We start from the raw sequence: 57024 nt of genomic DNA, 5'->3' as shown, positions 1-57024 counted from the left end.
TGCAGTCCGTTCAGGCGAATTATTCTCTGTTTACCGCTAGCGAGATATGTCACCAGCTTCACCAGGCCGCTTCTCACTTCATAGACCTTGTCCGCCGGATCCCCTGCGTGATAGATGACATCCTTAGGCATGAAACGGAGCGTTCTGACACTGGTCAGATTTTCTAAGCGGACGCCGCACTGCGCTTCATCCCGCCCGGCACGAGAGGCGCCTCGTTCATGGCCGTTTCCCTCTTCACTGACTTTATTCTGAATTGAGTTCATGGGCCCTCTCCAGTTAGTCCTGATGTGATATCTGTATTGCCGGCATGACGCACCATTACTCCTGTCATGCCTTGCAGCAGTAATGCCAAACAAGCATTCCCTGGGCAATCAATCAGTTGGAGTTTCCATGGCGTAAAACGGACTGAACCATTCGGGTGATATGACCCGATGACGGTGAACTGCCCCGCCGCGGCGCCGGCTGTTTTCAAGTGATCAGACAGATCAGGCCAGACCCAGTATCCCGATGATGATCAGATAAATGGCGACAATATAGTTCAACAATCTCGGGATCGCCAGAATCAGGATTCCCGCGATGATCGCCACCACTGGCTGCACAAATACCATACTCATAACCCTGCCCTCCTTCGATCAGGACCCGGCGCATCCCGTCACACGGCTACGGAAATCGATTAATCAATGATCCGTGCGTCAATGCCCTGCCGTCCATTAAATTCATTAATGACGTTTACGCCCGAATCCAGGAGCTCATGAGTTCAGTGCCGTTTGTCTGCTCGATCATGAGCGTTTTTATTTCCTCAATGCCGGCGGCGCAAGAGTATTTCATGATCTGCATCGAATACAGGTTTTTCATTGGAATACCTCAATCCATGAAGGAGTATCGACATGAAACTGAAGAAACCAGTGCTGTACGGAGGAGTATTCGCCATCGTTCTCGCGTCTCCCCTCGCAACATACGCAGACATGCCAGGCATATACCTGGGCGGATCATGGGGCGCCTACAGCATCGATGAGAGCGATCTCGACGATCATGACGATATGCTGAAGGCCTATATCGGAGGTCAATTCAATCCATGGTTCGGAATCGAGGGATCCTGGGTTGACTTTAACCGGTTGAACAATTCTGGCGGGGATAATTTCGAGTCTGATGGAAAAGGTTTGGCGGCGGTATTTTCCTTCCCGTTCTCGGATACATCCTCATTCCATGTGAAGGCTGGCGAGCTCTGGTGGACCTCCGATTCCACTCTGGGTGGCGTGGTTGCCGATGACGATGGCAACGATGTGTTTTTCGGCGCCGGAGTCGATCTCGGATTCACCGACAGGCTAGCCATGCGCCTGGAATGGGAGCGCTATGACGTGGCGGACGTAGAACTGGATACGGCATCCGTCGGCCTGCAGTTTACGTTCTGAGCGAATTACCCGGGAGGTTTTCCGGCATATCACCCCGTTAGGCAGGAGGCAGACCCATGAATCGCGATCGCATCGAAGGAAACTGGAAGCAGATCAAGGGCAGGATACAACAGAAGTGGGGAAAGCTCACCGACGACGACCTTGACGTTATAAACGGCAACCGGGAGATGCTGCTCGGAAAGATACAGGAGGTGTACGGCATGAAGAAGGAGGCCGCGGAAGAGGAATTGAAGCGGCTGAAACTCTGAGATCCGGTCGGCGTACTCGAAACCCTTCGTGGATCTGATCCGGCGTGATTGCGCCCGCCGCGCAGGCCGGCAGCGGTACCGCCGCAATATGGAACCTCAGGAATGATTCGACGATACGTCGTATTTCAGTCCGTATTTCTGGATGCGGTAGCGCAGAGTATCTCGCGACGTTCCCAACGCGCGAGCCGCGGCCGCCACGTTGTAATTATGGCGGCTGAGAGCCGTCTCGATGATGACCCGGTCCATCTCGTCCAGACTCAGCGAACCATCCAGGGGAATGTGAAGCATATCATCGCGGCCGGCATCAACCACCGCCCGGATTTTTTCATCCTGGCCCTGAACGTCCGGCGACGAATCTGGGCCGGACTCGGACATATCCTCGAGCTGAAGCCATTTCACCGGAAATACCTCCGACTGCGAGAACATCACGCAGCGCTCAACCACATTGCGCAGCTCCCGTATATTGCCGTTCCAGCGATGGCCGCGCATCTTCTCCCACACCTTATCCGGGATCACCTTCACGTTCTTGCCCAGTTTGGCGTTGAACTCTGCCAGCAGCAGGGGCAGGAACTCGTCCAGATCCTCAATGCGGTCACGCAGGGCGGGAAGATGAAGATGGAAGGCGCTCAATCGGTGATATAGATCCTCCCGGAACGTTTTCGCCACCACCCCGCCCGCCAGATCGCGGTTACTTGCCGTGATAATCTGCACGTCCACGAAGACCTCGCGCTCGCCGCCGACCCGGCGGAAACTCTGCTCTTCAACGACCTTGAGCAGCTTGGATTGGAGCAGCAGCGGCATTTCGGCGATCTCATCCAGAAACAGCGTCCCGCCGTCGGCCTGCTCCATCAACCCGCGCCGCTTACCTGTCGACCCTGTGAACGATCCCGCCTCGTGACCGAACAGCTCGGATTCCATGAGTTCGGCCGGTAATGCCGCGCAATTCACGTCGATTAATGGTCCCTTGCTGCGCAGGCTGTTGTGATGCAGTATCTTTGCCGCCACACCCTTTCCCGTCCCCGTCTCGCCGCTGATGACGAGCGCCCTGAACGGAGCCGCGCTCAGCCGCAGGAGGAATTCCTTCACCTCCTTGACCAGAGCGCTCTTCCCGAAGAATGAATCGAACGTGTAGATCTGGCTGGCCTGACTTGTCGCGTCGTTCAGACGGCGGTTGGCCCGCACGCTCCGCGCTGCGGCCGCGACCACCATATCAAGGCGGGAAAATTCAACGGGCTTCTCCAGATAATCGAACGCCCCCAGGCGTAGCGCGCACGGAATCCGCGATGGTGCCGTAACCGGTCAGGAAGATCCACTCGCACTCGCCTGCGCCGAGCTTCTCCAGAAGATCAAGCGCGTTACCGTCCGGCAGCGTCATATCGGAAATGACGATCATCGGATTTACGCCCTGCACGCTCACCATCTGATCGGCATCCGCCAGGGTCGGTGCTATAAAGATACGCCACCTGTCACGCCTGAAATGTCGGGCCATCTCCTGCGCCAGCAGGTCTTCATCCTCAATGATCAATATCGAGTTTGCCATCAGTCGCAGCCTCCAGATAAAGAACTCATCAAGGAACGATGCAGTCCTGGCGGGACCTGCTCCACCCTCCGGAACGGGGAACCCTCATTCACGAATTATCAACCAGGCACGGCAGTGTCATTACAATCCTCGCCCCATGCGGCTCTTGGTTCTCCAGCCGCAATGTACCGCCGAGATCGCCCACGAACCGGCGCACCATCACCAGGCCGAGCCCCGTGCCCCCCTTGCGCCAGGAATCAAAGGGACGCACGCCGGGTCCCAGCACCTGCTGCGGAAATCCGGGTCCATCGTCCTCGATCACGAGTCGCAGCTGATTCCCGGCCAACCCGGCCTCGATCTGGATGAGGCCCGGCCCCTCCCCCAGCAGTTGGCAGGCGTTGATGAACAGATTGAATATGCACTGGTGGAACTGCATCTCCGGCAATGAACACACCAGGTCGTCGGGCGCGTCGATGGTAATCGTGATTTCCTCGCTGACCTGATACAGGATCAGCGTGCAGATCTCTTTCAGCAGCGCCGCGACGTTGACCAGGACCAGGGGCTCGGGTACCTGTTTTGCACTGTCGAGCAGGAGGTTCAGCTGGCGGTTCATGCGCTTTATCTCATTGATCACCAGATCGATCCGGTCAACGTGTTCCGGTACCTCGATCTCCTGGCGGAGATTCTGCAACGTCATATGAATAGCTGTGAGCGGATTGCGCAACTCATGGGCTACGCTTGCGGCGATCTCGCCGACAGCCCCCAGACGCTCGGCCTGTGCGACACGACGCTGCTGTTGAATGAGTATGCGTGTCGCGCGGCGGACGGACCCGGACAGCAATTCCTCCCGGCTTTGGTGCGCCTGCTCCAGGAACACCAGCTGGTTCACCATCTGATTATAGTTCCTGAACAGAGGCTGGAGCATGGGATCGAACACATCGACACAGGCGGACACATAAGACTGCTGGGTCATCAGGGACATCAGGAATTCCATGGTCTCTATCGGCATCGAGATGCGTCGACGCACCAGTATCGCGAGCGGTAGCGATATGATGAGCAGGCCGACGAGAAGGCCAAGCGCGATGAATTTGTCGGTCTGGGCGAGTCCCCTCTTCTGCTCGATCAGGAATTGATGCGCGGCGAGCTCTTCCAGCATGACCTTGCGCATGGTCTGCAAGGCCTCCATGAGCAATCCCAGCATGTTGTCGTGCCCTGCCTGGTCTTTGCCTTCAGCGAACAGCTTCAGTCTCTGCATGACCATCGTGATCTTACCGTTGGTCTCTGGATACAGGCTCTTGTCGAAGGTCAGAAGATCGATCAGCCGGTCATTAATCGCGCCCACCTTGGCGGCGTCTATCGGAGCAGGATAGGCCACCACGTATTCCACGATCAGGCTGCGCAATGCGTCATCGATACCCTGAATATCAGCGAGATGAGTCAGGTGCCGCTGGATTGGCTCGAGCTCCCTGTCATGCCGCCACGAGCTGTAGAAAAGCAGGCCGAACGCCACCAGCAGCATCAGCGCCACGCTCCCAGTCAGAAACCACACCGGCTTGCGTAAGAAGCCCATTGGGATATCTGTTGAATTTCAGGCGGTCCGGAGAAACAGTTATTACGTTACCGCAAAATGACCGGCAAGGCGATTCGTTGTTCGCCCCGGTAAATCCGCCGACTGCCCTGGCACGAATGACGCTGGAAAAATATGGAAATCCATCCATACCTGCCATCATGACGATCGAACCACAGACAGGATCACATATGGCGCCAGCCAGGCGCGCGGGCATGGCCGGGCTCTGCCCATTCAGGACAAAAATGCAGCACTAGTGCGGCCGCGGAGCCCGTTACTGCTCTACGGCATCCTCCATCTTTTCGCCGGCTTCATCCATCTTGTCGCTGGTCTTATCTACGGTCTGATCCACCTGCTCGCCGGCCTTCTCAACCGGGCCATCGTTATAATCGCATCCCGCAGCTCCGAGACCGAAAGCCGCCATCAATACCGCAATGATTGCGAAGTTAAGGTTAAGCATGATGTCCTCCTCCAGACATTTCGTTTGTAAGCAAACATTCACCACCGGTAATTATCTGCCTCAATGCAGTAATGAGGCCATTGTGCATAATCGCCGCTGTTACAGCATTTTACGCCTCACGTCCCGAGGCCCGACCGGAACAACCGGGGGTAATGCCCCACCTGCAGGGTGAATGCACCAATCGGGTATCACCGCTCCGGCCCGGAGTTCGAACACCAGACCGCTACACCATGGGCCGGCGCCGGCCGACGATCAGCGATATGACGAACATGACAAGGAATACCAGAAACAGCACCTTCGCGATGCTGGCAGCGACGCCGGAGATTCCGACGAAACCCAGCAGTCCCGCAATCAGCGCTATGATCAGGAAAGTGACAGACCTGCTCAGCATGACTCCTCCTTTTCACGTCCATACCGGGCCGCGGCCCATACGTCGTGATCTCTTGGTTGAGATGCATAGCCTGGACGGGATATGAAAATCTGTAATTAATATTTCTCAATCCCGCTGTCATCACCGGAGACTTATCCACCCTCGGTTATTTCGCGCCGCGCCGTCCAACCGGGATTCATCTATTTCAATTACACCACCGGTTGTCGCGGCTAGGGTAGAGGCGTCGCTGGGCAATTTCGCCTGCGAATTTAAAACCTCCATCTCAATACAAGGAGTATCAAAAATGAAGACGTTCAATGCAGCCGCAATCCTGTTTTCGGTCGCCGTCGCATTTTCTGCCACGGTTTCGGCGGACGCGATCTCGAAAGAGACGTATAAATCGGAAAAGGATCGAATCTCCGACGATTACAGAACCGGCAAGGATATGTGCGACAAACTCGCCGGAAACCCCAAAGACGTGTGCACCGCCGAAGTGAAGGGAAGAAAGGACGTCGCCGAGACCGAACTGGACGCGAAAATGAATCCTGGCCCCAAAGCGGAATACGAAGTCCTCATTGCCCGGGCGGAGGCGGACTACTCCGTGGCCAAGGAACAGTGCGATGCCCGGGAAGGTGATGCCAAGGATCAATGCCAGAGGGCGGCCAAGCAGGCGCTCGAATCCGCAAAGGCCGACGCGAAGATCCAGCTCAGCCACGAGAACGATTGAGCATCACGCCTGAGCAATCTGCCCGGCGCCCCGGATATCAGCACACCCCACACCGCTATCCGGGGCGCCGGGGAAATGGCGGATGGATCCCGTTCGCGCCCGGCCTCAATCCCCTTTGACTGCTTGTCCAGTCTGGCCTTGAGGTCAGCGAAGGGATTGAATGTCGCGCCGGCACCCTTCGTGCCACCGGTGGACGTATTTCCCCGCTGTGCTTCCAGCTGGCGCTGGTGCTCGTTGTCGTGGCAATACAGGCACAGCAGCTCCCAGTTGCTGCCGTTCGGGGGATTGTTGTCGTGATTGTGGTCGCGGTGGTGGACCGTCAGCTCGCTCAGGCCCTTGCCTTCGAATGCCCGCCCGCAGCGGCCGCAGACATGCGGATACATCTTCAGCGCCTGCTCGCGGTAACCCAGCTCGCGCTGATCCCGCGACTTGCGAGCCTCGCCTACCAGCTTGTCCAGCTTTTCATTGTCATTAGCCATGGTATATCGCATTGCTCTGCATCAGGATGGATATTAAATCCGGCCCCGTTCTGTCCACGATACTTTAATGGGACAGACTTGAGTTTGTCCCCTGGAACGTTCAAGCCCGCCCCCACAATGGTCGAATCCGACCCGGATCCTTAATAACTCTCCCGCTGCCCGATCGTAACGGAGTTACTTGTCCCTGGCGACGTGACCTTGACAGATCGCAGGGAACACGAACATTTCGTCGTGTCATGGACAGATTATTATAATCGTGTTCTCCAACTAATGGCATGTAGACAGACTTCGTAATCTGTCCCCGCTGCATGATGAAAGATTTACAATGCAGTGTGAGAATTATACCGTTGATTACATCCTGAACTATGCTTACACGATTTATTGAGGCCCTGCCGGCCCCGCTGCAGAGATGGACGCGCATCCTGATCGCCGCCGGGCGGAATTGAACGCCAGCCGGGCCGCCACCCAGGCAGCGGGGCTGAGCTTCTATACGCTGTTTTCGCTCGCGCCGATCATGATCGTAGTCGTGACAATGGTCGGGCTCGTGCTCGGGGAACGCGCCGCCCACGGCGAACTGACGGAGCAGTTGCAGGCAGCGCTGGGAACCGAGGCCGCCGGGATGATCAACACGGCAGTGGTCAACTCGCGGATCGACCACAGCGGCATCTGGCCCACACTGCTCGGTGTATGCGCGATCATCATCGGGGCCACAACCGTCTTTGCCCAGATGCAGCAATCACTGAACAGGATCTGGCAGGTCGTGCCGCGGCCGTCGCGCAGCAGCCTGTGGCTGCTGATCAAGGCGCGCGTGCTGTCGTTGACTATCGTGCTCGCGATCGGCTTCGTGCTGCTGGTCTCGCTGCTGCTGAGCGTCGCGCTGCAAGTCATCGTGGCGTATTCCTCACAATGGCTGCCGGTGCCCGCCGGGCTCGTGACACTGCTGGAGATCTGCGTATCGCTGACGGTGATCACGCTGCTGTTCGCCGCGATCTTCCGGATCCTGCCCGATGTCATCCTGTCCTGGCGCGATGTGCTGCCCGGCGCCTTCATCACCGCCCTGCTGTTCTCGGCCGGCCGCTACCTGATCGCGCTCTATCTGGCGAACAGCGCCACTGCATCCACCTATGGCGCGGCGGGCTCGCTGGTGTTGTTGTTGCTGTGGGTCTACTACTCGTCGCTGATCATGTTCTACGGCGCCGCCATAACACGCGCCCATGTCGAGGCGCGCGGCCTGCCCATCCGCACCCGCAACACCGCCGTGATCGTCCAGCACCACCTGCTCGAAGAATAAGCCCAGGGGCAGATCGGGGACGGATATCGCCCTTTCGGGGGCAGATTTATTTAAATCTATGCGTAGGGGACAGATTTATTTAAATCTGTCCCCATACATACCATGAAAAATAAATCTGTCCCCAACGTCAGTGGATTGACGTTGGGCGGTTGTATTACTCGCCCGTGCTGACGATGCCTCCGTTTGGCAGGAAGACGGCGCTGGTCGTGCCGTCGGAGAAGCCGCTCGCGCCGAGGATGCGCGACTGCCAGGTATTGCTGCTGTTGCCCTGCGACTGGGCGGCGAGCTGCGCCAGGTTCCACAGCGGCGCGCCGCCTTCGAATCCGGCGAGGCCCTGCGCCGTGATGAAGTAGCGGCCGGGCATGATCGGGCCGGTGATGCGCTGCAAGGCCAGCGCGTCGTAGAGGTGCAGCTCGCGGCCGTTGACGAAGACCTGGGTCTCGCCGTCCGACGCGTCCGCCTGCAGCGGCCCGCCCAGGTCGAGGCCGGGCGCGATGAAGCCGAGCGTCGGCCCGCCCTTCACGCCCCACGCGCCGAGCACCCTGTCGTACCAGTAGTCGGCATCGTCGATGTGGATGCGATAGGCCGCCTCGATCCGGGCAAGGTCGCCGCCGCCCAGCCGCTGGCCGTTGATCAGGACAGTCCGTTCACCGTCCGTGGACGGCGCCGGCGTATCCGATGCCTCCGCGTCCACGCGCCGGAAGGTCAGCCGGTCGCCGACACCGTCGGCGCCGATCTCGAGGATCAGTGAATCACCCTCGATGGCCGCCGCCAGCGGCAGGCTGTGGGCGCCCTGGCCCGCCGTCCCGGTGAAGCCGTCTCCGCTGCGCCTCGCCGACAGCGGCATCACCGATCCGCCCTCGCCGAACGTGCCGCGGATCTCGCCCGGCGGCGACTCGCTCAGCGTCAGCGTGACGGAGGGTTCCTCCAGCGCGACATAGCGGCCGTCGAGACCCGCCGCCCCGCACCAACCCGCCAGCATCATCGACCCGAGAGCGGCCGGCCAGACATATACGCGTTTCATTTGATGCATCCTCCAACCCATAACAGGGGACGGACGTTGAAGCAATGGGGACAGATTTAATTAAATCTGTCCCCGGCCCGGGATTTCATTTATTTCCCGGCTCACTTCCTGAACAACTGCTCGAGCCGATCGCGTGCCTGTTCCTCGGGACTGCGGTCCCCCGCGGCCGGTGCGGCGCTGCCGCCAAACAGCGTGTCCAGCTGACTGCGCGACGCCACGGCTGCAGCGCTTGTCGCGGCGAAGGCGTTCGGCATGATCTGGAAATAGCCGCAGAAATTCGCGCGCTGCTTGTCGGTGACGAGGTCGGCCACCGGCTCGCGGCACTGCTGCGCCGCCCTGGTATCGAAATACCGGCACATCCGGCACACGTGCAGCTGCGCCCGGCACTGCGGGCACTCGGCAAGCCGCGCCAGCGGCAGCAGCAGATCCCGCTGTTCTGCACCGCATTTCCAGCACACATAGGCATCAGCCGTGGTAATAGCCGCCTCCGACTCACAATACGGGGACAGACTTAAGTCTGTCCCCTTCACCACAGAACCCCACTATCTGGGGACAGATTTGTAAATCTGTCCCCGCACTACCTCTACTTGCGCAAGCCGGGGACGGACTGGAAGTCCGTCCCCTTCACTTACCGATAGGGGACAGACTTAAGTCTGTCCCCACCACCACGGGGACGGATTTCAAATCCGTCCCCATACCGCCTAAAAATCCGTCCACACACACCTGGCCGGCCGCTATTCCTTCCCGGTCGCCCCGTTGATGAAGGTGATATCGATCCCGAGCAATCGGTTGATGAAGCCGATCAGCGATGAGGTATCCTTTGGCGTTGACGTCATCGTGACGATGTCACTCCCCTCGGGCACCAGCTCCATCGCGCGCTGCTGCGTGTCGCCGCCCGGAATCTGGAGAAACAGGATATTAAAATTCTCCGCGTGCGCGGAATAGGAGTGATCCGTCGTCCTTATGCCGGAACACGCAGTTACTGCCAGCAATGCCAGAACCATCAAAGCCGCCTTGACCATGCCCAACCCTCCCGTCGTCGAATTATTCTCATGACAGCGGGGACGGACTGGAAGTCCGTCCCCTTGTTAAGTCTGTCCCCATCGCCATAGATCATCACCCTCAAATCCGTCCCCTGACCACCCAACCCCGCCCCAATATAATGCATTACAACAATCCCGATTCCCAGAATCTGATACTCTCCCCTTCTGCCAAAATACCCTAGTCATTCCCATGGCCGCCTTCCTCAACCTCCTCGCCAACCTGTTCCCCGTCTGGGTGCTGACCTGCAGCGGGCTCGCGCTGGTCTTTCCCGCGTGGTTCACCTGGTTCAACTCGACGATGATCGTCTGGGGCCTGGCGGTAATCATGATCGGCATGGGCATCACACTGAGCTTCGAGGACTTCCGCCGCGTCGCGCGCCTGCCGCGGCAGGTCGTGATCGGCGTCATCGCGCAGTTCCTCATCATGCCGTTCCTGGGCTGGGGCATCGCGAAAGGACTGGCGCTGGAGCCCGCGCTCGCGGTCGGCCTGATCCTGGTCGCCTGCTGCCCGGGCGGCACGGCCTCCAACGTCGTGAGCTACATCGCGCGCGCGGACGTCGCGCTGTCGGTGCTGATGACCATGTGCTCCACCTTCGCGGCCGTGGTGATGACGCCGCTGCTGACCCAATGGCTGGCCGGGGCCTATGTCGAGGTCAACGCCTGGAGCCTGTTCGTGAACACCCTGCAGGTGGTCGTGGTGCCGGTCACGCTGGGCGTGCTGCTGAACCGCTACGCGCCGCGGGTGGTCAGGCTCGTGCTGCCGGCGGCGCCGCTGGTGTCGGTGATCTTCATCGCGCTGATCTGCGCCAGCATCATCGGCTCGAACGCGCAGACCGTGCGCGACTCCGCGCTGATCCTGTTCACCGCGGTCGCCCTGCTGCACCTCGGCGGCTTCGGCCTCGGTTATCTGATGGCGCGGCTGTTCAAACTGTCCGAGATCGCCAGCCGCACCGTCTCCATCGAGGTCGGCATGCAGAACTCCGGCCTCGGCGCCGTACTCGCGCGCACCAGCTTCCCCGAACTGGCGCTGGCCCCGGTGCCCTCCGCCATCTCGGCGAGCTTCCACTCCATCATCGGCAGCGCGCTCGCGGCATGGTGGCGGGTGCGCACTGACAGGGGACAGACGTCCCACCCATCGCACCTTTAGGGGGACAGACTTAAGTCTGTCCCCTTTTGCTGAGTCTGTCCCCGTACTGATCGGGTGGATCGGGGACAGATTTGAAATCTGTCCCCTACTCCCATACGCATCTCTCATTTCCTGGATCCCCGCGTGCGCGGGGATGACGGAAATCAGGTCCCGGTTGCTGTGGGTTAACGGTGAATGAGTAGCAGCTGTCGTTGAATTAACGGTCAATAAATATCATCACGCCTTTAGCGTCATCCCCGCGCACGCGGGGATCCAGGTTATACGATATCCTCATAGAGATCCCGCCAGTCAGGGTTAGATTCCTCAATCAGCTGAAGTTTCCACGCGCGATTCCATTTCTTGAGTTGCCTCTCACGACGGATTGCGGACTCAGCAGATTCATGCCCCTCATAATAGACCAGCATGTCAACCTGATACTTCTTGGTAAATCCAACCACTACTTTGTTCTTGTGCTGCCACAGCCTGCCCGGAAGATCCGAGGTAACACCCACATACAAGGTCCCGTTCCTCTTGCTGGCCAGGATATACACGAAGAAATGCTTATCCATAAGCATATTCCCTGGATCCCCGCGTGCGCGGGGATGACGAGTAAAACTGAAATTCGCTTTTTGAACTTATTCCTGTCCAAGCCACTGGCCGGGGCCAGACCTCTAGCGTACCGGGAAAAGACTTAAGTCTGTCCCCGATCAGACGATGGGGTCAGATTTGAAATCTGTCCCCTTATCGACTATCCCCCCACGGCCCGAAACCGATCGGCCGCTTCTTTTTCGGTTCCGGCGGCGACATCAGCTCGCGGATGGCGGCGATGACGACCTTGAACTGCGCATCGTATTTGCGTTCCAGTGCATCAAGCTTACGGGCCAAGCTCTCATGAGAAGCTAACAGTTGTCGCAGACGAACGAAGACGCGTACAACATACACGCTCATATCCACCGCTCGCTCCGAATTGAGAACGGATGCCGCCATGATTGCGCCATGCTCCGTAAACGCCAGGGGCAGAGTGGGCGAGTACTTCAAGCGGTCGAGGTGGTCGCAATTTGCGACCACCTCGACCTTTTCCTCTTTAGTCAGCTGAAACATGAAATCTTCGGGAAACCGCCCCGGATTACGCCTGACCTGCTCATTCAGACGCTTGGTGGTCACACCATAAAGCCTTGCCAAGTCAGCATCCAATATCACCTTTTGCGCGCGGATTAACAAAATTACCTGTGCAATGTTCTCTGCAGGCGTGATGGTTTTTCCACGCTGCCGCTTTCTGGCATCCATGCCGTACCCCCCTCCTTGACGAACGAACGTTCGTTCGCTAGCATAACGCGCATGTCAAACGACGCGCAACATCTCGCCACGCTGCAGGATTACTACGCCCGCCACCGGGTGCTGCCCTCCTACGCGGCGATCGGCGAGCTCATCGGCATGAGCTCGAAGGCCTCGGTCGCGGGACTGGTGCTGCGCCTCAAGGCCGAGGGTTACCTCGAGAGCGCGCCCGGCCAGCGGCTCAAGCCCGGCGTGCGCTTCTTCGAGCGGCCGCTCGCCGAGAGCGTGCCGGCCGGCCTGCCGAGCCCGGCTGCGGACACCGGGTCGAACAATCTCACCATCGACGAATACCTGGTGAAGAATCCGTCGGCGACGGTGCTGATCCGCGTCAAGGGCGACTCGATGATCGACGCCGGCATCCACTCGGACGACATTGTCGTGGTCGAGAAGCGCCGCAACGCGAAGGTCGGTGAACTCGTCGTCGCCATCGTCGACAACGAATTCACGCTGAAACGCCTCGCCCAGGAAAAGGGGCGCTTCATCCTGAAACCGGAAAACAAGGCCTATCCGGTCATCCGGCCGCAGGGGGAGCTGGAAATCTTCGGGGTGGTGGTGGGGCAGTTCAGGAAGTACAAGTAAGGCCTACTGAAGGGGACAGATTTGACGTGCAACAGTGGGGACAGATTTCAAATCTGTCCCCATCCCGCTTAGAGGATCGGGGACAGACTTAAGTCTGTCCCCTTACTAATTATTAAGTAGGCTCCTTCAACTCCTCAAGCCGCTTGCTGGCGTACTGGCCGTCGCGGCCCTCGGGGTCGGTGCTGACGGTCAGCTCCAGGTAGCGGCGGTAGGACTCGTCGTCGGCGTCGCCGTGGGACACCAGCGCCTGGGCCACGTAGACCGCCGCCTTGTAACCCGGCGCCATCGCGTCGAAATCGGGGTGGGTGAGGATCTTCTGCAACAGCTCCCGGCCCTGCTGGTAGCGGTTGAAGAAGGCCGGCAGGTGGATGCAGGTGTTCGCCGCCACCAGCATCGTGTCCAGGGTGTGCACCGAGCCCGGATCCGGCTTCGCCATCTGCATCTCGAGCGCGCGGTCGAGCACGCCCAGGCCCTCCTCGGTGATGCGCCCCTTCTCGATGTTGTTGGGCGCATCGCGCCCCTGCAGGGTCATGGCCGCGCCGAGATACGCCTGAAACACCGGCTCCTCCGCATGTGCCCGGCTCAGGGACTTGAACCGCTGGACCGCGTCGCGCACAGCGCGCTTGTCGCCGTCCACCCCGCGCAGGAAGACCGCGCGTGCCTCGGTGAGCTCGTGGCCCATATCCCCCGCCTGCACCGGCCAGACCACCGCCAGCAGCAGGAGCCATACGATCCGTCTCAACGCCATACAATTCCTCCAGACCAGTTCATCAGTGTTCCTCCCGTGACTATAGCGCGTGATGCATCTCCTCCGCCACCCTGAGCCAGCCCCGATCCTTATCCCGCCGTACCGCTCCGCAGTACGCCGCGGCCTTACAGACAGGGCTTGTCATAGCCGGTCGGCGGCGCGTCGCGGTCGCGGCGCCAGTCCTGGCCGGCGCTCCGCATCCTCAGCGCATGACCGGCAAGCTGCGATTTCAGTGTGTCGTTGAAGAGGTTGAGGTAGCGGTAATGCGTCTTCCGCGGATTCCAGGTCTCCATCCAGGCCGCGCCGCTGATGCCGTTCATTTCATGGATATCACTGCGCGCGACGCACCACTTCAACAGATGATGCGTCAGCAGAATACCGGGGCAGTTGCGCGCATGGGCCTCGTCATAGGCCACCTTCGGCCACCACAGCGTCCCGTGGCTGCGCAGGCACAGGCCCATGGCGGCCGGCCGGCCGTCGATGCGCAGGGTGTGCCACACGGACAGGCCGGCGCGGGACGCGCTCGCAACGAGTTCGCGGTAAAAGCGTCCCAGCGCCGCCCGGTGCCTGAGCGAGCTCTGGTTGCCGCCCTTCCAGCCGGAATCCTCCAGGGCGAGGAACTCCTCATAGCGCCGCGCGTTGAGCTCCGGGTTGGAATCCTCATCGCAGACGTACTCGACCACCCGCTCCGTGCCGAGCCGGCGCGCACGGCGGTCGATCTCGCGCCGCTTCTTCCCGTCCAGGCCCTTCAGGAAGGCCTCCTCGGAAACCGCGGTGTCGATATGGAAGCCATAGCCGGCCCATTGCCAGGCGTAACGACTGTTCATGCGGCGCAGACACCGTTCCAGGGCATCGAAACCGGCCGGGCCCAGGCTCCTGAAGACGACATAGAGGCAATCCTGCTGCTCGACCTGCAGCGCGCCGATCAATCTCTCCAGAACGCGATCCCCGTCCTGCTCCGCCAGCAACGGATCGGCATGGATCTCGAACACCGGCAGTGAGAGGCGCATGACCTTGCGGTATTCGCGCCGGCCATACAGGCACCCGGCCAGGGCCCCGTCCTGGTACGCGGCAATGCAGCGCCACGCGCCGGGTGTGCCGGTCGCGGCGTCCGCGAAGACAAAGGGAAACGAGGATTTGATATGCGGCCGCCCGCAAGACCGGAAGAGCGCCTCATACGCACCCTCGATGGACTTCAGCTCTGCAAGATCGGAGATGATGCGGATCGCCATACTCAACTGCCTCAATTGATATTACGATACTACCCCTGCAACGCTCATGCCTGCCACACCCCATACCCCGCCTCGCGCAGGCCGATCGCCAGCTCCACCTCCATCTCGCGCGCGCCCTCGTAGGGCATCGGATTATAGACCTCGTACAGTTCTGGCATCAGCCGCAGCCCGTATTCGCGCACGAAGCGGTTCGACTGGATGCCGGCCTTGTGCTTGTCGAAGCGCACGTCGGGGTCGAGCCCGGTCATGCCGACGTAGACGCAGGGCTTGCCGTAGTCATAATCCGGGTTGGCCCGCTTGAATTTGGGCTCGTACAGTACGTCTTCCGACAATTCGATGACGTAGACGTGATAATGGTTACGACGGGCCATGCGGGCTATTGCAATCAGACAACTCCATTAAATTCGATCCGATACCCGGAACTGCATCGACATCATCTTAAAACCGCCATGGCGAATGAAACCACCGTCACCCTCGCGACCACCACCATCCCCGCGACCACAGTCATCCCCACAACCGCCGTCATCCCCGCGAAAGCGGGGATCCAGTGGTTTCACCTGTCGATCAGAAGTAGACACTGGATTCCCGCCTGCGCGGGAATGACAACCCGAGCTGACACTCGAACCTATCCACCCCTACTCCCCCACCACCTGCACCCGCACCGTGCGAGCGCGAGGGCCGTCCAGCTCGACCAGCATCACCGACTGATACTGCCCCAGCCCCAGCGCGCCATCAATCAGCGGTATCACCTCGGAACTGCCGAGCAACATCGCCGCAAGATGGGAGTGCGCGTTCTCGGGCTCGTCCGGCGGACAGTCTCGCAGCGCGATGTCGTTGTGCAGATAGCGTTCGTTGGGCGGGATCAGCCGGGTCAAAAACCGCTTCACATCCTCGCGCAGGCGTTCTTCATCCTCGTTGATCACGATAGCCGTGGTGGTGTGCTGCGAGGTTACGGTGACGAAACCGTTTCTGATGCCCGAACCGGCAAGGACCTCCTTAAGCTCGGGCATCAGGGAATGAACGGCTATCCCTGTGTCTGTGTCCAACTCAATCTGTGTGGAATAGATTTTCATTCTGGAACCGAGCTCAACAACGAAAACACATGGCTGCGATGAAACATCGGGTCGTCATTCCCGCGAACGCGGGAATCCAGATTTTCAAACGATCTCATCATAGAGATCCCTCCATGCAGGATTATTCAGCTCTATCAGTTGAATCTTCCACGCACGGTTCCATTTCTTTATCTGCTTCTCGCGCCGAATCGCAGACTCTGCTGACTCATGCGCCTCGAAGTATACGAGGCTTCCAATCCTATACTTAGCCGTGAAGCTGTCTACTACTTTGTTCCTGTGTTGCCACACCCTTGCCACAAAGATTCGATGTAACGCCCACATAGAGGGTTCCATTCCGCTTGCTGGCCAAGAGGTAAACGAAGAATGTCTTCCCATGATCAGACATACTGGATTCCCGCGTTCGCGGGAATGACGCGATAAATAGCGCGGACAATTTCCCCCACCAGCCCCCGACCCTGGTCCGTGGTCAGCGCCTCGGCCGCTACCGCCTTGTATGCCAGGTCGAATCGCCCCTCCGGGCTGATGTTCTCGTTGCGTGCGTCTTTCAGGTTACGCTTCACCGCAGCCAGCAGCCGTGCGATCTCCTCGCGCGAAGGATCATGCCGCGCCAGCTTTCCGATCCGGACCAGATTCTCCAAGGTCATCTTCCCTCCCTAGAATGAACAAACGGGGGCGCTCCAGCACCCGTGACAGAAATGCGTCCTTAGCCCGACGCTTCTTCCTGAATTCGTCATGGCTGTAGACATTCGGATTGATCTCGCGGCGCAATCGCTCCTGGCAGGGATGCAAAGCCCGCACGATTTCCTCGAAGGTGGCCGAACCGACCACCAGCACATCGACGTCGCTCGCGCGACGCTCTCCGCCGCTCGCGACCGAGCCGTACACGAAGGCCGTGGTGATCCGGTCGCCGAGCGGCGCCAGCGCATCCCGCAGCAGATCGACTACACCGGCGGTCTTTTTCAATATCCCGCGCAGCTCTTCGTAAATCGGGCATGCCGGATCGGCGCGGTAACGCACCAGGTTCCCCATCCGCTCGCGGCTCAGCACACCGGCCTCGGCCAACTGCGCGAGCTCGCGCCGCAAGGTGCCGGGCTGGGTATTAGTAATGCGCGCGATCTCCCGCAGGTGAAATGACTCCTCGGGATGCAGCAACAACAAGCCCAGCACCTGCCGGCGATAGGCGCCAAAAAACAGGGTTCCGAGATCAATAGATCGTTGTGTTTTCATTTAGGCGACGAATGTAGCCTTATTTGCCACACGCGTCAAGCGCAAATAGAGCACCACCTCGCTGCCCTCGAATTCGTCATGGCGGGAACCTCGACGTGCCATCCGGGCGTAGGTCAGCGCATGGGGTGAACCTAAAATTAGGTATGGTCATTATTTTAGGTTTGGTCAATAACGTATATCAAAAGCCTGTCATCCCCGCGCAGGCGGGGATCCAGTGTTTTGAGCCTGTTGCTAAGTGGAAATCCTGGATTACCGCCCACGCCCTCGCGGGGGCAGGCTCGAGTTACGCGGGAATGAGGATATGGTGGTTTGGCGGAAACGGAACACGTCATTCCAGAACTTGAGATACCAGCCATGACACGGGCGGGTCTATCCGAGCATTCATGCAGCCAGGACCCCTGCAGCACGCACATCAATTCAAGGCGCAACCATCTCCACCAGTCTCTGGGTAAACACCGTATTCCCGCTGGAGGTAATCAACAGTTGGGATTTGGCCCGGGTCATGCCGACGTATAGCAATCTCACCTGATCCACTTCTGATGCCCGTGCTGGCAACGGCTGCACTCAGAACGACCATGAGGTTATGTATCGAGATCCCCTCTCCCGTCTCCAGCTCAATCAGCGATGAAACGATTTTCAAGCGGGTATTCCCCTAAATGAATACTAACAACATAGTATCATTGACAGCTCAGTCAACCGCGAACCCCATACCAGCGCCCCTATCCACCATGAACAAAGCGCTCGATACCGTACTGGCCTACCACCTGCGCACCAAGCACCATTTCCGCCGCTATGCCGCCGGGCCGGACGGGCTGGACTGGGCGAACCAGCCGGACCCGTTCCGCACCTTTGCGGGCAGTCCCGCGCTGGAGTTGCCCTTGCTGCCCGAGGGGCCGCAGCCCAGTTATGCGGATCTCTACACGCCGGGGCGGATCGCGCCGCAGGCCCTGAGCCTGCACACCCTCGCCGCCCTGCTCGAACTCTCATTCGGCCTCTCCGCCTGGAAGGAATTCAAAGGTTCACGCTGGGCGCTGCGCTGCAATCCCTCCAGCGGCAACCTCCATCCCACCGAGGCCTACGTGGTGATCGAACACTGTCCCGGCGTCGCGGACGGCGTGCATCACTACGTGAGCCGCGACCACGTGCTGGAACACCGCTGCGAATTCGCCGCAGCGGCCAACGGCACCGCATCCCGGCTGCCGCCCGGCGCCTTCCTGGTCGGATTGACCTCGATCCATTGGCGCGAGGCGTGGAAATACGGAGAACGCGCCTATCGCTATTGCCAGCACGACGCGGGCCACGCCATCGCGGCCGTGCGTTACGCCGCGGCCGCGCTCGGCTGGCAGGCGCATCTGCTCGGCGCCTGGGGCGACGCGGAGATCGGCGCCCTCCTCGGTACGGATCGCGCACCAGACTTCAACGACGCGGAACGGGAACACCCGGACCTCATCCTGCAGGTGACCACCCAGCCCAAGGCGAACAACGACGAACCCGCACCCGAAGCACTCATCCGCGCCACACTCGAACGACACTGGCGCGGACAGGCCAATCGACTGGCGCGCGACCATAAATATGAATGGGCGCTCATCGACGAAGCGGCCGACGCCTGCACCAAACCGCACACGCAGGAAACACGCTGGCAGCCACTCGCATTGCCCGCGCCCCTCGCCAGCCCCTGCCAACAGAGCGCCGTCGAGATCATCAAGCAGCGCCGCAGCGCGCAGGAATTCGACGGCGTCACCTCGATCACCGCCGCCGCCTTTTACCGCATGCTGGACCTGACCCTGCCGCGCGCCGGCACCGCGCCGTGGGACGCCATCGCGTGGCCGCCCCGCATCCATCTGCTGCTGTTCGTCCATCGGGTGGAAGGGCTCGAACCCGGGCTCTATGTCTTCCTGCGCAACGACACCATCGAAGCCACCGCGCGCGCGGAATTCTCCCCCAAGTTCGAATGGCTCGCCGTGGCCGGCTGCCCCGCCCATTTCAAACTGTACCGGCTCATCAGCACCGACACGCGCAATGCCGCGCGCGCCGTGTCCTGCCACCAGGACATCGCCGCCGACGGCGCCTTCAGCCTCGGCATGCTGGCCGAATACCAGAGCAGCCTGGCCCAAGGGCCGTGGATTTACCGCCAGTTATTCTGGGAGGCCGGCATCCTCGGCCAGGTGCTCTATCTGGAGGCTGAAGCAGCCGGTGTGCGTGGCACCGGCATCGGCTGTTATTTCGATGACGCCGTGCACGATGTGCTGGGGATGAAAGGTCAAGTGCTGCAGAGCATGTATCACTTCACTACGGGTGGGGCTATGACCGATACGCGTCTGCAAACTCTGCCGGGGTATGCGCATCTGAGAAAGCCGGATTAGAGAGACACTTTTAATCCATCTCTGGCCCGGATTTACTCTATTATTTTTACAAGCCCTATTCTTCTATAGTCTGTGGCACGTAAATCTTTTTAAGTGGCAATACGCCTTTATATTTTGCATCAAACTGTTCATAGTACTCAAAAATCAGATTCACTAAATCTGCGCCATCAACGAGCCTCAAATTGCTTTTGCTGTTGGCAAATGTAACCGCGTGAGGCGTGAATTGACCCAGCGTTACCAGCAATCCATATTCGCCTTCACCAACTTTTCCATATAAAGCGGAAACATCCTTATCTCCTATCTTCCCATCTGAACTCTTTACTTGAACTTTAATGATTGGTGGCTCGAATCCGAGATCATCTTTATGCGCAATGATATCCACACTCGGCTCGTTGACTCGACTCAAGCGAGCGTGATATCCCATCTTTTCAAGTAGATGGGCCACGAACTCCTCCAAAGGCAATCCCTTTAGTGTCTTGGACAATTGCTTGATGACGTAATCGCGCGTCTGCTCTTCAATATCGGAGGCATTCGTTGGCTCCGCCTCTTCACTCAATATTGGAACTTCATGACCAGACAGAACAGCCAGAACCTCATCGGCATAATTTTAATTTGGAAAGCTCAATGCGGAGCCAGTTTCATAAAGCGCGCCTTGTGTGAATACTGCATGCGTGGCACATGTTTAAGCCACTTAACTGCCCGTATTTGTGGATAGCCTTCCATAAGATCGGGCCGATACTCGAAATTTCCGACTACTTCACCAATGTGAATCTGACGATCATGCTTAGACGGATAAACTACAAGATCACCAATTTTCATCTCATGGACAAAGCGGAAAAGCTGGCCAGCTGAACTGTATATTTTCCCCGGTTTCCACTCGGGAAATCTCGTGCTTACTTGTTTTTTAAAATCTTCTCGATCAGGTTTGAATTTTCCGATATCACGCATTTCAACCCAGCCCAGCGCTATCACATTCTTTTTCAAGAATAGTGAATCAGCATCTCCTGTCTTACCGGCATGGATACCCCATATCGTCTTTTCCGTCACTGAACCTCCTCTACAATGTCCCCGCCCAAATCTCCCGCTATCTCTCTGAACTGCTCCAGCGCCGCCTCCAGATCCTCCACAATCTCTCGCGCGATCACATCCGGACCGGGCAGATTGTCCGAATCCGACAAAGATTCGTCTCTGAGCCAGAAAATATCCAGGCTGAGTTTGTCGCGGGCGGCGATTTCCTCGTAGGTGTAGGCGCGCCAGCGGCCGTCGGGGTTCTTGTCGGACCAAGTCGCCTTGCGGCTGTGGCGGTTCTCCGGGTTGTAGCATTTGACGAATTCATCGAGGTCTTCCCTCTTCAAGGAATTCGTCTTGAGCGTAAAGTGCATGTTCGTCCGCAGGTCGTAGATCCACAGCTTCTTGGTCCACGGCGTTTCGGAGGCGGGCTTCTTGTCGAAAAATAAAACATTCGCCTTAACCCCCTGGGCGTAGAACAATCCGGTGGGCAGGCGCAGCAGGGTGTGGACGTCGCACTCATGCAGGAGCTTGCGGCGGATGGTTTCGCCGGCGCCGCCTTCGAAGAGCACGTTGTCGGGCAGGACCACGGCGGCGCGGCCGTTCTGCTTGAGCAGGGTTTTGACGTGCTGGACGAAGTTGAGCTGCTTGTTCGAGGTGGTGGTCCAGAAGTCGCCGCGCTCGACGATGTCGCGCTCCTTGCTGACCTTGCCCTCCTCGCCCACGATCGTGGTGCTGCTCTTCTTGCCGAAGGGCGGGTTGGTGAGCACCAGGTCAAAGCGGTCGCCGGGGTCGGCGGCCAGCGAATCGGATACCACGATGGGCTCGAAGTCCTGGCTGCCGATGCCGTGCAGCAGCATGTTCATCGCGCACAGCCGCGCCGTGGCCTGCACCAGCTCCCAGCCCTTGAAGGTTTCCTCCTTGAGCCGGGTCTTTTGCGGCTTAGTCAGGTTGGGGTTGTGCCTCACCACATAGTCGTGCGCCGCGAGCAGAAAGCCGCCGGTGCCGCAGGCCGGGTCGCTCACGGTCTCGCCGGGCTTCGGGGCCATGACATCCACAATGGCCTGGATCAGCGGGCGCGGCGTGAAGTACTGGCCGGCGCCGGACTTGGTGTCCTGCGCGTTTTTCTCCAGCAAACCTTCGTAGGCATCGCCCTTCACATCGGCGCTCATCGACACCCAGGTTTCCTTGTCGATGAGGTCCACGATCAGCCGCCGCAGCTTGGCCGGGTCCTGGAACTTGTTCTGCGACTTGTTGAAGATCAGCCCGAGCAGGCCCTTCTGGTTGCCCAGTGCCTCAAGCGTGTGGCGGTAATGGTCGAACAGCTCGTCGCCGTCTCTCTTTATCAGGCTCGGCCAACTGTACTTGTCCGGCACCGGGCTCTTCTGGTTGTACGGCGCCTTGGTGCGCTCGTCGGCCATCTTAAGGAACAGCAGATATGTGAGCTGCTCGACATAGTCGCCATACGACATGCCGTCGTCGCGCAGGACGTTGCAGTAGTTCCAGAGCTTTTGGACAATAGTCGATGTATTCATCGCCTTGTTTCTTCTTGGTCGCCTGGTTGTGCAATCGAACGCATCCGTCGTATCAGTTCAGGAAGTCGCGCCTGACTTGCTGCATCACCGGGAAGCTGTCCGGGCAATGCAAGCTGAAAGTCGCGCTCATCCAACAGCCTTTTCATCTCAACCGCGAGGTAGTTCCGCAGTTCGCTGCCTGAATCCCGGATTTCTTCGAGCAATTCCGGGCGACCATCGATTACCGTAAGCAAATCTTCGAGATCGTGGCTCGCTATATAATCCTTATTGCCACGGCCATGGAAAGCCTCGAACTTCGTTGCCACAAATAGTGGCGCGGTAATCAGCTGAATTACCCAACCGCCCGGTAACGAAACCCTCATGGCGGTTTCCACAGCCAAGGGATACCAACGGTTATGAAATCCCAGAACGCCGGGGCCACTGGGCAGCAGATCCAGCAACACACCCTTCCATACCCAGCGGCAGATTGGCGCCTCGGGCGTGATATCGTGCTTGAATCCGCGCGCCGTAACTTCTCTCTCTATCGCATGGTAATCTGCGGCGGTCACAGCTTCCACTATGACATCCACATCTGCTGTCGGCCGAATCGCCTGCGCGCGTTGCGCAGTTACCAGCAAACCCGTTGCGCAACCGCCGACGAAGACCAGAGACTCGCATAAATCCCCCAGCGCTTGCGCGATCGGAACCAGAATCTTCAGGTTCGGGTCATCCATGACACTGCCCCCTATTACTGCAAGCGTTCCTCAAGAAATTTTTTCGCCAACTCCCGTTCCCTTGTCTGCCCGGCTCGCAACGCATCGAACAAGGCCAGCAACTCATAAAGCGCAGGATCATCCATCGCAGCCAGGGGCAAGGTCTCATACAAAGGTAACAGCCCTTGACCCTTGGCTATCCCCTCGGGATGCGGCCAGACCGGAGGCGGCTCATTGGGAGACGCCATAATTTCCTTAAGCGGAGCAACTCCATGAGCAGTCGGAAAACCGATGGTCATTTCGCCGCGCACGGCGGGGTAGACATACGGCGCCCCAAAGATTACGAAAGACCTCAAAGTAGCCAGCACCGGTCTGGGCGGACCATCGACTTCTGCCACCAGCCGGGCAGCCATCAGACGCTGAACGGCGGCATGCGCCTCGAACTGGGACAGGCGCATGGCGTTACCCAGACTGGCATAGGGTAGCCACTGCCCTTTCAAGGCCACCAATTTCAAGGCAACCGCCAGATCCTGCGGCTTGAGCACCCATTGGCGGCTACTGGCCCGCTTCATGGCAACGGATTTCTCGGATGATTTAGCTCTATTCATATGCTGTATGCATATAGCATATATCGGGCCAAAATGACAAGCGCCGTATGCTATATGCATATTGCATACGCGTACGGCTGTTAATCACACAACCGCGGATCCCTCAGCGTAAACTCGCAGGGCGTCTTTTCCCGCCAGGCATGCCGATCCATCGGGGCAGTGCAGGCCACATCCTCCAGCAAGGCGCGGTCATCTGTCTTGGAACAGACCAGCAGCACGGCATAGCTGTCCTGATGCAATACGCGCAAACGATAGCCGTCAAATCGCCGGAGCAATTCGGGATCATGCCGGGTGGACTGGACGAGCAACTCCCGATCACTGATCCCTTCCGGGAGATCCTCATAAGCAACGGTCACGTCCACCGCACTGCTAAGCTTGGTCAACGCGGAGCCGAGGGTCTGCATCGCCTGCTCATCTTCCATGAACGGGCTGTGCACAGCACAGGATGAAACACCCAGCAGCAACGAAACTGCGAGCAGATGCCCTGCCGGGACATTACGCCCAGAAAACCAAGCGGTCATTCTCGTCCTTTCCCGTATCCAGATTCCATTGGCCGATAGCCTTCACATCCTCGTCATTTTTCCTCAGCACCGCATTCGCGACCCAGCTCCATACCGTCCCGACGTTCCTGACCGCGAGATCGAAGATCTCGTCATAACTGCGGTCGCGCCCGCGCGGACAACGCAGGCTGTCGAGGTAGGTACGATCCAGCTCCGCCACCAGCGGATAAACCAACCCGGCGACATCCGCCGCGACATGGCGGGCGATCTTTACCAGCCGATAGCCCTCCTCGGCGATATTGTCGACGGTAGTGGTGAACCGGCTATGCCATAGATCGATGTCGGGCGGATTCTGCACGAACTCGTCCGGATGCACCCGCCGCATCATCTCCGTCCAGACACTCGATACTACGGGGTCTATACTCTTGGGATCTCCAGCACGCCCGCAGGCGCAGATGCTGGACGACAGGAATTCCGCCACCCCGATATCCAGATTCATCCGCGTCTTGAAGATATACACGTCCTGATGCATCTCGCATATGCGGTGCTCACGCTTGTTCTCTTCGTATTTCCCCACCTTCAGCTCGATCACCGGATGCACCGTGACATCCGTGGCCACATGCGCGCAATAACCGAGCAACCAGGCCAAACCTTTGTCCTGATCTTCGCCAGTGATACCCTGAAGATAATCGACACCCGCCCGCACCATGTCGCCGACTCGGGTGTAATGCATCGCATCTGCCCACTTCGTCGCATCGACATTGCCCAAGGCAAGATAGGGATAGTCTGGGCTGACGGCACCCAATTCGCAGAACTTCTGATATTTGGCGATAACTGCAATCGCGGGACGTGGGAAACCTGCAATCTTCTCAAGCCTGCGCCGTTCCTTCAGGACATTGACCAGAGTCAGGTGAGCAAATGCGGCGGGCATGTTATCTGCTTGTTAGGTAAGCGCCGAATCGGCCCTGGAACTTGTTCTGCGGCTTGTTGAAGATCAGCCCGAGCAGGCCCTTCTGGTTGCCCAGCGCCTCCAGGGTATGGCAATATTGATCGAACGGTTCATCGCCGTCTTTCTTGATGAGGCTCGTCCAACTGTATTCGTCTGGCACCGGACTCTTCTGGTTGTACGGCGCCTTGGTGCGCTCATCGGCCATCTAAAGAAACAGCAGATAGGTGAGCTGCTCGTTGTTAGCCTGCCCGGACTTGATCCGGGGTAGTCGCCGTACGACATGCCGTCGTCGCGCAGGACGTTGCAGTAGTTCCAAAGTTTTTGGACGATGGAGGATGTATTCACGCTCGGGTGCTCAATAAGTCGCGAAGACAATGGCTTTCCAGAGTACTGAAACTTTCTGGCCAAAGTAGCCCTCTCTCCTTGAACACCTTCCACAGGTTACTTCTGAGTGTGATAGGCAATGAAGCTGTTGCAGCATCTTCAGCGCCGCTATCAATCGATGTGCAAGAATATGGAACTGTTCGAGCGCAACAACTTTGTACTCCTTTGGCGGATTCGTGCTGTCAGTTACACCGATGATCGGACCAACAAATATTGGAATAATTTCCTTACTGCCAATCTGATCCTTCACCCATTGAACATGGTCGCTTAACTGACCAACATCCTCCTTACGGTAAGGGGTTGTAGACTTCTTGTCGGTCTTGACCTCAATGCAAAGTGCAGATTGCCCATCAATCACCCACAGCACGTCCGGCCCAGTGCCAAATTCATGATCTGGACTGGTAGATTGGAAACCAAGATATTGCCCTAAGGCCCGCAGTGACTCCTCGGTCTGACCTGCAGTGCCACTGCCGTCTAGATGTGCTAAGTCCGCATCGATCCTTTTTGGGAGTATGACTGCTCCATCAGCCAAGATTTTCAACTGGCTATCGACTTCCATTACCTGACTTGGGACAGCCTCATACTCTTTGCCTATTTCTCTCGGATAGGCTGGAATATTTAGTTGATTAGAATGTGCTCGGGAATACATCTCCTGCGCAGATCCAGCATCGCCAAGTAGCTCTAGCGCATGCCCCAACCACAAGCAGTGCCACGCACCGGTGCTGACGCTCAGTGAAAACGCCTCTTCCAATGTTGTTGATAGTACCTTTGCGGCTCCATGGTAATCACGCCGCCATATCAGTGAGGCATAGTCAGATTCCGATCGCGCCAATCGTGTGAGCAGCTCCGTGTCTACCTCACTGCTATCAGGTTCCGCAGTTTTCATATATTCGTTGTAAGTGGCAAGCCAGTTCTCGTCTCTCGCAAGACACTGGTCTGCGGCCGCGTAAAGTTCTTTCACTTCATCAGCATGCGCGGAAACCTCATAGCCCAGAACGATCTGTTTTTGTAGAAATGGTGGCAACACCGCTCTGTTTCGTGGGACCAGAACCCAATCTACAAGGCGCTCACCCGTTAGAATCACAACTCCATGGTCACTCATGCCTCGCGAAATACGCCCAAAACTTTGCACGATACGAGATGCAATTGCTGTTCTAAGAGTATTCGATAGGCTCAGATACTCCCACATGTATCGCTCTAAGGGCCCTACCCCCATGGGCAGGTCGTCAATTACCATCACGCGGCACGTATCGCCTGGAAAGTCGACGCCGTCGTACCTAGCAGCCAACAGTAGTTTCGGAGTACCTGGATCGGCTTTAAATGCACGCACGTACTCAGATACGCTTTCTTTGGGTGGTGGCTCTGCTACCCCTTGCCAATTGGTCGCTCGTGCGTAGGTTGGTACCAGAATTAACGTCTTTCGATCCTTGATCAACTCCCTGGTGATTACTGTGTCCTCCCTGTCCACCTCAAGTTGGGAGGGAATCAAAATTAATCGCTCGCACTCTCCAGCCGTCGTCGAAGGGGCAGCAACCGCGTCTGGCACTCTCCCAAAGGTTCTAGCGAACGCATCTGGTGCCACTAGAGTCGCGGAAAGAGACACACGACGAGTCTCTCTTCCGAAATATGGAAGAGAAAGGACCGGAACAAATGGTGGGGTAATAGTTATTTCTGCGCCTGATACCAACATGCAACAAAGATCTATATGGTCATGAATGTATTCCCAAGCAAACATTGTTTCACGGTTATCTTGGAGAGCAGAAGCACGTAGTATTCTCAACAGCTCACCCTGTTGAGCATGAATCTCAAAAGGCGGTACCAGAAATAACCGCCGGCATTGTGGATCTTCCAACTCAGAATAGCTTCCTGCCTTACCTACTTTTTGGTAGTAGGGATTGAACAGAGCCGCCAATTCGGCATAAACGCCGGGGAAAGTATTTCTATTTAGACGCAATGAGAAATGATCGCGCAGCAGATGCTCGGCCGCATGAGCATCATCAAATACAATTGCTGATAGCTGTTCCCTAAAAAAGACAGATCGGCCATTGAATAGTGCTTGGTACGTGGTGACGCAAGGCGCCTCCCCACGAACAAATAAATCACTACTATATTGGCCGCGAAAGTACGTCGTTACGTCTAATCCGTATCCTTTGGCCTTTTCAGCGGTCTGCTCTACAAGCTGAATGGAGCTGCAAGCATACAGAACTTTCTCACGCGTTTCGTTAACGAGGGACTGCGCAACTAGCAGGCCGACCAATGTCTTGCCAGCGCCAGTATTGAGAACTATACCAACATCTCTCTTAGTACGATTTTCATGCCACTTACGAAGCGCATCACCCTGGGCCAGCCATAGATCATTGATACTCGGGTCCGAAACCTTTAGCTTCTGAAAAAGCTCTATCGGATCGACAGGCAGGGTCTCTTTCTTCTTCGACTTGATCTTTGAAAAATCAAACGTCATGTTATATTGCTCCTGTCATCTCTCCAGAAAAAGATGCCTTCAGGATAGATTGGCGAAGGCGATATGCGCGAAGACTATTAGTATCGACTTGAGACTCCACTTCGCGGACTATGGACAAGCGGAGCTCAACTTCCGCTAATGTGTGCTCTTGCTCTTTAATCGATGGGATTGGCACCAATAATTCTTTAAAGCGTCTTTGCGTTAGATTTACGCCACTGTCGCTAATTCCTGTTTTCAATTCATTGAGCGCGTCGACCACTTCTGGCGAATTGAGAACCAGCTCCAAAAATGCAGGCAAAGCGACATTCTGCTTAGTGCGCAGTCGATACACCTTGTCACACAGCATGATCCGGGGCCTTGTTGTCTTAACCAAGCAGGCTACGCCGACCCGCGAGCGAGGTCCTGCGCGTGTTATCAACAAATCTCCCGGCACAAGTTCAAGGTGTACTCTTGGCTTCAATTGATCAGGTAGTCTCTTGTTCTCGGCTTCAAGATATTGAAGTGGTTGCACGGCTGTTGTCTTTATTACTGCCCAATCATCGTCTCTTTGAGTTGATTCGCTTTCACACTGCGGGCTCCATCCCTGGTCAAGAGATTCAATAGCGACGCCTATTGGTTTTCGATCCCATTTCGATATGACCAATGTAGCGCCATCCACGACGAGGCGGCCTTCGACGGCGGCTTTGAGGACGGCGGCTTTGTAGCGCTTGAGGTTGGCCTTGACGCGCTTGAGGTTGGCGACGGCTTCGTCGAGGCGGGAGAATTGTTTTTCGATTTCGGCGACGATGCGTTTTTGTTCGTCGAGGGGTGGTACCGGCAGTGCAATCTTTGCCAGATTGCCACGCGAGATTCTTTTTCGCGTGCTACCACTCTGCATTGAGGCAACCGCAGACCGGAACGCAGGGGCGTTTACGAAATACATTAGCCAACGATGATCAAACTCGCCTGCTGCGGAGCGAACGATCGCAACATCTACAACAGTTACGGCGGACTTCGCGTCTCCTGGAAATATACATGCGCGCCCTAATGGATCGGGCATGCGCGCTATTAAGACGTCGCCTTTCTTTAGAAAGGTACATCCAAGCTCAACAGCCTTGGCATGCGTTAGGAAGCGTTCGGATTTATCCCGATACTCCCCATCGCCAATGTCGGCAAGCTGAATTAAGCGGACGTCACCTTCCGGATCTTGGTCTTTGCTTTCAACCCAATCTCCGTCTATGAATACTCCACCATCTTCAACAAGGTCATCTATTGTGGCAAGCGTCCAGCCCGAAGGGAAGAGTATCTGGTTCCGCTGTTTGTACTATCTCTATTACCGCGCTCATACCACTAATGTCTCTTTCAATTCTTAAATTATCGAACTCATGTTCTCTCGGACCACGGCCCGAAACCGATAGGTCGTTTCTTCTTCGGTTCCGGCGGAGTCATCAGTTCCCGGATGGCATGTATCAGACCGGCGATGGCCTGATCATGCCCTGACAGCTTGCGTTCCAACTCGCTCAGCTTCTGGCGAATCTCCTTGTGGGCCATGGTCAGCTCACGCAGCTTTACGAAAGCGCGCACCACGAACACGCTGACCTCGACCGCCCGGGGCGTATTGAGCACGGAGGCCGCCATTATGGCGCCGTGCTCAGTGAATACCCACGGCTGATAGCGCCGCCCGCCACGGCCGTGAAGCGGGTCGTTTGAGGTCGCATTTTGCGACCTCAAATCCGCAAACTCATGATTAGTCAATTGAAACGCGAAATCCTCCGGGAAACGATCGACGTTGCGTCGAATCTGTTCGTTGAGTCGCTTGGTCGTCACGCCGTATAACCTGGCCAAGTCCGCATCCAGCATGACCCGCTTGCCGCGTACGGTATATATCCGGTCTTCAATCTGTCTGCCCGGATTGGCATCCTTGCCGTTTTCCATGTTTCCCTCCCTGGATAATTCTCCTGTCTCCTTACCCCATTCCAACGTTACGCAAAAACGATATGGTCGTAATTTGCGACCATTCTTGCCGCCATATGTAAGGGCAAAAATACTGGATTCCCGCCCCCGCCTTCGCGGGGGCATGCCTGATTCACGCTGGAATGACATATTCGAGACCGATGGCATGCATTGTAAATTGTCGCTCATGCGGCCAGGGTCTCGTTCAGGTCTTCAATAATGGCGTTCAGCTTGTCGCCGAACAGTTGGTGTACCTTGCCGAGTCCGCCCTGCTGGATAAACGGCGCGTAGTTGAAGTCGTCCGGCTCGATGCCGAGGTTCGCGGCGATGTGGTCGCGGATCATTTCGAGCCATTTCATTTGGTCAGCTGTGAAAGGCTCTGGATTCCCGCCTGCGCGGGACTGACGACCTTGGGTAGCAAGCCATGCGTTGAAGTTGGCGTTGACGCGCTCGGGGAACGGGATGAGTTCGTTGTCCTGGTGGATGGCGAAGCGCACGAGCGAGACGAGGTCGGTGAGGATGCGCTTTCCGCTGGCGCCTTTGACCTTCGATTTCTCCAGCGCGGCATAGGCGTTCCAGAGCTGGGATTCGTTCCACAGGTAGGGCGGCTTCTCGATGGCGTCGGCGAGTTCTTTGACGGCCTCGAAGGTGAGGCGGTGTTTGTAGGGCCGGCTGTAGAGCACCTGCAAGGCGGTGATTTCGTCTTTGTGGTCCTTGATGAATTGCTCGAAGGACTGGACCAGGCCTTTGGCGCGGGCCAGGGCTTCCTCCGAGAAACCGGCGAAAAGGACTTCGTCGGGGCTGACGTGGTCGATGGTAATTTCGGATTTGGCTTTCAGGTCGATGAGCAGTTGGCGCAACGCCGGATCGTGGAGGGGTTTGACGGCGTCTTGCACGATGGTGTTGCGTTGCGCTTCGCGGTTGGGTGCCTGCGGCACGGGCTCCCGGGCTTCGCGTTGCTCAGCCCAGGCTACATTCTCAACCCAGGGTACATTTTCGTCGAGGGCATCGGGGTTCAGGGATTGAACGATGCGGTGGGCGAGGTCTTTGAGGCCCAGTCCGCCGCTGGCCTGGCGGATGCGTTTGTCGTCATCCTTGCTGATGCGGTGTTCCATTCTGGCGAGGCGACCGGCGAGGGAGGTGAGCACGTCGTCTTCGGTGTTGCCGAAGGCGACGGCCTGCATGAGTTTTTCGAAGCTGACGGTGGGCTTCTGCTCCATCGGGCGGGAGTCGGTCTTGTCCTGCTCGCAGACGCCGACGGCGTCGACGATGACGAAGTGGTCCTTGGCCTTGGCGTCGGGGGTGACGCTTTGCAGGTCGTCGGCCTTCATGACGCGCACGCCGCGGCCTTTCATCTGCTCGAAGAAGGCGCGGGATTTGACGGCGCGCATGAACAGGACGATCTCCACCGCCTTGATGTCGGTGCCGGTGGCGATCATGTCGACTGTGACGGCGATGCGCGGCATGGGGCTGGTGCGGAATTCGTTGATGAGGTCTTTCGGTTTCGCGCCGGTGGTGCGGTAGGTGATCTTCTGGGCGAAGTCGTTGCCCTTGCCGAATTCCTCGCGCACGATCTCGACGATGTTTTCGGCGTGGGCGTCGTCCTTGGCGAAGATGAGGGTCTTGGGCACCCAGGTGCGGCCGGGAAAGATTTCGGTGAACAGCTTGTCGCGGAAGGTGCGGACGATGGTGCGGATCTGGTCCGGGGCGACCACGTCGCGGTCGAGCTGGTTGGGATCGTAGCTGAAGTCGTCGTCGAGCTGTTCCCAGCGCTTCTTGCGCGTGTCGCGCTCCTGCACCTGCACCGAGTAGCCGGCCTCCACCTTTGAGCCCTGTTCAGTGATGACGGTGCGGATGCGGTAGACGTCGTAGTTGACGTTGACGCCGTCGGCCACGGCCATTTCGTGGTTGTATTCCATCACCAGGTTCTGATGGAAGAAGCCGAAGGTCTGCTTGCTGGGCGTGGCGGTGAGGCCGATGAGGTAGGCATCGAAGTACTCCAGCACCTGTGCCCAGAGGTTGTAGATGGAGCGGTGGCATTCGTCGGTGACGATGATGTCGAAGCTCTCTATTGGGATGTTTGGGTTGTACTCGATGGGCTCGGGCTGTTTGAACAGGCTGCCGAGCTTGTCGATGGATTCTTCTTCGAGGTCTTCGGGCAGGTCCCGGCCCTTGAGCATGGAGTACATGCGCTGGATGGTGCAGATGCAGACGCGCGCAGTGGTGTCGAGCGTGTTGCCTTGCAGGCGCTGGACGATGTACTCCTCGGTGAACTTGAAGTTGTTGTAGGGCGAGGCGTATTGCTGGAATTCCTTCAGCGTCTGGTCGCCGAGGTTGCCGCGGTCGACCAGGAACAGCACCCGTTTCGCGCCGGCGAATTTGATCAGGCGGTAGATGAAGCTGATGGCGGTGAAGGTCTTGCCAGAGCCGGTGGCCATTTGGATCAGGGCGCGGGGGCGGTTTTCCTTCAGGGATTGTTCGAGGTTGTTGATCGCCGTGATCTGCGCGGGCCAGAGGCCGTGCGTCTCCAGCGCGGGTATGTGCTGGAGGCGGGAGAGGAAGGTGCTCGTATGGGGACGGAATTCAATTCCGTCCCCGGTAACAGGCGATGAGCCCGGGGACAGACTGGAAGTCTGTCCCCTACCTGAAGTGGCGTAAACGTTGCGCGTATCGGCGGCCTTAGGATAGGCCGCTTCTCCCATTCCATCTCCGCCGGCATCAGTCAACCAATCGGCCAGTGTCTCTGGCTTGTGGAAGGCAAACACCGGGCGCGAACGCGGTTGCGGATCGAGGCCATTGGTGAAGCGGGTTTCGACGCCGGTGGACTGGTATGCGAACGGCAGCGGCTTCTTCCACGCAGGCAATCCGTCCGGGAGTCCCTGGGTGTATTTCGCGGATTGGATTTCGACGCCAGTTAACGTGAGGCCTTCCTTCTTGGCTTCGATGACGCCGGCCGCCTTGCCATCGACGTAAAGCAGATAGTCCGCCTCGCCGTGTCCCGTCTTGAGCGGGAACTCCCGAATCGCCACGCCGCGATGCGCGGTGATATGCGCCTTATCAACGTCGCACACAACCCAGCCGGCCTGCGTAAGCAGCCGGTCGATGGTCTCGCGTGCTTGTTGTTCCGGTGCGGGCACTTTCTTATATGTTTTTAGTTCTTATGAGGTTAGAGAGGGATGCTAACACATATATATAGAGTGCTGAACCCTAGGACATTTTGGTTAGGCGTTAGGAGTAAGGGGTAAGGCGAAACGAAAAACACCAGGTCAGAGAGGGAGTTCTGTAACCGGTGCCTGAAAAATTGTTACATTGGTCACACATCCCTCTCTGACCCCGATTCCTCTATGTGCGGACGGCTGAACATCGCGGCCCCGGGGCCGAAGCTGGTCGAGGCCTTCGATATCGTGCGCGATATCGAGCTGTTCGACGCGCTGGCGCCGCGCTACAACGTGGCGCCGTCGCAGCGCATCCCCGCGATCCGTCTGGACAGCGGGCAGCGCGCAGCCTGCCTGCTGCGCTGGGGGCTGGTCCCCTCCTGGGCGAAGGACGAGAAGATCGGTTACAAGATGATCAATGCGCGCGCCGAGACCGTGGCCGAGAAGCCTGCCTACCGCGCCGCCTTCAAGCGTCACCGCTGCCTGATCCCCGCGACCGGTTTCTATGAATGGCAGCAGTCCGACGGCAAGCAGCCCTACAACATTCGTCGTAAGGATGCTGCGCCGTTCGCGCTAGCCGGTTTGTGGGAGCACTGGGAGCGTGAGGGGATGGTGATCGAGTCCTGCACCATCGTCGTAACCGAAGCGAATGATTTGATGCGACGAATTCATGAGCGCATGCCGGTGATCCTGCACCCGAAGGATTATGACCTGTGGCTTAACCCGGAGGTTGGGGACCCGGAACGGCTACTACCTTTGCTCATCCCCTATGCGGACGAGGACCTGGAGATGTATCCGGTGTCGAAGATGGTGAACAGTCCGAAGAACGATCGGGTGGAATTGATCGAGGAGATGGTTGAGGGGGGAAGGGTTTGAAAGCTGTTCCCTACCGCCGGAGTAAAGGGGACAGATTTGAAATCTGTCCCCGTACTGTGGTTGAAATCTGCCCCCAGCACGGCGTCGCTGCCGGTGGGTAGATGGGGACAGACTGGATGTCTGTCCCCTAACGTGAGTGAAGTCTGTCCCCTGGCGTAAGTGAAGTCTGTCCGGGCTACGATGCGGGCCGGGGCATATTGGTTTACGGCCTGCCCTCAACCCTTAATCGATTTTCGTCAACTCATACCACCCTCCAGACCGGCATATAAAATGCTATAAACTTTCATATTACGAAAGTTTCTGGTATTTTTGATTGGGTTGGCGAGGATGAGCAGTTGGCAGACATGCAAACTTTAACTACTAAAATCATTGATTTGGATTTATCCAACCGGGTTTTAACCGAAGCCCAGCTGAGCAGGCTGCTGGATGGCAGCCCGCAGCGGCGCTACAACCTGGTTAACCGGGCGTTGAAGTCCGGGGAACTGCTCCGGCTGCGCCGGGGAGTCTACCTGCTGGACCAGAAGTGGCGCGATTACCCGAGCCACCCCTATGCCCTCGCCCAGGCACTGGTGCCGGGCAGTTATGTGTCGTTCGAAACTGCGCTGTCGCACCATGGCTGGATCCCCGAGGCGGTATACACCACCGCCAGTGTCACGCCCGGCCGCAAATCGTTGAACTTCGAGCACGCGAGGTTCGGCAGCTTTTCCTTTTATCCCCTCGCCACCCAGGTAGGTTATTTCCTCGAGCTGGTCGGACGCGAGCGAGTCTCGGAACAATCCATGCTGGTGGCCGAACCCATCCGGGCATTGATAGATCTGGTGTGCCTGAGAAAGGTTGAGTGGCAGGGAATGGGCTGGCTGTTGGAAGGCCTGCGCATCGATCACGAGCATCTGCGCGGCATTAGCCGCGCGGACATCCGGATACTGGAGCTGGTCTACAAGCAAAAACGCGTGCAGAATTTTCTCAGATCACTGGCCAGGGAGTCAGGCAATGATTGAGTTGATCCAACGACGACTGAACGACTATCAGGCCGCCAGTCCCGTGGAAGAGGATCAGGCGATCAAGGAGATCCTGCAGGAGATCGCGCTATACGCGCTGTGGCGGGCGGGTTTCTTTGAAGTGGCCGCGTTTCAGGGCGGCACTAGCCTGCGCATCCTGCACAAGCTCCCGCGTTTCTCCGAGGATCTGGATTTCATCCTGAAAGTCCCCGATCCCGATTTTGAGTGGATAGCCTATTTGCAACCGCTGCTGGATGGTCTGCGGGAGTTTGGCCTCAGAACCGAGGTGCTGGACAAGGGACACATGGACCAGAACATCCGGAAGGCGGTTCTGAAGGATGACTCCATCAGCAATCAGTTGGCCTTGAGCTTTTACCGGAGTCCCGCTGGAAAGAAGCTCAACATCAAGCTGGAGGTCGACATCAATCCTCCGGAAGGATCAGGCTTCGAATATTCCTATCTCGATTTCCCGCTCGATTTCGAAGTATGCCATCAGGACCTCGGCAGCAATTTCGCGCTGAAGCTTCATGCCCTGCTCTGCCGGCCTTACCTGAAAGGACGCGACTGGTACGATTTCAACTGGTATGTGAAGCGGGGCGTACCACCCAATCTCACACACCTGCAGGCCGCACTGCGACAATACGGGCCTTGGGCCGGAGAAACGGTTGCGGTTGGCAGCGCCTGGCTACGAAATGCCTTGTTGGAAAAAGTGGCCGCCATTGTCTGGCGGGACGCCGCCGCGGATGTCGAGCGGTTTCTCAATGCAGCGGAGAGACAAGGTCTGGAACTATGGAGCGAGCGCTTTTTCCGGACGAAGGTTGAGAGCCTGCCAGAGTAAGGGGCACAGGTTTGAAATCTGTCCCCGCACTGTGGTTGAAGTCTGTCCCCCCATGATGCGTGTCACCCTGCCTTCTTGAGCTCTTCCCGTATCACCTTGCGCAGTACTTTTTCCAGCGATTTATCATGCGCCTTGATGTGTTCCCTCAGGGCGTCATTGATCAGGGTCTGGTAGTTGCCGCCCCCGGCGCCGTGAACAACACTTTTGAAATGCTCGATGATGTCGGCATCGAGTCGGATAGTGATGCGATGATGAATTCCCCGGATTCCGCTGCGCTCCATCCGGGCTACGATGCGGGCTGCTCCGGGAAGGGGACAGATTTTAAATCTGTCCCCGTACTATGGTTGAAATCTGTACCCCACCGCCGGAGTAAAGGGGACAGACTGGAAGTCTGTCCCCTGACGTGAGTGAAGTCTGTCCCCGGGCGGGCAGTGTGCTCAGCCGGGCCAGGGCAATGAACCGTTGACGCGAAACACTTCCACCGGAAAGTCGTAGCCCTCCGGGCTGTGGACGGCGTTGAAGCGGACGTGGTGGCCGGAGAGTTCGCACAGCCAGGCGTCCTGGAACAACGGCCGGGGGCTGGCCAGCGCCGCGGGCGTGAACAGCGCGACGTTGATGCCGTGCTGCGGGTCGCGGGCGGAGGTGTATTCGAAGGCCTCGATGCCGGCTTCGCGCATAGTCGCGCCGAGTGCCTGGCTGCTGCTGTAGTCGCTGGTGTGGGTCAGCATTGCGGCGTGTTCGGCAAAGGGCGCATGCTGCAGTTGCAGGCCGCGCTCGGTCTTGTAGTCGACGCCGAACAGCGTGTGCTGGGTGTCGAGCTTGCCCGGCGGCGGCACGGTCATGCCGTACCAGAACACGAAGCGGTAATAGGCCGCCTCGGCCAGCGCCGTGCGCGTCTCGCGCGAGCCGTAGAACAGGCTGGGCTCGCTGCGCCGGCCGAAGCGCGAACCGAATTTCAGCGGCGGATAGCGGAACGGCGTGGACAGCAGGTAATGCAGCGACTCCGTGCCCGGCCGCAGCCGCGGCTTGGTGCGCTCGAGCATTTCTTCCAGCACGGACTGGCGCGCGAGCGAGGCGACCAGTTGATTGGTGGCGACCTGCTCCTGGCTTTCCACCAGGCGCTGCAGCGTGCCCGCGAGCGGGACAGGCGGCGCGGCGGCGAGTACGCCGTTCCAGTCGGTCATTCAGAGTTTTCCGCGGATGGCGTCGAGGTATTCGAGCACGTTGATCAGCCCCTGCACGCTCTTGACCTGCTGTCGCCGCCGGTCAGGGCATACAGCGCGCGGTAGCAGCGGATGAACAGCAGCGCGAGCTCGCCCGCCTTGCTGTCGGGATCGATGCGGCCGCGGCTGATGGCGGTGCGGTCCTTGCCGACGACGGCGCCCAGCTCGACCTGGTTCATGCCCAGATGCCGGCCGGCGCTGACCAGCGCCTCGGCGAGGACATCCGCCTTGTCGGGGGTGGTTGCGGTGGCGTTTTTCATCGGGAGGGGCTCCTTCTGCGCTTTATGCACAATATACAGAAATATCGTGCTATTTGCACAGAATATTAGCGTCCATCTTGGGAGTGGGGACAGACTGGAAGTCTGTCCCCAGCGAGTAAATGGGGACAGATTTGAAATCTGTCCCCCTTGCCCGAGGCCGAAATCCGTCCTCGGAAGTTCACCCTGCCCACTTCCCCCTTCCGGGAGGCGAGGGCGACGGACGATCAGGCCGCGTAGGGATGGACGCGCCGTTCCACCTCGGCGCCGACGGTGCGCTGGGCCACGCGCAGGTCGTAGTCAGCCTGCAATCCCATCCATGTCTCGGGCGAGACGCTGAAGTAGCGGCCGAGGCGCAGTGCGGTGTCGGCGGTAATGGCGCGGGATCCGTTGACGATCGCGCTGATGCGACCCGGCGGCACGACGATGTCGCGCGCGAGGCGATTGATGCTGATGTCCAGCGGCTTCATGAATTCCTCGCGCAGGACTTCGCCGGGGTGGATGGGATCGAGCAGTTTTTTCTTGGCGGGCATGTGTACTACCTCAATGGTAATCTACGATCTCGACATCGCAGGCGTCGCCGTCTTTCCAGCGAAAGCAAATCCGCCATTGGTCATTGATACGTATGCTGTATTGTCCCGCGCGATCGCCTTTCAGCACCTCAAAGCGGTTACCGGGTGGTAGCCGCAGATCCTGAAGCAGTTTCGCCCGGTTCAAATACAGGAGCTTGCGGCGTGCAACACGCTCAATCGCCTGGAAGCGCGGCACATCCTGATCCCCGAACAGCGCCTCAACTTCCGGGTCGCGGAATGAGCGGATCATCGGCATCCAGCCTATTACGTTCCGCGTAATATGTCAAACAGCATGGCAGCACTCCCTGGCGGCCCGGACGGTTATCAGTATAGCCATGCGAACCATGGCTGTGACTGCCACGGATGGATTAGCGATTATGTGCTGTGGTGGTCGCAGCCCGGATGCAGGCGCGGAGCGCCGTAAGGTTCCCGGATTATGCTGCGGCACTCAACCGGGAGACGGACTGGAAGTTCGTCCCCTGGCGGCGACCGCGCCGCTGCACCTGCCACTGCAAGAGGGGACAGATTTTCTCAATCTGTCCGCGGGTATGAGGCTGCGCTACACCATCGGGAGACGGACTGGAAGTCCGTCCCCTACCTGCGTATTCCGCGATTTATCTTGCACATTTTGTGCATATTTAGCCATGAGATGCGGCGGTCCTTAAGGTTCATCAGGCTGGCAATCGCGGGGGCACTTTGGTAACGTGAGGCCAGTCATTCGCATCCTTCCCGTGATTCCGCAGTGATAGCGGAACTGGCGTAAAACCAAAGGGATTTCCATGGAACCCACTGCCAGGCGCCGTTCGCGGCGATACGCCGTATTCCTTTGCACCGCGTTCGCTTTTGCGCCGTGGGGGCTCGCGGCCGCGGTGGATCTCGCGAAGTGCGGACGCTGCCATGCGACGCCGCCGATTGTCGCGCCCGCGGGGCCGGCGTGCGCGAGCTGCCATTCCGCGGAGCAGGACCTTGCGCACGCGGCCTCCGTCGTAGCGGAGCCTGCGGCCGGTCCGGAGGAAACCCCGGCCGGCACAGCGGCGCGCGCGGTTCGGCCCGCGCCCGACAGCACCGAGCTGCTCGCCGGCATGAGCGTGCCGCTCTACTACGAACACACCCGCATCGGCACGCACCCGAACGAGATGGCCCATATCCCCGCCGGCAGGTTCACCATGGGCACCGACGACCGCCTGCCCGATGAGGGCCCCGCGCATATCGTCGATCTGCCGGCCTATGACATCGATGTCTACGAGGTGACGAACGGCCAGTACAAGACCTTCATGGAGGCAACCGGGCACCGTTCGCCGCCGCAGTTCGAGAACCGCACGTATCCGCCCGGCAAGATCGACCATCCTGTCGTCGGTGTGACCTGGAACGATGCGAGCGACTACTGCACCTGGGCGGCAAACGCCTGCCGAGCGACGCGGAGTGGGAGAAGGCCGCGCGCGGCACCGATGCACGCCGCTACCCCTGGGGCAACGAGTTCGGCATGCATCGCGCGAACACGCCGCTGTACTGGAATTCGCTCGGGCGCGAGGGCGATACCAGCCCAGTCGGCGCCTTCGCCGACGGGCAGAACGCCTTCGGGCTCTACGACATGTCGGGCAATGTGTGGGAATGGACCGGATCCTGGTACCGCGCATATCCGGGCAACACGCACCCGAATGAAAATTACGGCGAACTCTACAAGACACTGAAGGGCGGCTCGTGGTGGGATTGCTCGTTCTACAAATGCGGCATCTCGGCGCCGAGTTTCAATCGCGCCTTCTTTCTCCGTACGACGAAGAACAACAGCTTCGGTTTCCGCTGCGCGAAGGACGCGCCATAGGAGGTTTCATGCGCTACGTGAATCATGAGATGACGCGCCGCGCGGCGCGGGCATGCGGCGCCGCGTTGATCGCCCTGCTCTGCGCGCTGCCTGTGCAGGCGGCAGAACCCGCCGTCCGGCCCGCGGCACCGGCCGCCAATATGGCGCTGGTCCCGGCCGGCGAGTTCGTCATGGGCAGCGACAAGGCCGAACATGAGGGCGTCGCGGGCGAATTCGGCAACACCAAGCCGTGGTATCTGGACGAGCATCCGGAGCACCGCGTGCGCCTGCCTGCCTACTACATCGACCCGTACGAGGTCACCAACGCCGACTATCGCGCGTTCTTCGCCGCGGTCAACGTCCCGCCGCCGGACCACTGGCTCGACCGCGGCTACATCCTCAGCCTGAAGCACGACAAGCTGACCTCGCTCGATGTCGAGAAGCTGCGCCAGCTCGCGGTGAAGACCTTCAAGCTCGACCTCGACACGCGGGCGATGACGAAGGACGAGCTGCTGGCGGCGATCGGGAAGAAGTTCGAGCTGCAGGGGCGCGAGCCGGTGATCTACGTGAGCTGGAACGACGCCGATGCCTACTGCCGCTGGGCCGGCAAGCGCCTGCCGACCGAGGCCGAGTGGGAAAAGGCGGCGCGCGGCGCCGGTGGCCAGGAATTTCCCTGGGGCCAGGAGTGGAAGGACGGCATGAGCAACGCCGGCGAAGAGGAATGGGAAGACGGTGTCGCGCCGGTGGGCTCGTACTCCACCGACAAGTCGCCGTACGGCGTGTTCGACATGGCCGGCAACGTCTCCGAATGGATTACCGACTGGTATCAGGCCTACCCGGGCTCGGACTACACGAGCGACAACTTCGGCGAGAAATTCCGCGTCGTGCGCGGCGCCGGCCGCGGCGGCGAGGGCCATTACGCCCTGCACCTGTTCCAGCGCGGCGCCTACCGCTTCAACCTCCCCCCCGACTCGCGCTTCAACGACCTCGGCTTCCAAAGCTGCGCCGCTGACGCATCGCCCCGAAGGCCGCCAGCCTGGAGTGATCCTCCAATAATCCGGGAATTAATGACGTTGGGGACAGATTTATTTTATTGATGCCCGCGCCGTCTGCCTGACCACCCTCCGGCCCCTGCCCAATCGGCACGGAAAAATAAATCTGTCCCCAACGTCAAAAGTTTGCTGTGCCTGCCAGGCGTGAAAATAAATCTGTCCCCGATGATGGGGTATAGTATCTGCGCCATTTTGATCATCGTTCCACTGACTGGAGGGAGTCGCCGCGATGCATTTGAATAACAAGAACCTTCACATTTCACTGCCGGTGGCGCTGGCCTTGTTGTGCCTGGGTGGCTGCCAGACCATGTATTACGGCACGATGGAGAAATTCGGCGTCGAGAAGCGCGACATTCTGGTCAAGCGCGTCGACAAGGCGCGCGAGGCGCAGCAGGAGGCGAAGGAGCAGTTCGCCTCGGCGCTGGACAAGTTCATCGCCGTGACCGGCTATGAAGGCGGCGATCTGGAGGAGCAGTACAACATCCTGAAGGATGAAGACGATGCCAGCCTCGCCCGCGCGGAGGACGTCAAGTCGCGCATCGTCGACGTCAAGGATGTGGCGGACAGCCTGTTCGCGGAATGGAACGAGGAACTCGGCAAGTACACCGACCCGAACCTGAAGCGCGCGAGCGCGCAGCAGTTAAAGAGTACGCAGGCGTCCTACAAGAAGCTGGTCGCGGCGATGGATGCGGCGGAGAAGAAGATCCAGCCGGTGCTGAACGCCTTCCAGGACCGCGTGCTGTTCCTGAAGCACAACCTCAACGCCAGCGCGATCGCCTCGCTGCGCAATCAGAAGATGAGCATCGAGAAGGACATCTCGGCGCTGATCCGCGACATGAACACGTCGATCGCCGAGGCGGACAAGTTCATCGACTCGATGTCAAAGCCGGAGTAAATCTGCGTGGACAGCATCAGAGACCGGGGACGGTCTTGAGTCCGTGCCCGATGATACTTCGGGGACGGATTTAAATCCGTCCCCAATCAGCCAGCAGTAATCTAATAAATAAATCTGTCCCCGACAGCGGGATTTTGGCGCTTCAGGGTTTGACGAACTTCAGCGTGAAGCGGTCGCTCTCGCCGATGGCGAGGTACTTCGCGCGGTCCTCGTCCTCCAGGGCAAAGGTCGGCGGCAGGGTCCAGACGCCCTTCGGGTGATCCTTGGTGTCCCGGGGATTGGCGTTGATCTCGCTGCCCTCGACGAATTTGAAGCCGGCCTTCTCCGCCAGCCTGATCGCGTGTTCCTGGTTGACGTAGCCGGATTTCGCCTTCGGATCCTGCGGCACCGCGGGATTGCCGCGATGCTCGACCACGCCGAGCACGCCGCCCGGTTTCAGCGCCGAGAACATGGCGGCGAAGATCTGGTCGGCGGTGCCGGCGGCCATCCAGTTGTGGATATTGCGAAACGTCAGCACCATGTCCGCCGAACCGGGCGGTGCGATGGCGGTCTTGTCCGGCGGCGCGAGCACAGTAGTCTTCACCTTGCCGTAGAGGCCGGGGTCGGCATCCATCTTGTCCTTGAAGGACTTGGCCGCGCGGCGGGCGAAGTTCGCGCTGGAGTCGGGATCGAATCCGGCCGCGTAATAGATGCCCTTGTCCCTCAGGTAGGGCGCGAGGATCTCGGTGTACCAGCCGCCGCCGGGGAAGACCTCGACCACGGTCATGTCGTCCCGGAGGCCGAAAAAGGTCAGTGTCTCGATCGGATGGCGGTATTGGTCGCGCGCCTTGTTCGCCTCCGAGCGGTGCTCTCCCGTAAGGATGCTTTCCAGGGCCGTGTCGGCGGCAAAGGCCGGCGCGGCGCAGAGTAGCGACAGCGCGACGGCGAGGTGGGTCGTGGCACGAACGATTCTGTCAGTCATCGATATTCCCCTCTTTAATTAGCCAGGCTGCCATTTGGGGACAGATTTATTTATTCCATAAACAGGGGGGGACGGATTTAAATCCGTCCCCATCCCCTCTGAATAAATAAATCTGTCCCCGATAAGACAAAAGTATATCGCCGAATGGGACTATTTGTGTCCCACCGCCAGCAGGAATTCGTGCGGGATGACCAGGCCGTGGTCGGTCTGGAAGTCGCGCGCGAAGCGGGCGATCTCGTCGCGGACGCTGGCCTGCTCGGCGACGGGCATGGCGTTGAACTGCTGCCTGAGGATCTCGGAGGCCTCCATGGCACTCCAGTAGGCCTCGAAGGATTCATACTGGTAATCAAAGCGGTGCGGCGTGACGCTGAATTGCGCGAAGCCGGCGGATTTCAGCATCCCGTCGAGCACGCCGGGCCGGCCCAGAGAGGTGACCTTTTCGAGCGGCGGCTGGTGCTCCTCGGGCACGCGGCCCTTGAACGCCCGCGCAGCCCAGCTCATGGTGGTCATGGACTCCGGCGTGCCCCACACGGCGAAGGCGAAGGCGCCGCCGGGCTTCAGCACACGGTGGATCTCGCGGCAGCCCTTGAGCGGATCCTCGAACAGCATCACGCCGAAACGGCACAGCGCCTTGTCGAAACTGGCGTCGGCGAAGTCGAGGCGCTCGGCCGGCATGGTCCGGAAGCTGATGTTCGGCAGGCGCTCCGCCGCGACCTTCTTCTGCGCGACCCGCACCATGCCCTCGGCGGCGTCGATGCCGGTGATGACGGCGTGGGGCTGGCGCCGCGCCAGCGTCAGCGCCGGCTCGCCGGTGCCGGAGGCGAGGTCGAGCACCTTGTCACCCGGCGCGACCGCCAGCGCCCGCAGCAACACCTCCCCCACCGGGGCGATCTGCGGCAGGAAGACGTCGAACTTCTCCGCGATCTTGTCCCAGTCGGGCTGGTTGCCTTTATTGCTCATGGATACCCCTCTGTGCCGGCTCAAAGGGCTCATGATAACGCATTGCTTCGCGATCGGGGGCGGACTGTCGTGATCAGACGCAATCGGGGACGGACTTAAGTCCGTCCCCTTGGAAAACGGGGACAGATTTGCAAATCTGTCCCCGAACTGTCGCAGGAAAATAAATCTGTCCCCAACGTCGTTGGATTGACGGTCAGGATAAATAAATCTGTCCCGGATTGGGGTGTAACCGATTTGTAAGAATTTGCAAATATTCTGTCGGCGTTGAAATAAATGCCGGATGTTGCCTTGTTGATTAGCATTTTTGTTCCGACACTCTGCCGCCCGGGCGCCGAACGATTCCCGCGCCGCGCCATCCAATCCAGTAGGACTTCGATCAGGACTTCCGCCCGCCCCGGGCAAAGGATGGCGCCCCGATGCACATAACGGACATCACCATGTTCTACGCCCCGCAGAGCGGCGGGGTGCGGACCTATCTCACGGCGAAACACCGCGCGCTTACGGCCATGCCGGGCGTGCGCCACAGCATCGTGGTGCCGGGCGCGGCGGACGGAGAGGCGGACGGTATCCACACGGTGGCGGCGCCGCCCATCCCCTACGGAAACGGCTACCGCTGCCCGCTGCGCACCGGCGCGTGGCGCCGGCGCCTGGAACGGCTGCGCCCCGATGTGATCGAGGCCGGCGATCCCTACCGCCTCGCATGGGCGGCGCTGGCGGCGGGCGACCGGCTCGGCGTGCCGGTGGTCGGCTTCTATCACTCCGACCTGCCGCGGCTGGTCGGCGCGCGCTTCGGTGACGCGTGGGGCGGGCTGGCGGCGGCGTACGTGCGCCGGCTCTATGCGCGCTTCGACCTCACCCTCGCCCCGAGCCGCGTGATGGCAGACTACCTGGAATCCCTCGGCGTGCCCCGCGTCGCGGTGCAGCCGCTCGGCGTCGATACCACGCTGTTCCATCCGGCCAAACGCGACGCGGGCCTGCGCCGTGAACTGGGGCTGTCCGGCCGTACCCGGCTGCTGGTCTTCGCCGGGCGCGGCGCGCGCGAGAAGAACATCCCCGTGCTGCTGGAGACCCTGCAGCGCCTCGGGCCGCACTATCACCTGCTGCTGATCGGTCCCGGGATGCCGGTGCGGGACATCCCCGCGAATGTCACGGTCTGCCCGCGCTACCACGACGGCGCGGCGCTGTCGCGCTGGCTCGCGAGCGCGGACGCGTTCATCCACGCCGGCGCGCAGGAGACTTTCGGGCTGGTGGTGCTGGAGGCAATGGCGAGCGGACTGCCGGTGATCGGCGTCAACGCCGGCGCGGTCGCCGAGCTCGTCGCGCCGGGCACCGGCCTGCTGGCGCAGCGGGCCGACGCACCCGCCCTCGCCGAGGCTGTCGAGTACCTGTCCGCGCTCGACCTCGCCGCGATGGGCCGCCTGGCGCGGGCGCGCATCGAGGCGCACTGGAGCTGGGACTGCGTGTTCCGCCAGTTGCTCGCCCGCTACGCCGGCCTGATCAGGAGCGGCGCCCCGCGGGCGCTGGCCCCGGCGCACTATGCCCGCTGACGCCGGCAAGGCAATGGCCGTCGTGCTGCACGACGTCGCGCCGCAGACCTGGCCGCTGTTCGAACCCTTCATCGCCGCGCTTGACGCGATCGGTAACATCCCGCTCACCCTGCTGGTGGTGCCGGACTATCACCACGGCGGCGCGCTGACCGGGCATCACCGCTTCCGCGCGGCGATCGAGGCGCGGCTCGCACGCGGCGACGAGGTGGCCCTGCACGGGTATTTCCACAGCGACGACCGGCCGCTGCGCCTCGACCCGCTGGATCTCATCCGCCGCCGCGTGTACACGCGCGAGGGCGAATTCGCCGCGCTGGACCTGGAGGAGGCGAGCCGCCGGCTCGGGCGCGGCCTCGCGCTTTTCTCGGATCTCGGCTGGCCGGTGGCCGGCTTCGTCGCGCCGGCCTGGCTGATGAACCACGCGGCGCGCACGGCGCTCGACCGCTTCCCGTTCCAGTACACCAGCACCCCCGCGGGCTGGTCCGCCTGCCGCAGTGGCGGCCGCTCGCCGCGCCCACGCTGGTGTGGTCCACGCGCAGCGCGTGGCGCCGCCGCGTCTCGCGCCACTGGAACGAACGGCGCCTGCGCCTGGGCGCGGACCAGCGCCTGATCCGCCTCGGGCTGCACCCGATCGACATGCGCCACGACGAGGTGCGCGCGTTCTGGCTGCAGACCGTCCGCGCGCTGCTGCCTGCGCGGCGCGCCATCACTAAGGGCGAGTGGCTGCGGCTCGCGGCATGAAGGTCCGCGCGCTGCTGATCGTCTTCTCGGTCCTCGCCGGCCTCGCGGTCGCCTTCGCCTACGGCGGCCTCGAGGCCTTCGCGCGCATGGCGCAACTGCCCCTGTGGCCGCTCGCCGCGGGGCTCGCGATGATCGTGCTCGGCTGGCAGGTGAACGCCGCGCGGCTGCGCCTGCTGGTGCGCGGACTCGGCCAGAGCCTGACGCAGCGCGAGGCCTTCCCGCTGGTGATGGCGACGGAGTTCTCCTATGCCGCCACGCCGGCCGGCGCCGGCGGACCGCTCGCCTGCATCTACCTGTTGACGCAGCGCGGCGTGCCTGCCGCACAGGCGGCCGCGCTGTGCACCATCGACCAGTTGCTCGACCTGGTGTTCTTCCTCACCCTGCTGCCGCTGCTCGCCGTGCTGCTGCTCAGCGGCTACGCGCCAGTGCAATTGCAGCACCAGCTCATCCTGCTCGCGCTGGTGCTGGCCGGAGGGCTGGGACTCGCGGGACTGGTGCTGTGGAAATACCGCCGCGCCCTGCTGCTGACCAGGCGGTTGCTGCGCGCGCTGCGCATCGCGCACGCCCGGCGCGTGCGGCTGGCGCGCGCCTTCGTGCGCTTCCGCCGCGGCATCCGCCTGATCCTCGCACTGCCGCGGCGGCGCCTGCTCGCGGTGTACGCGCTGTGCGCGACGCACTGGCTGCTGCGCTACAGCGTGCTGTTCGTGCTGACCGTCGGTGCCGGTGCCGACGTGACCTGGTCGACCCTGATCCTGGTGCAGATGCTCGCGCTCACCGCCGGCCAGATCAGCCTGCTGCCGGGCGGCAGCGGCACGGTGGAGCTCGCCTTCGGCGTGCTGATGTCGCGCTGGCTCGATCCCGCCACTGCTGTCGCGGTGATGCTCGAGTGGCGCTTCGTCCTGTACTACTGGTACCTGCTCGCAGGCGCGCCGTTCTTCACCGCGCTGATCCTGCGCCGGAAGCAGGCGGACGACCTGGAGATAAGCCCGCGCCTTGCGTCCACCCGCAGGGCGGATTAACGGCGCGGGCACGCAGACTGCCGGGATCGGCGGGGCCTGGGGTATGACTGAACCTATCTCAAAATTGGAAATGCATGTGTGCAATGAAAGATATATTCGTCATTCCCGCGAAAGCGGGAATCCAGTGTCTCTGATTTTCAACGGCGTAAAGTCACCGGGTCCCCGCGTTCGCGGGGACGACGCCTGCGATTTCCGCCCATAATCAATTTTGGGATAAGTTTTAATGAAACGGGTTACATGGGGACAGATTTATAAATCTGTCCCCTTCCCGCCCATTAACCTGTCCCCTCTCCCTGTTTGCACACGGCTTGCCAGCTTCCGGGAACTTTCTCGCTGTGCTTTTTTCCTGCTATCCTGCTGTGGCGGCTTCAGGCGCGTTTCGCCGCCAATGCATCAGGTAAGGGACCGGATCCAGAAACCCGTCCCCGCACATTTTCCCATGGAGGTTCACGGATGAATGCAGTTCGCAGCACCCCGCTCCGGTTCCTGCTTGCCGTATCCGCCCTGCTTCTGTCCTCCGCCGCGCTCGCGGACGACAGGCGCACGGTCATGGCGGGCGACTTCGACGAAGACGTGTATATCGCCGGCGAGGACGTGACGGTGAACGCACGGGTCGCGGGCGACGTGATCGCGGCGGGCGGACATGTACTGATCGACAATTTCGTCGGCGGCGACGTCGCGGCCGCGGGCGGACAGGTCGAGATCGCTGCGCATGTCGAGGATGACGTGCGCGTCGCCGGGGGCCGGGTGCGCCTGGACGGCCACATCCTCGGCGATGCGATCGCGGCAGGCGGACACGTCCGGCTGACACCGGACGCGATGGTCGGCGAACGCGCCTGGCTGGCCGGCGGCACGATCGAGGTCGACGGCGGCGTCACGGGGGAACTGCGCGCGGCCGGCAACGAGGTCATCATCTCCGGCGCGGTGGACGGCGACGTGCGCGTCTACGCGAAGACGCTCAGGGTGCTGCCGGGCGCCCGCATCGCGGGCAAACTCGATTACTACGGGCCCACCCAGGCGACGATCGCACCCGATGCGGTGATCGGCGCGTTCGCGCACCATGCGCTGCACGAATCCGCGGACAGGGACGGCGGCGGGGAACGCGGATTCGCGCTGGTGTTCTACTTCGTACTGGGCATCACCGGCATCGTGCTGTATCTGATCTTTCCGCGCTTCGCGCTCGATGCCATGCGCGCGCTCGGGACGCGGCCCGGCGTGAGTTTCGGGCTCGGCCTCGCGGCGCTGTTCACCATTCCGCCGGTCGCCGTCCTGCTGATGATGACGCTGGCCGGCCTGCTGCTCGGCGTGGTGCTGTTCGGGTTTTACGCCCTGCTGCTGCTCGCCGGCTTCCTCACCGGCATGCTGTTCGTCGGCGACCGACTGCTGCGGCTGCTGCGCCACGGCGAGGACGTCAGGTACAGCAAGCGCCTGCTGTCGCTGATCGCGGCGCTGCTGATCCTGTGGCTGATCGGATTCCTGCCGCTCGTCGGCGGCTTCGCGGTGTTCCTGCTGCTGGTGTTGGGCATCGGCGCAGTGGTGCTGCAGATGTGGCGTGCCTACAAGGGCGCCGGGGCGACGGTCAAGTCCTGAGGGCGCTGTATCGGGCTGTATCGGGGACAGATTTTAAATCTGTCCCCTTCCGACTGATAAATCTGCCCCCTTCCATCGCCAACGTTCAGCACTACACCAGCAGGACGCTGATGATCGCGAAATAGATCAGCACCGACAGCAGGTCCTGGATCACGGTCGCCAGCGGTCCGCTGCCGAAGGCCGGATCGAACGACCGCGATTCAGCAGCCAGGGCAGCAGCAGCGCCACGAGGCTTGCGGTGGAACAGGCAATGAAGATCGCCGCCCCGACGCTGAGCGCGACATCGGCATCGTCCCAGCGCCACCACACCAGGGCGTCGCAACCAGCGCCAGCGCCAGACCGATACCGAGCCCGGTCAACAGCTCGAGCCAGATCACTCGCTTGATGCCCACGCCAATCGAAAGCCCGCGTACCACCACGGTCTCGGTCTGCGTGCCGACCGCGTCGGACAGGTAGACGATGCCCGGGATGAAGAAAGCCAGGATGAGCTTTTCACGAAGACTGGCCTCGAATGACCCGATGATGTCGGCGACGAGCATGGCGCCGGCCAGCCCGACCAGCAGCCACGGGATGCGATGCCAGTAGCGGCGATACACCGGCTCGATGGTGGCCAGCCGCGCGGCCGAGGATTTGCGCATAAAGCCGCCGAGCCGCGCGATGTCCTCGTCGTGCTCCTGCAGCAGCACGGCGAGCAGGCGCGCGGGCGGGATGATGCCGGTGAAGCGGCCCTGTTCATCGACCACCGAAAGGGCCGCCTCGCCGGATTGTACCGCGTGCCACGCGGCCTTCTCCTGATCGACGCCGGGCCGCACCCTCGGCGCATCGGCGTCCATGAGTTCGGCCACCGGCCGTTCCGCGGGCGCCGCGAGCAGGTCTTCGATGCGCAGCACGCCAGCGAAGCGGTCGCCGTCGCAGACCACGATGTGGCTGGCGCATTCGTAGGCGCGTCCCTGCATGATGCGCACCACGGCGCCGGCGCGGTCCTCCGGCCGCACCACCGGGACTTCGCGCGTGGCGTGCCGCGCGGCGATCTCGAAGACATCGCGCTTGCGGCGCGTGCGCTCAGCCGCGCTCATGACAGGCCCTGCTACAGCATCGGCGGTGTATTCGCATCGGACGTCACCACGCGGAATCGACGGGTGATAGCTTATATCAGGACAGGAAGCTGCGGGGATATTAAACGGGGACAGATTGATTTAATTCGTGCTCGCGATGTTTCGGGGACGGACTTCAAGTCCGCCCCCTTACTGCGTCGGTGGGGAAAATTAAATCAATCTGTCCCCGTTTCCGGTTCGGTGTCAGCGCCCCCCTCGGCCGGCGCGGGGACGATGGACGGCGCGGCGGCGCGCAGCGCCCTGAGCTGCGGATGCGCGCTGATGAAAGCCATGCCGACGGCGGCCAGGTAGGGCAGCGACTGCACCAGCATGACGCAGGCAAACAGCTTCAGCTCGACGCTGCCCGAGACGTCGACGTACAGGACGGCGGCGGCGAAGCCCCACAGCAGGGACAGCAGGACGAGCTCCTCCGGCACCGACAGCAGCGCGCGCGACAGCGCCGAGGCGCGCTTCATCTTTGGCGTGCAGATGAAGGGCTGGTCGCGCGTGACGGCGCCGAGGATCACCGCCTTGGCGATGGCGTGGGACAGCGCGAGGCCGGCCAGCGCGGCGCCGATTGTGTCGCGCCAGCCGGCGCCGATCGCGCGGCGGTACAGGTGCAGCAGCTTGGAGATCTTGAACGCGAACAGCGCGAGCGGCGGCAGGCCGAAGATCACCATCGGCGGATCGATGCGGATCGGGTCGTACAGCAGCGCCGCCGCCCACGTCAGCGCGGCGAGCGTGAAGAAGAAGTTCACGCCGTCGGCGATCCACGGCAGCCAGCCGGCGACGAAGTGGTAGCGCTGGCCGGCGTTCAGGCCGGTGCCGGCGCCGGTAAGCAGTCCGCGCGCGTGCCGGCGCAGGATCTGCATCGCGCCGTACACCCAGCGGTAGCGTTGCTTCTTGTAGTCGATGAAGGTGTCGGGGGTGAGGCCCTTGCCGTAGCTGCGCGGCGTGTAGACGGCCTCGTAGCCGCGCTCGAACACGCGCAGGCCGAGCTCGGCGTCCTCGGTGATGCACCACTCGCCCCAGCCGCCGACCTCCTCCAGTACGGAGCGGCGGATCAGCGTCATGGTGCCGTGCTGGATGATGGCGTTGCGGTCGTTGCGCGTGACCATGCCGATGCGGAAGAAGCCCTGGTACTCCCGGTAGGCCATCGCCTTGAACGGGTTCTGGCCGGCGTCGCGGTAGTCCTGCGGCGCCTGCACGATGGCGGTCTTCGCGCGCGCGAACTGCGGCACCAGCTCGCGCAGCCACTCGGGATTGACGGCGTAGTCGCTGTCGACGACGGCGACGATCGCCGCGTCCTGTGCCGTGTGGCGCAGCGCGAAATTGAGCGCGCCCGCCTTGTAGCCGGCGAGCCGATCGACGTGGAAGAAGCGGAAGCGCGGACCGAGCTGCGCGCAGTGCGCCTCGACCGGCTGCCACACGGCGGGATCGCGCGTGTTGTTGTCGATGAGCAGCACTTCAAAGTCGGGATAGTCCAGCCGCGCGAGCGCGTTCAGCGTCTCGATGACCATGGCCGGCGGTTCGTTGTAGGTGGCGACGTGGATCGACACCTTGGGCAGGGTCGCTTCGGCGGGCACGGGCGCGAGCTCGCGCCGCCGCACGGACACCCACAGGGTCTCGGCCCACTCGTGCGCCTCGGCGAACAGCACGGCGAGGATGGCGATGAGCGAGAGGACGAACAGCACGCCTACGCCGACACTGAGCGGTGTCCAGTACTGGTCGGCATAGGTATCGATGATCCACGCCAGGGCGGTGGCGGCGCCGAATGCGACGGCGCCTAGGAACACCAGCCCGCGCCGGCGGAACGCGCTGCCGTCGATGGAGAGCAGCAGCAGCGCGATGAACGCGAGCGCGGCGCCGGCGCCGGCGAGCAGCGGCCAGTGCCGGTTCGGGACGATGTCGCCCTCGAAGGCGAATTTCGGCCTGCGCTCGACGTCGTATACGCCCCAGTAGGCACCGACGTCGCCTTCGATGGCGCGCTTCCACGGCTGGTCGAAGGCCTCCATCAGGTAGTAGGTATAGCCCTCCTTCTGCGCGCGCGTGAGGAACTCGCGCAGGAACACCGCCTCGTTCGCAACGGAGGCGACCGCGCCGTGGCGCGTGCGTCCCTTGCTCGGCCAGCCCACCTCGGCGAGCATGACCGGCATGCGCGGGAACTCGGCCCGGAGCTGCTGGTGGCGCTGCACGACGTAGTCGACCGACTCCCCGACCGGCATGCCTTCCCAGTACGGCAGCACGTGGGCGGCGATGAAATCCACGTGGCGCGCCAGACCCGGATGCCGGAGCCAGGTGCTCCAGATGTCCGCCGTGCTGACCGGGATCTTCACCGCCTTGCGCGCGCGATCGAGATATGCGGCCAGCTCGGCCTCGGTCAGGTCGCCGCGCAGCAGGACCTCGTTTCCGACGATCAGGCGGTCGATGTTACGGTGGGTGTGCACGAGATCGATCGCCCTGGCGAGCTCCGTCTCATTGCGCACCAGGTCGCCGCTCAGCCACACGCCGAGCGTGACGGCGAGGCCGTGCTTCTGCGCGAGTGCGGGGATCTCGGCGAAAGTGCTTTCCACCGAGTAGGTGCGCACCGAAGTGGCGCCGCGCGCGAGCAGCGCAAGATCGCGGTCGATCTCCGCCGTGGAGGGATACTTGTTCTCGATGAGATTCTGGTCCGCGCGCACCGGCGAGAACGCGAAGCCATGGATGTGCTGCGGCCAGTCCGCGACCTCCTGCGGCCGGTTGAAACCGGCCCACAGTGCATAGCTCAACAGTACCAACAATGCCGCCGCGGCGATCGCCCGAGTCTTGCTCATGGAACGCGGAATACCTCTCGCTGTCGTGTGGCGCCTGCCGCGCAGGCGCATGTGCGCATCCTTCGCCCCCTCCGGCGAAACGGTATCAAGGGATGAAATCCAGGCTACCTGGATGCGCGGATTTGCCCGGACCGGCGCATTCGCGCCGCGGTTCTCGGGCGGCGGGAATTATAGACACTCCCTATGGGGTCGTAACCTGTCGCGAACTGACGACATGAAAGGAGGTTTATTTGCTAATATAAACAATTAGTTAAATTATCTTCTCGCATGGGCCTCTCACGCCGTGAGAAAACCGTCTGGCCGGAATCCGCCCTGCAGACCTTCACGGGCGGGAAGAGCAGGCGTGATGGCAGCGTATCCACCGATCCGGTAACCTCGGCGTTATCCGCGCCGCCGAACCCCGCGCGCGGCACACACGCCGAACGGTGAATCATGAGATCTTCCATTACGACAGGCATGTTTCTCGTTGCGCTGTTCTCGGCGGACATCTCACCGGCGGGCGCGCGGGAGCCCCTGAACATCGCCGTGGCGGCGAACGTCCGCTATGCCTTCGACGAGCTGGCGGCTGCGTTCCGGCGCGAGACGGGGATCGAGACCGCCGGCGTCTACGCCTCCTCCGGCAAGCTCACCGCCCAGATCATGAACGGGGCGCCGTTCGACGTGTTCCTGTCGGCCGACATGGAATATCCGGACAGGCTGCAGCGCGAGGGATACGCCGTCGATCCCCCCGTGATCTACGCCTACGGCGCCCTGGTGGTGTGGACCCTGACCGGCCTCGACCTGACGCCGGGCGTGCGGGCGCTGGCCGCACCCGGGGTCTCGCGGGTCGCGTACGCCAATCCGAGGCTCGCCCCCTATGGCCGCGCGGCGGAGGAGGCGCTGGCCCATTACGGCGTTCTCGACGCCGTGCGGGCCAAGGCCGTGTCCGGCGAGAGCATCTCGCAGGTGAACCAGTACATCCATTCGCGCAACGTCGAGGCCGGCTTCACCGCGAAGGCGGTGGTGCGCTCTCCCGCGATGCGCGGCACGGGCACATGGATCGAGGTCCCGCGGGATGCCTACCGGCCCATCGCGCAGGGGGTGGTGGTGCTGAAACACGGCGCGGACACCGCGGCAAGGGACTGCGCCCGCTTCGTCGAATTCCTCGCCTCCGACCCGGCGCGCGCGATCCTGGCGGACTATGGATACACCCTGCCGTGAATGCCCGGCACGTGATCCTCAGTCCTCAGCCCTGAGTCCTGATTTGTCGCCCGCCATGTGCACCGTGATCTGGCTGAACGGGATGACGAAGCCGTGGGCGTTGCAGGCGTCGACCGCGAGCCGCTGCAGCAGCCGCTGCAGCAGGAAGTAGTTCGCCGCCGCCGCGCCGTCGAAGGCGGCGATGGCGGCGAAGTCGAGTGACGAGGCGCCGGCCTCCTTGAACTCGACCGCAAGGGAGTTCAGGTGCGGCGCGTCCGCGCTGCGCGCGAGGCCGTCCCTGAGCGCGTGCTCGAGCTTTTCGCGCACCTCGCCGGTGACCTGTTCCTGGTGCGCGTAGTCGAGCCCGAAGGTCACCACCAGCGTAAAGCCCTGCAGCGAAAGGTCGCGCGGGTTCTGCGCCAGGAAGGCGGCGACGCCGTAGGTCTTGACCGCACCGAGCACCTGGAGCTGCACGCACTCGGGCGTCTGCGCCAGAACCTGGCCGTAGGTGCCGTCGTCCAGCATGACGTAGTCATCCGCCCGCGCCGGGAACCAGGGTTCGCGCTCGTGGTAGGCGCGCGAGAAGTGGTCCACCAGCCGGCGCACCGGCACGCGCAGCGTGCCGCCCTGCAGCAGCGGGTTGACGAGCGTCGCATAGAAATTCAGCGCATCCACGCGCCACGGCAGGCCGTCGTAGACCAGCCGCTCGCCCTCGCGCACCGAGCCGAGGTTCAGCATCAGCCTCGCCTCCATCAGGTAGGCCGGAAGCGATTTCTGCAGCGCCCACGCCGCGCCCACGAGCAGAATGATGAGCAGCCCGAGCAGCAGCCAGTCGCCGCGCACGTACAGCACGGCCATCGCGGCGAGCAGCACCAGCACGGCGGTCAGCAGGTAGAACACCAGGTTGATGACGCGCGCGGCGAACACGCCACGGCGGCGCGCGCGCGACATGACGCGCCGCTCGTACACTCCGGCCAGCAGGCGCAGCACGAGGAAGACGAGGACCGCCGCGAGCACGGCGAGCGCAAGATTGAGGATGCGCCCGGTGAACAGCTCCTTGAGCGCCGCAACCGGGTCGCGCTGCGGGCGGGCGCTCGGCGACAAGGTCTCCTCCAGCTCATAGCTGGTCAGGCCGTAGCGATTGTTGATGTCATCGCGGCGGCGCTGCCAGCGCTGCTCGATCGCGCCGAAGGCCTGCTTCAATTCCGGGGTGGGCGCGTTCTCGCGGTTCCTGGCCACATTGCGCAGTGCGTCCTCGGCGACGTCAAGGCGCTCCTGGTAGTAGGCCTGGTCGTTGCGCAGGCGCTCGATCTTGCGCGGTCGCTCGGTCAGGCGCCGGAGCTCGACCAGTACCGGCTCGAACACCGACTGGAGCTCGGCGCGCCAGTCGAAGGCGGCCTGCTCCCGGACTCCGAACAGGCTGAGGTCGGCGCCCTCGGTGGCAAGCATCTCGAGCGCGGTCTGCAGCGACTCGAGGTCGAGCGTGAGGCGGTCGATCTCCTTGTAGATGCGGGTACGCTCGCGGTCGTCCACCGCCGCGGACAGCGCGGAGCGCTGCATCCCGAGCTCCTGGCTGGTGTTGTTGATCGTATCGATCAGGGTCTGCAGGTGGTGCCAGCTCTCGGCGCTGCGCGTCTCGGCCTCGGACGGGGCCGCCGCACTCCCCTCCGGCGTCGCGGCGCCCGCTGCGCCCGCCGCCAGCAGGAGCGCGCCGGCCAGGAAAGCGGAAAGTCTGCAGGGCTGTGTTAGGTTCATGGCGGTTTCATCCGTTCAGGACGCGAGCGCCCGCTCCAGGCGCTTGCATACAGTCTGCATGATCTCGACGCGGGCGTAATTCTTGTTCTCGGCCGGCACCAGCACCCACGGAGCCTCGGCGGTGCTGGTGTGTACCACCATGTCGTCGACCGCGGCCAGGTAGGCGGCGCGCTTGTCACGATTGCGCCAGTCCTCGGCGCCGAGCTTGTGTTTCTTCCACGGCAGTTTCCCGCGCTCCTCGAAACGGCGCAGCTGCTCATCCGCGCTGATGTGCAGCCAGAACTTGAGCAGCACGATGCCGTGTCCGGTCAGGCGCTCCTCGAAGTTGTTGATCTCCTCATAGGCGCGCGCCCATTCTGCCTCCGAGGCGTAGCCCTCGACCCGTTCAACCAGCACGCGGCCATACCAGGATCGGTCGTACAGGGTCATGTAGCCGGCACGCGGGAGATGGCGCCAGAACCGCCACAGATAGTGGTGCGCGCGTTCCTCGTCGGTGGGCGCCGCGACCGGGATCACCTGATAGAGCCGGGCGTCGACGGCGGCGGTGAGGCGCTGGATGGCGCCGCCCTTGCCGGCCGCGTCCCAGCCTTCGAACACGAGCACGCAGGAACGGCGCGCGTCGTAGGCGCGCCAGGCGAGCTGCGCGAGGCGTTCGCGGCAGTGCTTCATCTCGCGTTTATAGGTCTCGTCCGCGAGCGCGGCCGTGAGGTCGACGCGATCGAGGACCGTCGCCTGCTTGCGCCGCGCCGCGGCGGGCAACGCGGCCGGGGCGACGGCGGCCGCGGACCGGTTCAGGCGTTCCTCCATCAGCGCGCGCAGGATTTCGCCGGCACGCAGGTCGCGGTACTGGGCGTCCTCGGCGTCGATCAGCGACCAGGGGCAGGCGGCGGTGTCGGTGTGGCGGATCATCCGCTCGGCCGCGCCCAGGAAGTCCTCATATTGGCTGGGCGTGTCGCCCTCTCCCGCCACGCCCGCGATGTGGCGCTGCACCTCGCGGCGCTTTTTCAGGCGCTGCGCATGCGCCTTGCGCGGAATGTGGAACCACAGCTTGACGATCAGCATGCCGTCGAGGCGCAGCATGCGCTCGAGCTCGACGATGCGCAGGGCCTCGCGCTCGAGCTCAGCCTCCCCGATGTCGCCGCGGACATACCGGTGGAGCGGATCCCAGTACCAGCCGCCGAACATGACGGCGATGGCGCCGCGCGGCGGCAGGCGCTGCCAGAAACGCCAGGCGGCGGGACGCTCGTTCTCCTCGTCGGTGGCGTCCCAGAAGGCGTGCGTGCGCATGCCGCGGGTGTCGAACCACTTGTGCAGGCGCTGCACCGCCTCGCCCTTGCCGCCGCCCTCCACGCCGGCGACGACAATCAGCGTCGCCACACCGGCCTCGCGCAGGGCGCGCTGGGCCTCGAGCAGCGCCGTCCACAGCCCGGGCTCGCGCTGCTTGAACTCCTCCCTGGAGAGCTTCTGTCCGAGTTCGACGGCCTCAAACATGGCGGTCTGCCTGTTTCGATGCAATTAGGCGCGGAGACGGATCTGAAATCCGGCCCCATTCTTCTTCAGATTTCGAATCCGTCCCCGATCAAATGGACAGGGGTCGGATTCATCAACCAGCGCCCGTTCTGCGGCGGGGACAGATTCATGATCTGGCCCCTCATGCAGCGGCAGGCGGGCGGAACGGCGGCGTGGCGCGCCGCCTCAGAGATATTCGATATGCGACACGTCTGCCATGAAGTCGCGGTAGTCGCAGGTCATCTCCTCGCCCGCCTCGATGTCGCGCATGGCCCAGCCCTTGCCGACCTCGCTGAAATT

Annotated in this window: 53 protein-coding genes and 6 pseudogenes (2 of these 59 only partly in view); 18 read left to right on the top strand and 41 right to left on the bottom strand. The window is 61.1% G+C overall.

Going from position 1 to position 57024, the window contains the following annotated elements; translation table 11 throughout:
- Together IPK65_10750 and IPK65_10745 are read right to left on the bottom strand one after the other, a co-directional pair.
- Window positions 1–263: the 5' end (the start) of a Crp/Fnr family transcriptional regulator gene (locus tag IPK65_10750; protein MBK8163588.1), read on the bottom strand. Its footprint begins 745 nt before the window's first position; the window shows 263 of its 1008 coding nt (coding positions 1–263); it begins with the start codon at window positions 261–263; its stop codon lies off the left edge, out of view.
- Window positions 264–485: 222 nt separating this feature from the next.
- A complete protein-coding gene (locus tag IPK65_10745) occupies window positions 486–614 on the bottom strand; it encodes a DUF3096 domain-containing protein (GenBank protein ID MBK8163587.1) in 129 nt (42 codons plus the stop codon).
- 273 nt (window positions 615–887) lie between these two features.
- Here IPK65_10745 and IPK65_10740 point away from each other — a divergent pair, with 273 nt between their 5' ends.
- Window positions 888–1412 carry a porin family protein gene (locus IPK65_10740; protein ID MBK8163586.1) on the top strand — a complete coding sequence of 175 codons (525 nt, stop codon included), beginning with the start codon at window positions 888–890 and terminating at the stop codon, window positions 1410–1412.
- A 56-nt stretch (window positions 1413–1468) separates the two neighbouring features.
- Window positions 1469–1660 (top strand): CsbD family protein, encoded by a 192-nt coding sequence (locus IPK65_10735; protein MBK8163585.1) that lies wholly within the window; start codon window positions 1469–1471, stop codon window positions 1658–1660.
- A gap of 96 nt (window positions 1661–1756) precedes the next feature.
- Here IPK65_10735 and IPK65_10730 read toward each other — a convergent pair.
- The 4 genes and pseudogenes from IPK65_10730 to IPK65_10715 all read right to left on the bottom strand — a co-directional run bounded on the left by IPK65_10730 (window position 1757) and on the right by IPK65_10715 (window position 5597).
- Window positions 1757–3200, bottom strand: a pseudogene (locus tag IPK65_10730) (sigma-54-dependent Fis family transcriptional regulator).
- Window positions 3201–3288: 88 nt separating this feature from the next.
- Window positions 3289–4707, bottom strand: a complete 1419-nt coding sequence (locus tag IPK65_10725; protein MBK8163584.1) for a hypothetical protein — start codon at window positions 4705–4707, stop codon at window positions 3289–3291.
- A gap of 313 nt (window positions 4708–5020) precedes the next feature.
- Window positions 5021–5206 carry a hypothetical protein gene (locus tag IPK65_10720; protein ID MBK8163583.1) on the bottom strand — a complete coding sequence of 62 codons (186 nt, stop codon included), beginning with the start codon at window positions 5204–5206 and terminating at the stop codon, window positions 5021–5023.
- A gap of 223 nt (window positions 5207–5429) precedes the next feature.
- The gene (locus IPK65_10715; protein ID MBK8163582.1) at window positions 5430–5597 is read right to left on the bottom strand and encodes a DUF1328 domain-containing protein; all 168 of its coding nucleotides are present in this window, start codon (window positions 5595–5597) and stop codon (window positions 5430–5432) included.
- A 283-nt stretch (window positions 5598–5880) separates the two neighbouring features.
- Here IPK65_10715 and IPK65_10710 point away from each other — a divergent pair, with 283 nt between their 5' ends.
- Complete coding sequence (locus IPK65_10710) at window positions 5881–6303, top strand: hypothetical protein (GenBank protein MBK8163581.1); 423 nt, start codon at window positions 5881–5883, stop codon at window positions 6301–6303.
- Here the strand turns inward: IPK65_10710 and IPK65_10705 are convergent.
- On the bottom strand, window positions 6222–6794 hold the full coding sequence (locus IPK65_10705) for an HNH nuclease family protein (protein ID MBK8163580.1): 573 nt from the start codon (window positions 6792–6794) through the stop codon (window positions 6222–6224). The genes IPK65_10710 and IPK65_10705 overlap by 82 nt on opposite strands.
- A 397-nt stretch (window positions 6795–7191) precedes the next feature.
- On the opposite strand from IPK65_10705, the gene IPK65_10700 reads away from it, so the two are divergent.
- Window positions 7192–8073, top strand: coding sequence for a YihY/virulence factor BrkB family protein (locus tag IPK65_10700; protein ID MBK8163579.1), 882 nt, complete (start codon window positions 7192–7194; stop codon window positions 8071–8073).
- Between the two features lie 154 nt (window positions 8074–8227).
- Here IPK65_10700 and IPK65_10695 read toward each other — a convergent pair whose 3' ends face one another.
- The 3 genes from IPK65_10695 to IPK65_10685 form a co-directional block, all read right to left on the bottom strand.
- Complete coding sequence (locus IPK65_10695; GenBank protein MBK8163578.1) at window positions 8228–9097, bottom strand: hypothetical protein; 870 nt, start codon at window positions 9095–9097, stop codon at window positions 8228–8230.
- 101 nt (window positions 9098–9198) lie between these two features.
- Complete coding sequence (locus tag IPK65_10690; GenBank protein ID MBK8163577.1) at window positions 9199–9555, bottom strand: hypothetical protein; 357 nt, start codon at window positions 9553–9555, stop codon at window positions 9199–9201.
- 276 nt (window positions 9556–9831) lie between these two features.
- Window positions 9832–10119 carry a tRNA modification GTPase gene (locus IPK65_10685; protein ID MBK8163576.1) on the bottom strand — a complete coding sequence of 96 codons (288 nt, stop codon included), beginning with the start codon at window positions 10117–10119 and terminating at the stop codon, window positions 9832–9834.
- A gap of 211 nt (window positions 10120–10330) precedes the next feature.
- Here IPK65_10685 and IPK65_10680 point away from each other — a divergent pair, with 211 nt between their 5' ends.
- A complete protein-coding gene (locus IPK65_10680) occupies window positions 10331–11287 on the top strand; it encodes a bile acid:sodium symporter family protein (protein MBK8163575.1) in 957 nt (318 codons plus the stop codon).
- A 257-nt stretch (window positions 11288–11544) separates the two neighbouring features.
- Here IPK65_10680 and IPK65_10675 read toward each other — a convergent pair whose 3' ends face one another.
- The gene (locus tag IPK65_10675) at window positions 11545–11835 is read right to left on the bottom strand and encodes a GIY-YIG nuclease family protein (GenBank protein ID MBK8163574.1); all 291 of its coding nucleotides are present in this window, start codon (window positions 11833–11835) and stop codon (window positions 11545–11547) included.
- 172 nt (window positions 11836–12007) lie between these two features.
- Window positions 12008–12553, bottom strand: a complete 546-nt coding sequence (locus IPK65_10670; GenBank protein MBK8163573.1) for an ORF6N domain-containing protein — start codon at window positions 12551–12553, stop codon at window positions 12008–12010.
- A gap of 51 nt (window positions 12554–12604) precedes the next feature.
- Here IPK65_10670 and IPK65_10665 point away from each other — a divergent pair, with 51 nt between their 5' ends.
- Window positions 12605–13180, top strand: a complete 576-nt coding sequence (locus IPK65_10665) for a LexA family transcriptional regulator (GenBank protein ID MBK8163572.1) — start codon at window positions 12605–12607, stop codon at window positions 13178–13180.
- Window positions 13181–13292: 112 nt separating this feature from the next.
- Here IPK65_10665 and IPK65_10660 read toward each other — a convergent pair whose 3' ends face one another.
- The 6 genes from IPK65_10660 to IPK65_10635 form a co-directional block, all read right to left on the bottom strand.
- Window positions 13293–13922, bottom strand: a complete 630-nt coding sequence (locus tag IPK65_10660) for a hypothetical protein (protein MBK8163571.1) — start codon at window positions 13920–13922, stop codon at window positions 13293–13295.
- 131 nt (window positions 13923–14053) lie between these two features.
- Complete coding sequence (locus IPK65_10655) at window positions 14054–15160, bottom strand: GNAT family N-acetyltransferase (GenBank protein MBK8163570.1); 1107 nt, start codon at window positions 15158–15160, stop codon at window positions 14054–14056.
- 44 nt (window positions 15161–15204) lie between these two features.
- Window positions 15205–15531 (bottom strand): hypothetical protein, encoded by a 327-nt coding sequence (locus IPK65_10650; protein ID MBK8163569.1) that lies wholly within the window; start codon window positions 15529–15531, stop codon window positions 15205–15207.
- 264 nt (window positions 15532–15795) lie between these two features.
- A complete protein-coding gene (locus IPK65_10645; GenBank protein MBK8163568.1) occupies window positions 15796–16233 on the bottom strand; it encodes a YjbQ family protein in 438 nt (145 codons plus the stop codon).
- A 377-nt stretch (window positions 16234–16610) separates the two neighbouring features.
- The gene (locus tag IPK65_10640; GenBank protein MBK8163567.1) at window positions 16611–16871 is read right to left on the bottom strand and encodes a hypothetical protein; all 261 of its coding nucleotides are present in this window, start codon (window positions 16869–16871) and stop codon (window positions 16611–16613) included.
- Window positions 16831–17460 (bottom strand): nucleotidyltransferase domain-containing protein, encoded by a 630-nt coding sequence (locus IPK65_10635; GenBank protein ID MBK8163566.1) that lies wholly within the window; start codon window positions 17458–17460, stop codon window positions 16831–16833. Before IPK65_10635 ends, IPK65_10640 begins: the two co-directional genes overlap by 41 nt.
- 728 nt (window positions 17461–18188) lie before the next feature.
- Between IPK65_10635 and IPK65_10630 the strand changes: the two genes are divergently transcribed.
- Window positions 18189–19823: a SagB family peptide dehydrogenase gene (locus IPK65_10630; protein MBK8163565.1), complete on the top strand. Its 1635-nt coding sequence runs from the start codon at window positions 18189–18191 to the stop codon at window positions 19821–19823.
- A 55-nt stretch (window positions 19824–19878) separates the two neighbouring features.
- Here IPK65_10630 and IPK65_10625 read toward each other — a convergent pair.
- From IPK65_10625 to IPK65_10575, 11 genes and pseudogenes are all read right to left on the bottom strand, one after another.
- A pseudogene (locus IPK65_10625) lies at window positions 19879–20771 on the bottom strand (restriction endonuclease).
- A gap of 95 nt (window positions 20772–20866) precedes the next feature.
- Window positions 20867–22366, bottom strand: a complete 1500-nt coding sequence (locus IPK65_10620; protein ID MBK8163564.1) for an SAM-dependent DNA methyltransferase — start codon at window positions 22364–22366, stop codon at window positions 20867–20869.
- Window positions 22363–23079, bottom strand: a complete 717-nt coding sequence (locus IPK65_10615; protein MBK8163563.1) for a hypothetical protein — start codon at window positions 23077–23079, stop codon at window positions 22363–22365. Before IPK65_10615 ends, IPK65_10620 begins: the two co-directional genes overlap by 4 nt.
- A 14-nt stretch (window positions 23080–23093) precedes the next feature.
- Complete coding sequence (locus IPK65_10610; GenBank protein ID MBK8163562.1) at window positions 23094–23630, bottom strand: hypothetical protein; 537 nt, start codon at window positions 23628–23630, stop codon at window positions 23094–23096.
- Between the two features lie 116 nt (window positions 23631–23746).
- Window positions 23747–24187, bottom strand: coding sequence for a hypothetical protein (locus IPK65_10605; GenBank protein ID MBK8163561.1), 441 nt, complete (start codon window positions 24185–24187; stop codon window positions 23747–23749).
- A complete protein-coding gene (locus IPK65_10600) occupies window positions 24162–25097 on the bottom strand; it encodes a zinc dependent phospholipase C family protein (GenBank protein ID MBK8163560.1) in 936 nt (311 codons plus the stop codon). The genes IPK65_10605 and IPK65_10600 overlap by 26 nt, the downstream gene beginning before the upstream one ends.
- Window positions 25098–25131: 34 nt before the next feature.
- Window positions 25132–25460, bottom strand: a pseudogene (locus IPK65_10595) (SAM-dependent DNA methyltransferase).
- Between the two features lie 10 nt (window positions 25461–25470).
- The gene (locus tag IPK65_10590) at window positions 25471–27960 is read right to left on the bottom strand and encodes a DEAD/DEAH box helicase family protein (GenBank protein MBK8163559.1); all 2490 of its coding nucleotides are present in this window, start codon (window positions 27958–27960) and stop codon (window positions 25471–25473) included.
- A gap of 1 nt (window position 27961) precedes the next feature.
- A complete protein-coding gene (locus tag IPK65_10585) occupies window positions 27962–29245 on the bottom strand; it encodes a restriction endonuclease subunit S (protein MBK8163558.1) in 1284 nt (427 codons plus the stop codon).
- 77 nt (window positions 29246–29322) lie between these two features.
- Entirely contained in the window at window positions 29323–29874 is a 552-nt protein-coding gene (locus IPK65_10580) for an ORF6N domain-containing protein (protein MBK8163557.1), read from the bottom strand.
- 203 nt (window positions 29875–30077) lie between these two features.
- Window positions 30078–33029: a DEAD/DEAH box helicase family protein gene (locus IPK65_10575; protein MBK8163556.1), complete on the bottom strand. Its 2952-nt coding sequence runs from the start codon at window positions 33027–33029 to the stop codon at window positions 30078–30080.
- A gap of 207 nt (window positions 33030–33236) precedes the next feature.
- Here IPK65_10575 and IPK65_10570 point away from each other — a divergent pair, with 207 nt between their 5' ends.
- The 3 genes from IPK65_10570 (at window position 33237) to IPK65_10560 (ending at window position 35759) form a co-directional block, all read left to right on the top strand.
- Window positions 33237–33923, top strand: coding sequence for an SOS response-associated peptidase (locus IPK65_10570; protein MBK8163555.1), 687 nt, complete (start codon window positions 33237–33239; stop codon window positions 33921–33923).
- 344 nt (window positions 33924–34267) lie between these two features.
- Window positions 34268–34921, top strand: a complete 654-nt coding sequence (locus tag IPK65_10565) for a hypothetical protein (protein ID MBK8163554.1) — start codon at window positions 34268–34270, stop codon at window positions 34919–34921.
- On the top strand, window positions 34914–35759 hold the full coding sequence (locus IPK65_10560) for a nucleotidyl transferase AbiEii/AbiGii toxin family protein (protein MBK8163553.1): 846 nt from the start codon (window positions 34914–34916) through the stop codon (window positions 35757–35759). The genes IPK65_10565 and IPK65_10560 overlap by 8 nt, the downstream gene beginning before the upstream one ends.
- A 62-nt stretch (window positions 35760–35821) precedes the next feature.
- On the opposite strand, the gene IPK65_10555 is transcribed toward IPK65_10560, so the two are convergent.
- The 5 genes and pseudogenes from IPK65_10555 to IPK65_10535 form a co-directional block, all read right to left on the bottom strand.
- A complete protein-coding gene (locus tag IPK65_10555) occupies window positions 35822–36040 on the bottom strand; it encodes a BrnA antitoxin family protein (GenBank protein ID MBK8163552.1) in 219 nt (72 codons plus the stop codon).
- Between the two features lie 156 nt (window positions 36041–36196).
- On the bottom strand, window positions 36197–36943 hold the full coding sequence (locus IPK65_10550; GenBank protein MBK8163551.1) for an RES family NAD+ phosphorylase: 747 nt from the start codon (window positions 36941–36943) through the stop codon (window positions 36197–36199).
- Window positions 36944–37242, bottom strand: a pseudogene (locus tag IPK65_10545) (XRE family transcriptional regulator).
- Window positions 37243–37466: 224 nt separating this feature from the next.
- Window positions 37467–37772 (bottom strand): HigA family addiction module antidote protein, encoded by a 306-nt coding sequence (locus IPK65_10540; GenBank protein MBK8163550.1) that lies wholly within the window; start codon window positions 37770–37772, stop codon window positions 37467–37469.
- 10 nt (window positions 37773–37782) lie between these two features.
- On the bottom strand, window positions 37783–38061 hold the full coding sequence (locus tag IPK65_10535; protein MBK8163549.1) for a type II toxin-antitoxin system RelE/ParE family toxin: 279 nt from the start codon (window positions 38059–38061) through the stop codon (window positions 37783–37785).
- Window positions 38062–38590: 529 nt separating this feature from the next.
- On the opposite strand from IPK65_10535, the gene IPK65_10530 reads away from it, so the two are divergent.
- From IPK65_10530 to IPK65_10520, 3 genes are all read left to right on the top strand, one after another.
- Window positions 38591–39502, top strand: a complete 912-nt coding sequence (locus IPK65_10530; GenBank protein MBK8163548.1) for a formylglycine-generating enzyme family protein — start codon at window positions 38591–38593, stop codon at window positions 39500–39502.
- Between the two features lie 139 nt (window positions 39503–39641).
- Entirely contained in the window at window positions 39642–40709 is a 1068-nt protein-coding gene (locus IPK65_10525) for an SUMF1/EgtB/PvdO family nonheme iron enzyme (GenBank protein ID MBK8163547.1), read from the top strand.
- Between the two features lie 184 nt (window positions 40710–40893).
- Window positions 40894–41559: a DUF2959 domain-containing protein gene (locus IPK65_10520; protein ID MBK8163546.1), complete on the top strand. Its 666-nt coding sequence runs from the start codon at window positions 40894–40896 to the stop codon at window positions 41557–41559.
- A gap of 142 nt (window positions 41560–41701) precedes the next feature.
- On the opposite strand, the gene IPK65_10515 is transcribed toward IPK65_10520, so the two are convergent.
- Window positions 41702–42520 (bottom strand): class I SAM-dependent methyltransferase, encoded by an 819-nt coding sequence (locus IPK65_10515; GenBank protein MBK8163545.1) that lies wholly within the window; start codon window positions 42518–42520, stop codon window positions 41702–41704.
- A gap of 150 nt (window positions 42521–42670) precedes the next feature.
- Window positions 42671–43480: a methyltransferase domain-containing protein gene (locus IPK65_10510; protein MBK8163544.1), complete on the bottom strand. Its 810-nt coding sequence runs from the start codon at window positions 43478–43480 to the stop codon at window positions 42671–42673.
- Between the two features lie 416 nt (window positions 43481–43896).
- Between IPK65_10510 and IPK65_10505 the strand changes: the two genes are divergently transcribed.
- The 4 genes and pseudogenes from IPK65_10505 (at window position 43897) to IPK65_10490 (ending at window position 48374) form a co-directional block, all read left to right on the top strand.
- Window positions 43897–45027 carry a glycosyltransferase family 1 protein gene (locus tag IPK65_10505; protein MBK8163543.1) on the top strand — a complete coding sequence of 377 codons (1131 nt, stop codon included), beginning with the start codon at window positions 43897–43899 and terminating at the stop codon, window positions 45025–45027.
- A pseudogene (locus IPK65_10500) lies at window positions 45017–45765 on the top strand (polysaccharide deacetylase family protein). Before IPK65_10505 ends, IPK65_10500 begins: the two are co-directional and overlap by 11 nt.
- A complete protein-coding gene (locus IPK65_10495) occupies window positions 45762–46784 on the top strand; it encodes a flippase-like domain-containing protein (protein MBK8163542.1) in 1023 nt (340 codons plus the stop codon). The pseudogene IPK65_10500 and the gene IPK65_10495 overlap by 4 nt, the downstream one beginning before the upstream one ends.
- Before the next feature lie 453 nt (window positions 46785–47237).
- A complete protein-coding gene (locus IPK65_10490) occupies window positions 47238–48374 on the top strand; it encodes a polymer-forming cytoskeletal protein (protein MBK8163541.1) in 1137 nt (378 codons plus the stop codon).
- A 91-nt stretch (window positions 48375–48465) separates the two neighbouring features.
- On the opposite strand, the pseudogene IPK65_10485 reads toward IPK65_10490, so the two are convergent.
- Window positions 48466–49450, bottom strand: a pseudogene (locus tag IPK65_10485) (magnesium transporter).
- Between the two features lie 194 nt (window positions 49451–49644).
- Window positions 49645–52281, bottom strand: coding sequence for a glycosyltransferase (locus IPK65_10480; protein MBK8163540.1), 2637 nt, complete (start codon window positions 52279–52281; stop codon window positions 49645–49647).
- Window positions 52282–52737: 456 nt separating this feature from the next.
- Here IPK65_10480 and modA point away from each other — a divergent pair, with 456 nt between their 5' ends.
- Window positions 52738–53481, top strand: a complete 744-nt coding sequence (gene modA, locus IPK65_10475) for a molybdate ABC transporter substrate-binding protein (GenBank protein ID MBK8163539.1) — start codon at window positions 52738–52740, stop codon at window positions 53479–53481.
- 18 nt (window positions 53482–53499) lie between these two features.
- Here the strand turns inward: modA and IPK65_10470 are convergent, their stop codons facing one another.
- From IPK65_10470 to IPK65_10460, 3 genes are all read right to left on the bottom strand, one after another.
- A complete protein-coding gene (locus tag IPK65_10470; GenBank protein ID MBK8163538.1) occupies window positions 53500–55215 on the bottom strand; it encodes a hypothetical protein in 1716 nt (571 codons plus the stop codon).
- Between the two features lie 15 nt (window positions 55216–55230).
- Window positions 55231–56706: a polyphosphate:AMP phosphotransferase gene (gene pap / locus IPK65_10465; GenBank protein ID MBK8163537.1), complete on the bottom strand. Its 1476-nt coding sequence runs from the start codon at window positions 56704–56706 to the stop codon at window positions 55231–55233.
- A 204-nt stretch (window positions 56707–56910) separates the two neighbouring features.
- Window positions 56911–57024 carry the final stretch of an SET domain-containing protein gene (locus IPK65_10460; GenBank protein MBK8163536.1) on the bottom strand. The gene runs 264 nt beyond the window's last position, so the window shows 114 of its 378 coding nt (coding positions 265–378); its start codon lies beyond the right edge, outside the window — the gene reads right to left on this strand; it ends in the stop codon at window positions 56911–56913.

The sequence above is a fragment of the Gammaproteobacteria bacterium genome (assembly GCA_016712635.1).
GTDB lineage: Bacteria > Pseudomonadota > Gammaproteobacteria > SZUA-140 > SZUA-140 > JADJWH01.
This window is presented reverse-complemented; position numbering and strand designations above follow the sequence as displayed.

Bases quoted from the DNA above. Each gene is read 5' to 3' on its own strand.
- IPK65_10495 (MBK8163542.1), top strand. From the start codon at position 45,762: ATGAAGGTCCGCGCGCTGCTGATCGTCTTCTCGGTCCTCGCCGGCCTC.
- IPK65_10600 (MBK8163560.1), bottom strand. From the start codon at position 25,097: ATGCCCGCCGCATTTGCTCACCTGACTCTGGTCAATGTCCTGAAGGAA.
- IPK65_10710 (MBK8163581.1), top strand. From the start codon at position 5,881: ATGAAGACGTTCAATGCAGCCGCAATCCTGTTTTCGGTCGCCGTCGCA.
- IPK65_10525 (MBK8163547.1), top strand. From the start codon at position 39,642: ATGCGCTACGTGAATCATGAGATGACGCGCCGCGCGGCGCGGGCATGC.
- IPK65_10715 (MBK8163582.1), bottom strand. From the start codon at position 5,597: ATGCTGAGCAGGTCTGTCACTTTCCTGATCATAGCGCTGATTGCGGGA.
- IPK65_10515 (MBK8163545.1), bottom strand. From the start codon at position 42,520: ATGACTGACAGAATCGTTCGTGCCACGACCCACCTCGCCGTCGCGCTG.
- IPK65_10700 (MBK8163579.1), top strand. From the start codon at position 7,192: ATGGACGCGCATCCTGATCGCCGCCGGGCGGAATTGAACGCCAGCCGG.
- IPK65_10470 (MBK8163538.1), bottom strand. From the start codon at position 55,215: ATGAACCTAACACAGCCCTGCAGACTTTCCGCTTTCCTGGCCGGCGCG.
- IPK65_10705 (MBK8163580.1), bottom strand. From the start codon at position 6,794: ATGCGATATACCATGGCTAATGACAATGAAAAGCTGGACAAGCTGGTA.
- IPK65_10645 (MBK8163568.1), bottom strand. From the start codon at position 16,233: ATGAAAATCTATTCCACACAGATTGAGTTGGACACAGACACAGGGATA.
- IPK65_10555 (MBK8163552.1), bottom strand. From the start codon at position 36,040: ATGGAGCGCAGCGGAATCCGGGGAATTCATCATCGCATCACTATCCGA.
- IPK65_10685 (MBK8163576.1), bottom strand. From the start codon at position 10,119: ATGGTCAAGGCGGCTTTGATGGTTCTGGCATTGCTGGCAGTAACTGCG.
- IPK65_10605 (MBK8163561.1), bottom strand. From the start codon at position 24,187: ATGACCGCTTGGTTTTCTGGGCGTAATGTCCCGGCAGGGCATCTGCTC.
- IPK65_10480 (MBK8163540.1), bottom strand. From the start codon at position 52,281: ATGAGCAAGACTCGGGCGATCGCCGCGGCGGCATTGTTGGTACTGTTG.
- IPK65_10620 (MBK8163564.1), bottom strand. From the start codon at position 22,366: ATGAATACATCGACTATTGTCCAAAAGCTCTGGAACTACTGCAACGTC.
- modA (MBK8163539.1), top strand. From the start codon at position 52,738: ATGTTTCTCGTTGCGCTGTTCTCGGCGGACATCTCACCGGCGGGCGCG.
- IPK65_10670 (MBK8163573.1), bottom strand. From the start codon at position 12,553: ATGGATGCCAGAAAGCGGCAGCGTGGAAAAACCATCACGCCTGCAGAG.
- IPK65_10540 (MBK8163550.1), bottom strand. From the start codon at position 37,772: ATGCCCGCCAAGAAAAAACTGCTCGATCCCATCCACCCCGGCGAAGTC.
- IPK65_10740 (MBK8163586.1), top strand. From the start codon at position 888: ATGAAACTGAAGAAACCAGTGCTGTACGGAGGAGTATTCGCCATCGTT.
- IPK65_10635 (MBK8163566.1), bottom strand. From the start codon at position 17,460: ATGAAAACACAACGATCTATTGATCTCGGAACCCTGTTTTTTGGCGCC.
- IPK65_10510 (MBK8163544.1), bottom strand. From the start codon at position 43,480: ATGAGCAATAAAGGCAACCAGCCCGACTGGGACAAGATCGCGGAGAAG.
- IPK65_10695 (MBK8163578.1), bottom strand. From the start codon at position 9,097: ATGAAACGCGTATATGTCTGGCCGGCCGCTCTCGGGTCGATGATGCTG.
- IPK65_10720 (MBK8163583.1), bottom strand. From the start codon at position 5,206: ATGCTTAACCTTAACTTCGCAATCATTGCGGTATTGATGGCGGCTTTC.
- IPK65_10490 (MBK8163541.1), top strand. From the start codon at position 47,238: ATGAATGCAGTTCGCAGCACCCCGCTCCGGTTCCTGCTTGCCGTATCC.
- IPK65_10580 (MBK8163557.1), bottom strand. From the start codon at position 29,874: ATGGAAAACGGCAAGGATGCCAATCCGGGCAGACAGATTGAAGACCGG.
- IPK65_10650 (MBK8163569.1), bottom strand. From the start codon at position 15,531: ATGGCCCGTCGTAACCATTATCACGTCTACGTCATCGAATTGTCGGAA.
- IPK65_10550 (MBK8163551.1), bottom strand. From the start codon at position 36,943: ATGACCGACTGGAACGGCGTACTCGCCGCCGCGCCGCCTGTCCCGCTC.
- IPK65_10590 (MBK8163559.1), bottom strand. From the start codon at position 27,960: ATGACGTTTGATTTTTCAAAGATCAAGTCGAAGAAGAAAGAGACCCTG.
- IPK65_10560 (MBK8163553.1), top strand. From the start codon at position 34,914: ATGATTGAGTTGATCCAACGACGACTGAACGACTATCAGGCCGCCAGT.
- IPK65_10665 (MBK8163572.1), top strand. From the start codon at position 12,605: ATGTCAAACGACGCGCAACATCTCGCCACGCTGCAGGATTACTACGCC.
- IPK65_10610 (MBK8163562.1), bottom strand. From the start codon at position 23,630: ATGAAGCGGGCCAGTAGCCGCCAATGGGTGCTCAAGCCGCAGGATCTG.
- IPK65_10680 (MBK8163575.1), top strand. From the start codon at position 10,331: ATGGCCGCCTTCCTCAACCTCCTCGCCAACCTGTTCCCCGTCTGGGTG.
- IPK65_10565 (MBK8163554.1), top strand. From the start codon at position 34,268: ATGCAAACTTTAACTACTAAAATCATTGATTTGGATTTATCCAACCGG.
- IPK65_10655 (MBK8163570.1), bottom strand. From the start codon at position 15,160: ATGGCGATCCGCATCATCTCCGATCTTGCAGAGCTGAAGTCCATCGAG.
- pap (MBK8163537.1), bottom strand. From the start codon at position 56,706: ATGTTTGAGGCCGTCGAACTCGGACAGAAGCTCTCCAGGGAGGAGTTC.
- IPK65_10505 (MBK8163543.1), top strand. From the start codon at position 43,897: ATGCACATAACGGACATCACCATGTTCTACGCCCCGCAGAGCGGCGGG.
- IPK65_10735 (MBK8163585.1), top strand. From the start codon at position 1,469: ATGAATCGCGATCGCATCGAAGGAAACTGGAAGCAGATCAAGGGCAGG.
- IPK65_10745 (MBK8163587.1), bottom strand. From the start codon at position 614: ATGAGTATGGTATTTGTGCAGCCAGTGGTGGCGATCATCGCGGGAATC.
- IPK65_10570 (MBK8163555.1), top strand. From the start codon at position 33,237: ATGTGCGGACGGCTGAACATCGCGGCCCCGGGGCCGAAGCTGGTCGAG.
- IPK65_10675 (MBK8163574.1), bottom strand. From the start codon at position 11,835: ATGGATAAGCATTTCTTCGTGTATATCCTGGCCAGCAAGAGGAACGGG.
- IPK65_10535 (MBK8163549.1), bottom strand. From the start codon at position 38,061: ATGATCCGCTCATTCCGCGACCCGGAAGTTGAGGCGCTGTTCGGGGAT.
- IPK65_10630 (MBK8163565.1), top strand. From the start codon at position 18,189: ATGAACAAAGCGCTCGATACCGTACTGGCCTACCACCTGCGCACCAAG.
- IPK65_10615 (MBK8163563.1), bottom strand. From the start codon at position 23,079: ATGGATGACCCGAACCTGAAGATTCTGGTTCCGATCGCGCAAGCGCTG.
- IPK65_10530 (MBK8163548.1), top strand. From the start codon at position 38,591: ATGGAACCCACTGCCAGGCGCCGTTCGCGGCGATACGCCGTATTCCTT.
- IPK65_10520 (MBK8163546.1), top strand. From the start codon at position 40,894: ATGCATTTGAATAACAAGAACCTTCACATTTCACTGCCGGTGGCGCTG.